Consider the following 56,831-nt stretch of genomic DNA (forward strand, 5'->3'; position numbering starts at 1 on the left):
TTGATCACAACGGTGGCCTTGCCCAGGTCGGCGGTCTCCTGGACCTGTTCCGCGGCGGCACCCAACACGACCACGATCTGCTCGCAGCCCGCCTCGGTCATCGTGTCGATCATCTGATTGACCAGGGGCTTGTCACCCTGGTGCAGCAGTGCCTCGGGACCACCGATCCGTCGTCCACCACCCGCCGCGATGATCATTCCTGCGATCCGGTTCAGCTGCGCCCCCTCCAGCACGGGACCGACCGTGACCGGCCCGTCCCTTCCTACGGACACTGCAACGAGGACGGCCAGCCGAGGGTGGCGGGGCGAAAAGGAGAAATAGCACAACCGTTACACGCCCGGCACCTGCCGGCACGGACACTCCGTCGGTCAGGCCGCGTCGGCGTAGCAGTCGACGATGGACAGGTCGAGCGGAAACCGCACCGGCGTCGCACCGAAGAGCAGCGCGGAGGCCCGCTCACCGGACCGGGTGACCGCCTCGGCGACCGCAGCCGCCTGATCAGCGGGAGCATGCACGACCACCTCGTCGTGCTGGAAGAAGACCAACTCGGCGTCCGTGCCGGACAACTCCGTCCGCAGCGTGGCCAGCAACGTGGAGGCCCACTCCGCGGCGGTGGCCTGGATGACGAAGTTGCGGGTGAAGCGACCTCGGGACCGGGCGGCACGGGCCCGGGGACCGCGCGGGTCGGCCGCCTCCTCCGGATCGGATGGGACGTCGTCGGGATCACCGAACCCGGCCGAACCCGGCGGGCACGTGCGCCCCAGCCACGAGCGCACCAGCCCGCCCGCCTCACCGGTGCGCGCCGCCGACTCCACATAGGCGAACGCCGTCGGGTAGCTGCGCTTCAACACTGCCAACGCGGGCACCGCCGCCCCGCCGGTCTGCCCGTACATCGCCCCGAGCAGGGCCACCTTGGCCTTGGCCCGGTCACCGCCGAACGAGTCACGCGCCAGCGCGGCATAGAGGTCGCCAGCCCCGCCCGCCGCTGCCAGTCGCGCGTCGCCGGACACCGCCGCGAGCACCCGAGGCTCCAACTGGCCGGCGTCGGCGACCACCAGCCGCCAGCCCGGATCGGCCACCACCGCCCGCCGAATCACCTTCGGGATCTGCAACGCGCCACCGCCCCGAGTGGCCCAACGGCCGGAGACGACCCCACCCGGCACGTACTCCGACTGGAACCGGCCGCCCTGCACCCACTGCTCGCGCCAGGCCCAGCCGTGAGCCGTCCAGATCCGGTAGAGCTCCTTGTATTCCAGCACCAGCGGCACCGCCGGGTGGTCCACCCCGCGCAACACCCAGGCCCGGGTGTTGGGCAGCTCCACGCCGACCCGGGCGAAGGCCTTCAGCAGCTCCGCCGGGGAGTCGGCGTGCAGGCGGCGTACGCCGAGCGCGCCGGCGATCTGAGCGGCCAGCTCGGCGAGCCGTCGCGGCGGGCCACCGACCGGGGACGCCTCGCCGAGCAGCTCGTGCAGGATCTCGTCGTGCACATCGGCCCGCCAGGGCAGCCCGGCCGTGCCCATCTCCACCGCGATCAGCGCGCCGGCGGACTCGGCGGCCACCAGCAACCGGAACCGGCCCGGGTGCTCGGTCGTCGCGATGCGGGCGAGCTGGTCGGCGTACACCTGGGTCAGTGCCTCGATGCCCGGGCCCGACGGGCCGGGCAGGGTGTCGAAGAGCGCGCCCTGGCCGTGCCCGGGCGGCGCGGCGGCGCGCGGCGGTGGGTCGGGCGGCACCGCCGCGCCGGTCAGCCGGGCCCAGGCCGCGGCCAACGAGCGCGGCTCGCCCCAGCGGCCCGCGTGCCCCAGCAGCAACGCCTCGGTCAACTCCACGTCGTGACAGCGATCGACCCGGACGCCGGCGCGCAGCAGCGTCGGATAGACGGACGCGGCGCCGGACCACACCCAGCGCGGATGCTCGGCGGCCTCCCGCGCGGCGACCGCGGCGACCAGGTCGGTGACGGCCTCGGCCGGGCCGGCCGGTCGACCGACGGCATCCAGCGGGCACAGCACTCCCCCACCCCGCTCGTCGGACACCACCGCCACCAGCACGAACGTGATTCTGCCTCCCCCGTCCGACAGAAACGGAGGCGCACCTCACCCGTTTCGGGACGGTGGGGTGTCGGGGGCGCTCGGTAGCGTGACCTGGTGCCGCCGCAGATCCCTCATCCCGATCCTGGCACTCCGGACACCCGCGGACCGATGCGATACCTGTGGTGGCTCACCCGCCGCCAACCCTGGCGGGTGCTGCGCGGCAGCCTGTTCGGCACGGCCTGGATGATGGGCCTCTCGGCTCGGCCCTACCTCATCGCCCGCGCCGTCGACGACGGGTTGCGCGCCCGCGACATGCACGCCCTGGCGCTCTGGGTCGTGGCGATCGTCGTCGCGGGACTGGGCCTGTCCTACCTGGGCATCATGCGACACCGCACGATGACCTTCATCCGGGAGGACGCCAAGGCCCGCTCGGCGGAGGTCCTGCTGCGCCACCTGTCCCGGATCGGCGCCGTGCTGCCGCGCCGGGTCGCCGCGGGCGAGGTGTCCACCATCGGTGGCTCCGACATCGACTGGACGGCGCAGGTGCTGACGCTGACCGGGCCGGGCGTCGGGGCGGTCGTCGCGTACGGGGTCATCGCCGTGGTGCTCTGGTCGATCTCCCCGATGCTCGCGCTCTGCGTGCTGGTCGGAGTGCCGGTGGTCGGGCTGGTCGTCGGGCCCCTGCTGCGCCGCCTGGAGCGGGCCGAGTCGGTCTACCGCAAACAGCAGGGAGCCCTCACCGCCCGGTCCGGCGACATCGTGGCCGGCCTGCGGGTGCTCGCCGGGGTGGGCGGCCGGGACCTGTTCGCCCGACGGTACGCGGCCAGGTCCCAGGAGCTGCGCGCCGAGGGCTACCGGGTGGGCGCGGTCTACAGCTGGATCGACGCGGCGACCGTCGCCATCCCGGGGCTGTTCCTGGCGGCGGTGGTGTGGCTGACGGCGCGGATGGCGGTGACCGGTGACGTCACGATCGGCGAACTGGTTGCCGTCTACGGCTACGTGGCGACCCTGATCGTGCCGGTCTGGTTCCTGCTGGAGGGCAGTCACCAGCTGATCCGGGGACGGGTCGCCGCCCGACGGATCGCCGACCTGCTCAACGTGACCTCGGACGACGTCGGTGGTCCGGGTCGTCGGTGGTCGGGCTCGGTGCCCGACCCTCGCCGACCGGGAGCCCCGGCCGCGCCGGCCAGTCCTGCCGACCTGCACGACCCGCTGACCGGGCTGACCGTACGCGCGGGCTGGCTGACCGGCGTGGCCGCCGACGATCCGGCGGAAGGGCTGGCGCTGGCCGACCGGCTCGGCCGGTACGTCGTCAGCGACACCACCTGGGGCGGTGTGCCGCTGACCGGGGTCGCCCTGGACAAGGTCCGTTCCCGGATCATGGTCGCCGACCACGACTCGTACCTCTTCGCCGGGACACTGCGCGACATCCTGCGCCCCCTGGCCGACGACGACGACCACCGGATCGGCGCGGCCCTGCGGGCCGCCTCCGCCGAGGACGTCGTCGACGCGCTGCCCGCCGGTCTGGACACCCCGATCGACGCCCGGGCCCGGACGCTCTCCGGTGGTCAGCGCCAACGGGTACGCCTGGCCCGGGCGCTCCTCGCCGAGCCGGAGGTGCTCATCCTCGTCGACCCGACCTCGGCGGTGGACGCGCACACCGAGGCGCGGATCGCCGAACGGCTGCGGGCCGCGCGGGCCGGGCGGACGACAGTGGTGATCGCCACGTCGCCGCTGCTGCTGGGCCGGGCCGACCTGGTCGCACACCTGGGCGGCGGCCGGATCACCGCCACCGGCAGCCACACCGACCTGCTCGACTCCGACGCCGGCTACCGGCACCTGGTGGCCCGTGGCGGCGACGATCCCGACATCGAGGCCGCCGACGCCGAGGAGGCGTACCGGTGAACCGGCTTCCGGTGGCCGACCGCCGCACCGTACGCCAGGCGTTGCGGGACATGATCGGCCGGCACCGCCGCGCGGTCGGGATCGTGCTGGCGCTGCACAGCGCCGCCGCGGTCGCCGGGCTCGCCCCGCCGTGGCTGCTGGGCACCATCGTCGACCGGGTCACCGCGGGCGCGGGAGTCGCCACTGTGGACCGGCTGGCGCTGGCCATCGCCGGTTGCGTCCTGGTCAGCGCGTTGCTCTCCCGATACGCCCAGTACGCCGGTCACCGCTTCGGTGAACGGGCCGTCGCCGAGCTGCGCGAGGAGTTCGTCTCCCGGACTCTCGGGCTGCCGGTCTCGGTCGTCGAGCGCGCCGGCTCCGGGGACCTGGCCACCCGCAGCTCGGTCGACGTGGCGACGGTCGGCACCACCGTCCGGGACGTGGTGCCCACCATCGTCATCGCCGGGGTGCAGTTGACGTTGCTGTTCGGGGCGGTCTTCCTGCTGCATCCACTGCTCGGGCTGGCAGCGCTGGCCGGGCTCCCGTCGATCGTGACGGTGACCCGCTGGTACCTGCGCCGGGCCAGCTCCGCGTACCTCACCGAGGGCGCCGCCGCAGCCGAGCTGACCGAGACTCTGACCACCACCGCCGAGGGTGCCCGCACCGTGGAGGCGCTGCGACTGGCCGACGACCGGATCCGGCACGGCACCGGTCGCATCACCCAGGTGTGGCGGGCCCGGCGGGCGACCCTCGCGCTGCGGACGGTGTTCTTCTCGATCGTCGAGGCCAGCTATCCGCTGCCGGTCGCCCTGGTCCTGCTCGTCGGCGGTTACCTGTTCTCCAGGGACATGGTCACGCTCGGCGCGGTGGTCGCCGCCGCGCTCTACCTGCAACAGGCGATCGAACCGTTGGACCGGCTGTTGCAGTGGACTGAGCAGGCGCAGCGCGGTTTCGCGTCGTACGCCCGGGTCCTCGGCGTCGGCATGGTCCCGGCGGAACCGACGGGCCGGACGGCCACGTCGCGGGGAGAGCGGCTCGTCGTACGCGGGGCGCGGTTCTCCTACTTCGGCGGCCCGGACGTGCTGCACGGCATCGACCTGGAGGTGCAGCCCGGTGAGCGGCTTGCCGTCGTCGGTCCGTCGGGCGCCGGCAAGTCCACCCTGGCCCGGCTGCTGGCCGGGATCGACGCGCCACGGCAGGGCGTCGTGAGCATCGGTGGCTGCCCGATCACCGACCTCGACCCCTCCGAGCGGCGCCGCCGCATCGCCCTGGTCACCCAGGAGCACCACGTCTTCATCGGCTCGGTGCGGGACAACCTCTCGTTCGCCGCGCCGGACGCGTCGGACGAGCAGATGCGGGCCGCGCTGGTCACCGTGGGCGCGGACTGGTACGACGACCTGCCGGCGGGGTTGGACACCGCGATCGGCGACGGCGCCCGGCAGCTCGGCGCCGCAGAGGCCCAGCAGCTCGCGCTGGCCCGGTTGGTGCTCGCCGACCCGCACACGCTGATCCTGGACGAGGCGACCGCCGCGCTCGATCCGAGCACCGCCCGTCGGACCGAGCGGGCGTTGGCCGCCGTGCTGGCCGGACGGACCGTCATCGCGATCGCGCACCGACTCAACACCGCGCACGACGCCGACCGGGTGGCCGTGCTGGCCGACGGCCGGATCACCGAGATCGGCAGCCACGATGATCTCGTGGCTGCCGACGGGGCGTACGCGGACCTGTGGCGCTCCTGGCACACGCAGGCCGACGAGCGACTGCGGTGACCGGCTACTTCACCGCGCCGGAGGTGAGACCGGCCTGGATCTGGCGTTGGAAGACCGCGTACACGATGATCATCGGAAGGATGGCGATGGTCAGCGCGGCGAACAACCCGGACCAGTCCGCCTCGTAGCCTGCGTTGACCGAGATGTCGGCGATGCCCTGGGTGAGCACCCACTTGTCCTTGGCGTTGGAGAGCAGCACCAGCGGAAGTTGATACTGCGCCCACTGACCGATGATGTTGAAGATCGCGACACTGATCAGACCGGGCTTCGCCATCGGCATCATGACCTGGAAGAACAGTCGGCTGTGCCCACAACCGTCGATCATGCCCGCCTCGGCCACCGACGACGGCAGCGTCTTGAAGAACGCGGCCAGGAAGAACACCGTGAACGGCAACGAGTACGCGGTGTAGACCAGCACCACACCGGTGTGGGTGTCCAGCAGGCCCAGGTTCTTCACCACGAAGAAGAGCGGCACCAGGGCCAGGAAGACCGGGAATGCCAACCCGGAGACGAAGAGGTAGTAGACCGCCCGGTTGCCCCAGAACTTGTAGCGAGCCAGCACGTACGCGGCCATCGAGCCGAGCAGCATGGTGAGGAACGTGCTGCACGAGACCACGATGACGCTGTTCAGGAAGTACCGGCCGACGTTCGCCTTGGTCCAGGCCCGCCCGAAGTTCTCCCAGCGAAGCTCGGCCGGGAGCGTCCACGGGCTGCTGAAGATCTCGCTCGTGTTCTTGAACGCGGCGAGGAAGGTCCAGAGGATCGGCACGATCACGATCACCGCCCAGACGGCGAGCGCGATGTGCCCCAGGCCGGCGAAGAGCCGTACCTCCGAGCGGGGGCCCTTACGCCCCGGCCCGGCGGGGTCGGACGGATCACCGGTCTTCGGCGGTAGCGCCGCCGGGGTCGGCGGCAGCGTCGACTGCGGATTCATCAGTACTCCACGCTTTCCCGCTTGGTGAGCCGCAGCGTCAGCGCCGCGAACGTGAGGGTGAGGAAGAACAGCGCCACGCCCATCGCCGAGGCGTAGCCGTACTTCGAGTAGACGAACGCGTTGCGGTAGATCTCCATAGCCAGCACGGTGGTGGCGCCGTCCGGACCACCGCCGTCCACCGAGAGCACCGCCACGATGGCGAACGCGTCGAACGCCGCGATGCCGAGGTACACCCAGGCCACCTGGAGGGTGTCCCACAGCAGCGGCAGGGTGACCCGGAAGAACAGGGTCACCTTGGTCGCCCCGTCCATCTCCGCGGCCTCGTAGATCTCACCCGGGATGGAGGCCATCCCGGCCGAGAAGAGCACCACGTAGAAGCCGACGGCCTGCCAGACGAGGACCGCGATGATCGACCAGAGGGCCAGGTTCGGCTTGACCAGGAAGAGGATCGGCTCCAGGCCGAACTCCATCAGCACGCCGTTGATCAGGCCGGACTCGTTCGGTCGGTACACCATCTGGAACAGCACCGCGATGATGGCCACCGCGAGGACCTGGGGGAAGAAGAACACCACCCGGTAGAACTTCGCCCCCCAGACCCCCTGGCGTTGCCCGCCGCTGCTCTTGCCGCCCACGTTCAGCAGGAAGGCGAAGAACAGGGCGATGGCAACGGTGATCAGCGGCAGGGCAAGCAGCAGTACGCCGTGGTGCTGGACCGCCTTCCAGAAGGCCCCATCGTCGAGCAGCCTCCGGTAGTTGTCGAACCCCACCCACTGCGGGGCGGACAGCCCTCGCCAGTTGGTCATCGAGATCTGGAACGCCTGCGCGTATGGCCAGATCACGAATGTCACGTACAGCGCGACCGGGGCGAACAGGAACCCGATCACGAATGGATACTTGCCGTGCCGCATGACCCTAGCTCCGATCGATCAGCGCTTGAACTTGGTGACGGAGCTGTCCTTCTTGATCGCGTCGGCGCGCTTCTGGATCCGCTCCACGAAGGCGTCCGCGTTGATCCGGCCGAACATCAGCTCGTTGGTGGCGGTCCGCGCCTCCGTGTCGAGCTCCTTGTACCAGCCGTCGAAGTACAGGTTGAACACGTCCTGGCCAGCGGCCTTCAGCGCGGCCTGCGAGCTGGCCACACCGGGCGGGAAGGCGAAGCCCTCCGAGCCGGCGGTGACCACGGTCGGGGCCTTGACCACCTCGGTGAAGCCCTTCGCGCCCGCGTTGGACAGCATCTGGCGCATGTACTCCAGGCCGCCCTTGGGGTTCTTGCTCTTCGCCGAGACGAAGTAGCCCTCACCGGCGGTGGCGCGCAGCGCCGTGGCCGGCATCTTGTCCGACGCGGTCAGGCTCGGCACCGGCATGAGCTGGTAGTCGAAGCCGGGCGGGGTGTCCTTCTTCTGCTCGCCCTCCAGCCAGTCACCGCTGGGGTAGAGGGCCACCTTGTACTGGTTCTGCCGCAGCTGCACGTCGGTGTGCTTGAGCCCCTCGAAGCTCTTGTCGCTGAACTTCGCGCCGACCTCGGCCCACGCCGTGGCCGCCTGCTTGATCGCGTCCTGCTTCCAGGCGCCATCCTCCAGGTTGTCGATGTTCTTGAGAACGTCGACGCCACCGATCTTCGCGGCCTGGGTGAGGATCACGTTCCACTGGTAGTAGGCCGCGTTCGCCCCGGCGTAGCCGTACGGGGTGATGCCCTTGGCCTTGATGGCGGTGAGCAGGGTGATGAAGTCGTCCCACGTCTTCGCCGGCGCCCAGCCGTTGTCCTTGAACAGCTTGGCCGAGTACCAGATGCCGAAGACGGTGGAGACGTAGTACAGGACATACGGCTTGCCGTTGAACGAGCCCGCCTCGATGGTGCCCGGCACCACGGTGTCGCGGACCTTCTTGGATGCGTCGTCGACCGACGGGGCGTCCCACAGCTCGGTGAGGTCCTGGAGCTGACCGTCGGCGACCAGCGCGCCGAAGTCCATCAGCTTCTCGCCCGAGTTGTTCACGAACTCCGGCGGGTTGCCGGAGGCGAACCGCGGCTGGAGCACAGTGGAGACGGCCTGGGTGGCCTGGTGCTTGACCTCCGCCTTGGGGAACGCCTTCTTGTACAGCGGCTCGTGCACGTCGGTGGCGTACTTCTCACCGTAGCCGCCGTTGAAGATGATCACCTCGATCGGCGCGTCCTCCTTGACGCCCAGCGGGTTGGTGGCGCTCTTGGTGCCGCCGGCGGCCTGCTCGTTGTCGTTGTCGCTGCCGCTGGTGGCGCAGGCGCCAAGCAGGCCGATGGCCGGAGTGGCGAGCATGCCCACGGCGGCGGCGCGACGCAGAACCGTGCGACGGTCGAGTGCTGCCGGGTGTTCGGGGGTAAACGACATCGTCGTGTCTCCTTGTGAAATTCGGGTCATGCCGTGCGCCGGAGGCGCCCGGCGTACCGCGACTCGAGGGCGAGGTTGTGCTCGTCCCCGCCGGGGACGTTGGCGGAGAGGTAGATAGGGGGTACCTCCCCTGCCTGGTGGAACCGTCGTACGACTTCCGCGGTCAGCAGCTGCGCCAGCAGCGCCGTGGTGACCGAGGAGACCGCACAGACCGCGCCGCCGCCCTCGAGCGGCAGCAGTGCATCGCCGTACGGCGCGCCGTTGTCCAGCACGACGTCGGCGAGGTCGGCGAGCCGATGCCCGGACGGGTGCCGTGGGGCGACCCGCGCGGTGTGCTCGACCGAGGTGACCGCGATCAACGGGTGACCGCGCTCGGTGACCAGCGCCGCCAGCTCGACCACCGAGCCGTTGATGCCGGACTGGGACGCCACCACGAACACGTCGCGCGGCTGCGGTGCCGCGAGCGCGTAGATCTGGTGGGCGATTGAGGGGTCGCGTTCCAGTTTGGGGTCGGCGAGCACGTCGCGCGGGGCGTCGCCGTGCATCACCAGGTCCCGTACCGAGAGCCGGTTGGTGGGGACCAGCCCACCGGCCCGGGCCACCAGCTCGGCGGCGAACGCCTCGGAGTGCCCTGCGCCGAACGCCTGGAGCACTCCGCCGCCGCGCAGGCTCTCGGCGATCAGGTCGGCGGCCCGGGTGATTCCGTCGGCCTCCGAGTCGAGCAGCCGGTCGAGCACGGGGCGGACGGCGTCGGCGTACCCCTGGGCGCTGATCATGACAGGGATCCCTTCGCCGACTTGTGCCCGTCGACGGCCTGCGCGGTGCGCCGGAAGGCCGCGTGCGCGCGGTCGTGCGTGCGTTGGGCGACGGCGATGTAGAGCAGGTCGAGCACCACGAGCTGGGGGTGCCGCGCGGAGAGCGCGTCCGGCCGGAAGGTGGTCGCCTGGCTGGCCGTGAGCAGCACGATGTCGGCCAGCTCGGCCAACGGGGAACGGGGAAAGCCGGTGAGCGCGACGGTGGTGGCACCCCGGCTGCCCGCCTCGGCGAGCATCTCGATCGTCTCGCGGGTCTGCCCGGTGTGCGAGATGCCCAGTGCCACGTCCCCGGCGCGCAGCAGCGCGGCGCTGGCCAGCCCTTCGTGCACGTCGTTCCACGCCCACGCGGCAACCCCGATGCGGTGCAGGCTGAACTGCATCTCCTCACCGACCAGGGCGCTACCGCTGGCGCCGAAGATGTTCACCCGGTTGGCGCCGGCGATCGCCACCGCGGCCCGCTCGACCTCGGCGAGGTCGAGAAGGGTGGCCGTGTCGTGCATGGCCCGGGTGTCGGCGGCCATGATCTGGTCGAGCACCCGGGCGAGCGGGTCGCCCGGCTGGATCTCGCGTCCGATGTCGATGGTCCAGCCGGCCGAGCGTGCCCGGCCGGTTTCGGAGGCGATGCCCAGCCGCAGGTCGGCGTATCCCTCGAAGCCCATCGCCCGGCAGAAGCGGGTGATGGTCGCGGGTGAGGTGCCGCTCCGCTCGGCCAGCTCGACGATTGTGGAGCGGGCGGCGGCCTCCGGGTCGCTCAGCACGTGCTCGGCGACGCGGCGCAGGGCGCCGGTCAGTTCCGCGAGCCCGTTGCGGACCCGGGCCAGAACCCCGTCGGAGGTCGATCCGAGGGAGTTGCGCCGGTCGATCGCATCGGCGTCGACCACCGCGGTCCCCGCAGCGGTGTCCACCTCTTGATCAACCATCGACGCCTCGCATTTTCGAAGGACTGTTAACTGTTAGTGGTAAAATTTCTTACTAAACGCCTGTCTATGTCAAGACCGTGGGCGAAGTTTTCAAACTGTTACCTGGCGCACAGGCCGCCGCGCCCGCCAGGAGTTGCCCTCCACGACGTCGCCGACCAGCATGAACAGTCCCGATCGCCGTTCAGCGCAAGGAGACCCGTGCCGAAGCTCGACACCGCCGTGGTCGGTCTCGACATCGGCGGTACGTCCACCCGGGCGACCGTCCTGACCCTCACCGGGCAACGCCTCGGCACCGGTCGCGCCGGCGGCGGCAACCCCACCAGTCACGGTGCGGAACGTGCCGCCGTCGAGCTGCTGACCGCGCTCCGCGAGGCGCTCAGCGACGTCGACCCGGCGCGGGTCGTCGCCGGCACCATCGGCCTGGCCGGCGCCGGCCGACTGCTCGCCGACCCGGCCGGACGGGCCGCCTTCGACCAGGCCTGGCAGGACGCGGGCCTGCGCTGCCCGTACGCGGTGCACGGCGACGCCCTGGTCGCGTACGCCTCCGGCACCGCCGCCCCGGACGGCACCGTGCTCATCGCCGGCACCGGTGCGATCACCGCGCAGGTCCACGACCTGCGGCTCGACCGGATCGCCGACGGCCACGGCTGGCTCCTCGGCGACGCCGGCTCGGGCTTCTGGCTCGGTCGCGAAGCGGTCCGCCGGCTGCTCGCCGACCTGGACGCCGGGCGTACACCCGGCACGCTGGCCACAGCGGTGCTCACCGAGCTGGTGGGCAGCGCCGAGATCGCCCCCCACCCACGGGACACCGTGGACGCCACGATCCAGGCCGTGACCCGACGAGCCCCCGTCGAGCTGGCCCGGCTCGCGCCGCTGGTCGTCGACGCCGCCACCCACGGCGAGCCGGTCGCCACCGCGCTGATCACCGAGGCCGCCGCCCGCCTGGCCGAGAGCGTGGGCCGCATCCGCGCGGCCGGCGCGATGACACCGGTCGTCCTCGGCGGCGGGCTGCTCACCGCCGACACTCCGCTCGCCGCCGCCGTCCGGGTGGAGATCGCCCGCCAGTGGCCGGACGCGCCGCTACGGACCGCCGGTGACGGTGCCGCAGCCGCAGCCTGGCTCGCCGCCCGCGACCTCCCCGAGGTCACCGACCCGGCCGCCCTGCACGCCCGCCTCTTCCCCGCCCCCTGACCCCCCGCGCCCCGCCCCGCCCGGCGCGTGCGCCCGCCCGCCCTCGCACGCGCAAGATCCGCGCACTTTCGGTGAAGTTGCTGCCTCACGGCGCGCTGAGGCAGCAGTTTCACCGAAGTTGCGCGGATCTTGGGCTGGGCGGGCGGGCGGACGGGCCGGGACGGGACGGGTGGGTGTGGGCCTACTTGAGCTGGCCTGCGGTTAGGCCGGCCTGCACCTGTCGTTGGAACGCCACGTAGATCGCGAGGACCGGCAGCACCGCGATGCTCAGCCCGGCGAACAGCCGCGCGTAGTCGCCGGCATACCCCTGGCTGACCGAGAGCGCGAACAACCCCTGCGCCAGCATCCACTTGGAGTCGTCGCCCTGCATCAGCACCTGCGGCAACAGGAACTGATTCCAGTGGGTCAGGAAATTGAAGATCGCCACACTGATCATTCCCGGACGCGCCATCGGCAGCATCACCCGGAAGAAGAGCCGGAAGTGACCGCAGCCGTCGACCATCGCGGCCTCCGCCACAGTGGTCGGCAGGGTCCGGAAGAACGCGGTCAGGAAGAACACCGTGAACGGCAGCGAGTAGGCCGCGTACACCAGGATCAGACCCTTCCAGGTGCCGAAGAGGCCGGCGTTGCGGACCACGAAGAAGAGCGGCACCAGGGCGAGGAACACCGGGAACATCAGGCCGCCGACGAACAGGTAGTAGACGACCTGACGGCCGCGGAACTCGTACCGCGCGAAGACGTACGCGGCGGTCGCGCCCATCAGCATGGTGAGGCTGACCGAGCCGGCCACCACCACCAGGCTGTTGAGGAAGTACCGGCCGATGTGCGCGCCCGTCCAGGCCCGCGCCCAGTTGTCCCAGTGCAGCGCGCCGGGGAGACCCCAGGGGTCGGACAGGATCTCACCGTTCGTCTTGAACGAGCTGATGAACATCCACAGCAGCGGCAGTACGGTGAGCAGGCCCCAGAAGAAGAGGAAGCCGTGCGAGAGGACGTTGGCCAGGCCGAGTTCCCGCCGCACCGGGCGGTCCCGTGTGGCAACCGGGGTCGGGGCGTTCACGGTGGGCTGATCCAGAGTGGTCACGAGTACTCGATCCGTTCGCGCCGGCCGACCCGCAGCGACAGCACCGCCACCGTGAGGGTCAGGAAGAACATCACCACGCCGATCGCCGAGGCGTAGCCGAACTTGGTCTCGCTGCCGAAGGCGGTGTCGTACATCCGTACGCCGATCACGTCGGTGGAGAAGTTCGGCCCGCCGTTGGTCATCAGCTGCACGAGGATGAACCCGTCCAGGGCGAAGATGGCGAGGTAGACCCAGGCGACCTGGATGGTGTCCCAGAGCAGCGGCAGCGTGACCCGGCGCAGGGTGGTGAACCGGGACGCGCCGTCGAGCAGCACGGCCTCGTAGATCTCCTTCGGCACTGCCGACATGGCGGCCCCGAACAGCACGATGTAGAAGCCGACGTTGCTCCAGACCATCACCGCCAGCACGCACCAGAACGCTGTCGCCGGGTCGCCGAGCCAGGTCGGCGCGGGCAGGCCGACAGCGCGCACGGCGCCGCTGAGCAGACCCTGGTTGGGGTGGTACACCTCTTTCCAGAGCAGCGCGATGATCACCACGGAGAGCACCTGCGGGAAGAAGTACACAGTGCGGTAGAGCGCCCCTCCGCGTACCCCGGTCACCCCGGCGCGGCCCTTGCGCCCGCCGAGGGCGAGCATGCTGGCGAAGAAGAGCCCGAGCACGATGGTCAGCACCGGCACCAGGCCCAGCAGGATCGCGTTGTTCTTCAGCGCGTTCCACACGTAGTCGTCGTGCCAGAGGGTCCTGAAGTTCGCCAGGCCGACCTGGTTGGCGTCGGCGGAGTAGCCGAGCCAGTCGGTGGTGGAGATCTGGAACGCCTGCAGGTACGGCGAGACGACGAAGAACACGTACAGCAGCACCGGCGGCACCAGGAACGTGACGATCAGCGGCCACTTGCCATGTCTCACGAGGGGACCTTTCCGAAGGGGGTGCGGCCGGTGGGGGTGGAGAGCTCCCCCACCGGCCCGGGCGGTCAGGCCGCTCGCTTGTACTTCTTGATCGAGCTGTCCTGGGCGATCGAGTCGGCGCCCTTCTGACACTGGTCGAGGAACTCGGCGGGGCCGATCCGGCCGCTGAAGAACTCGCCGCAGGCCGCGTCGACGAGGTTGCGCTCCAACTTGCGGTAGAAGTTGTTGTAGACCCAGTTGAAGCCGTTGGCGCCGGACGCGTCGAGTGCCTTGACCACGGTGGTCAGCCCGTGCGGCAGCTCGACGCCCTCGGTGGCACCGGCGACCACGGTGAGGCTGGCGACCTTCTTCGTGAAGTCCTGGGCGCCCTTCTTGGAGAGCATGGTGCGGAAGTACTCCAGGCCGCCGGCGAGGTTGCGGGCCTTGGCGGGCACCATGAACGGCTCACCGGCGGTGCCCCGGATCGCCTCGAACGGCAGTTTGTCGCCGCTGCCCAGGCTCGGCGTCGGCGCGATGGTCATGTTGAACCCGGCCGGGGTGACGTCCTTCTGCTCGCTCTCCAGCCAGGAGCCGCAGGAGATGAAGGCGGCCTTGCCCTGACACCAGGCGGTCTGCGACTGCTTGTGATCCAGGCCGGACGAGCCGTCCAGGATGTACTTGTCCTTGACGATCTGGTGCCAGGCGTCCGCGGCGGTCCGCATCGACTCGGACTTCCACGCGTTCGGTTCCAGGTTGTCGATTGCGGTCGCCACCGAGGGGCCACCGAGCTTGATCGCGGTGGCGATCACCGGCCAGCTCATGTAGCGCGGGTGCAGGCCGGCGTACGTCCACGGGGCGATGCCGGCGGCCTTGATCTCCTTGCAGAGCGCGATGTGCTGGTCCCAGGTCTTCGCGTACTCCCAGGAGCGCTCGGTGAACAGCTTGCTGGAGTGCCAGATGCCGTAGGCGGTGTACGTGTAGTTGAGCACCAGGAACTTGCCGTCGTACGAGCCGACCTCGACCGCGCCGGGCAGCAGGGTGTCCCGGACCGTCTTGCCGGGGACGTCGAGGCTCGGCGCGGCGAGCAGCTCGCCGAGGTCGGCGATGGCGTTCTGACTGACCAGACCGTTGAAGTCGATCTGGCCCGCACCGGAGTTGTTGACCACGTCCGGCGGGGTGCCGTCGACGAAACGCGGCTGGAGGGTCTTGCTGATCTCCTGCGTGACAGAGTGCTTGACCTTGGCCTTCGGGTACTTCTCGGTGTACATGGCCTCGTGGGCCTTGGCGTACTCCTCGCCGAACCCGCCGCCGAAGATCACCACCTCGAGTGGGGCGTCCTCCTTCACGCCGAGCGGGTTCTGGGCGCTCTTGGTGCCCTGGTAGGTGCTGGTGTCCTTCTTGTCACCACCGCCTCCGGTGGCGCAGCCGGTCAGCAGACCGGCGGCGGGGGTGGCCAGCAGGCCGGCGGCAGCGGTGCGCCGCAGAATGTCACGCCTGTTCATCGAGTCTCCTCGGGTCGGGTCGGGCGGACCGCCGATGTCAGGGGGACGGCGGCCGCCGCGCGAGGCACGTTGATTCTCTTCAGTTCATGCTCTGTTACTGAAGAATTTCTACGACAGCCAGCCCCGGACTTCAAGTCCTGACGGTCGAACCGTTATCGCCACCGGCGGCGTTCGGGTCGCCTAGCCTGGGGCGATGCGCCGTCTCCGCGAGCTGGCCGAGCGCACCCCGGCCGAGCGGGAACGGTACGTCGACCTGCTTCGCGCACTCGCGATCGCCATGGTCATTATCGGACACTGGGCCGTCACGGTCATCGAGCGCGGCGCCGACGGACAGACCACCGGGCACTCTGCGCTCGGCGATCTGCGGTGGGCGTACCCGTTGACCTGGCTGGCCCAGGTGATGCCAGTCTTCTTCCTCGTCGGTGGCTATGCCAACGCGGCCTCACTGACCAGGCTGCGGGCCCGCGGCGGCGACGCCGCCGGCTGGCTGCTCGACCGCAGCGCCCGGCTGGTCCGCCCCACCAGCGTGCTGCTGCTGGTCCTCACCGCCGCGGCGGCGGTCGCCTGGCTGGTCGGCACCGACCCGACCCGGATCCGCGAGGTGTTCTGGTTCGCCACCATCCCGCTGTGGTTCCTGGTCGCCTACCTGGCGGTGGTCGCGCTCACCCCGCCGATGTACGCGCTGCACCGCCGCTTCGGCCTGGTTGTCCCGCTGGTGCTGGTCGCCCTGGTCGGCCTCGGCGATCTCGGCCGGCTGACCGGGCCGGAGGAGTGGAGCTACGGCAACTACCTCTTCGGATGGCTGGCCGTCCACCAGCTCGGCTTCGCCTGGCACGACAACCGCGTCGCACCGCCGGCCGCCGGTCAGACCGCGCCGCCGTCCACCGACGCAGCCGGGCCGTCGACGCACGAGCATCCGGAGGTACGCCGAACACTGCCCGTCTCCCGCCGGGCCGGCCTGATGTTCCTCGTCGGCGGGCTGGGCGCGCTGGTGCTGCTCACCGTGCTCGGCCCGTGGCCGGTGGCCATGCTCAAGGTGCCCGGCGAACGGCTCGACAACGCCTCGCCACCCAGCGTCGCGCTGCTGGCCGTCGCCGCCGGTCAGCTGGGCCTGATCCTGCTGCTCCGAAACCCGGCGGAACGACTGCTGCACCGGACCCGCCCCTGGCAGGTGGTGATCGGGGTCAACCTGGTGGTGCTGACCGTCTTCCTCTGGCACCTCACCGCCGTGATCCTGCTGATCGGGGTGCTCGACGCGACCGGGACGCTGCCCACCCCGGCGGTCGACTCCGCCGGTTGGTGGACGTGGCGGCTGCCCTGGCTGCTGCTGCTCACCGTCGTCCTGTCGGTGCTGGTCGTCATCTTCGGGCCGGTGGAGGCGCGCAGTGGCCGGCACCGCACCGCTGGGCGGGCCGGCCGGGCCCGGGCCACGTTGACCGTCGCCGGCTACGCCGCCGTGCTGGCCGGGCTGCTGATCAACAGCGCGACAGCGGCCCGCACCCCGGAGCCGCTCGGCACACCCGTCCCGGCGCTCCTGGCGTACGCGGCCGGGGCGGGCGTGCTGCGACTGCTCAGGTCGGGGTGGGGAACCCGAGGTTGACCCCGTCCGCCACTCGACCGGGGGCCTCGCCTGGTGACCACCTTGCCCGGGTGAAAGCGCACGCCGTCCTCCCCATGGGCGTGCGGGTCACCCAGGAGCGAGGATTCCGACCGCCCAGGCCGACGGGTCGGGCTGGCTCGGGTCGTGCGCTCCGATCGGTACGATCCGACGGTGCTCGAATTCCCCGACCCGCCACGGTCAGGGCCGGTGCGCACCCGGCCTGTGCTCATCGGGCCGGGCGTTCCGCTGCCCGCCGGGGCCCCGGACACGTCCGCGATGATCGACGGGATCGAGGGATGGGTGGGCGCCGACCCGCTGCGCCAACTGATCGACCGCTTCGGCGGCAGGTGGCCGGCCGGTGACCTCACCGACATGCTCCGGTTCCTCGACGACTTCTCCGCCGCGCACTGGGACTTCCGGGGTGGCCGGGAGAGGCCCGACGCCCGGGAGCCGGATCTCGATTTGGGCACCGTCGAGCTGGTGCACGCCGCCGCCACCGCGCTCGGGCTCGTCCGACCCGTGCCACCAGCCCGGCCCGCGTACGCCCACCTGGTGGTGCTGGGCGGTCTGGCGCACGCCTGCCTGCGCCGCGTCGCGTACGCCGCGCGCCTGCTGGACGGCGGGCTGGGGGTGACCGGCGAAGTGGCGGTGCTGGGCAGCTTCCGACCGCTCTCCGACCGGGAACACCGAATGTTGGCCGAGGCGGGGGTGCCCGGCTGCGTGACCGAGGTGGACGCCCTGGACGCGGCGGTCCGGCTGGCGTTCGGGGTGAGCACCCCGGCAGTCGAGGACGGGGTCGACGCGGATCACCCGCACCATTCCTGGTCGTCGCGCACCTATCTCCCGGCGGGTCTGCCACCGGTGCGGGTGCTCGCCGCGCCCTCCAGCGAACCGCACCGACGGCGCGCCCACACCGCGGACACCCAGCGGTTCTGGGCCGGGCACGTCCGGCTCGCCCCCGACGACGCAGTGCTGCTGGTGACCGCGCCGATCTACGTGCCGTTCCAGCACTGCGACGCGCTGCGCACCCTGGCCGTGCCGTACGGCTGCGGCATCGACACGGTTGGGGTCGACCCCGGTCTGGTCGACCTTGATCGGCTGCCGGAGCCGACGCTCAGCCCCGGCCGCTACCTTCAGGAGATCCGCTCGGCGATCCGCTCGATGCGCGCCCTGCACCAGGAGCTGACCGCCGGCTGACCGCCGTGGAGGGCCGGCGCGCGGCGGGTCGCCGCGCACCGGCCCCGTGGACCGTGGTCAGTTCACGTAGACGGCGGCGTTGCCCTTGGTGCTGTCGCGCACCGGCGAGTAGGTCGCCGAGAAGTACGCGGTGTTGAAGCAGAGCGCCGAGCCGGAGAACTTGGTCAGCGGCTGGTTGGTGAAGACGATGGAGTTGGTGGCGTTGACCGCCGCGCCGGTGAGGCTGTTGGTGCTGGTCCGGTAGACGCAGTTGACCGTACCGAGCAGCGAGTTCAGCACGACGGTGCTCTGGATCGGCGCCGCCGTGGTGCCGGTGATCTTTACGACGCCGGCGCTGGTGACGGAGGTGGCGTACGGGAGGTTGTTGAGGGTGATGCTCTGCACCCCGGTGGTGCCGAACACGTTGGTGGTGCAGGTGCCGAAGCTCTGGGCGGTGAGGCTCTCGGTGGCGGTGCCCGGGGCGGTCGGGTTGGTCAGCACCTTGGCGCTGAAGCTGGACGCGGCGCACTTGATCCCGGTGGTGCCGGAGGTGGAGTTGTAGAAGGTGGCGTTGGTGCCGGTCTTGAGGCTGGCCTGGATGACGTCGTTGACGGCGACGGCGGTGCCGCCGGCCGTGGGGTAGGTCAGCACGTTGCCGGCGAGCGCGGCCGACGGGTCGGCGGAGGCTGGCGTGGCGGCGACGAGACCGGTCAGCAGCGCGAGGGCCACGAGGCCCCCGCCGATTCTTCCGTACCTGAGCATGGTTTTTCCTTCCGCGGTGGGACGGGAATGAGCGGACCGCACAGGCGGTCACCGCCGGGCGGGGACGCCCGTGCGGGGATCGGGGCCGTCCGTAACGGACGGCGGTGGTGGAGGGTGCCGGGCGGCCGTCGGGACCGGCCGGCGGTGGTGGCGGAGGCCGGGCGGCGGTCAGGGCCGGCCGACGGTGGTGGAGGTGCCGCCGTTCAGGTGGCGGGCCAGCGTGGCGCACTGCGACGGAATCGCTTCACCTGCGCCTTTTCGGCCTTGGGAGGGCGCTCGTGTTCGGCGATAATGACAGCCATCGAGCCCTCCTTCGACGAGTCAGGGCGATCATTCGGGGAGATCACCATAGGTGACGGGACAACAACTGAGCGTGGAGAAAGTTATAAACCCCGGAGGGTCGTAAAGTCAACGCATCAAAGGGGGTCAATGAGTTGACCACGCAGAGCCACCCGCATCCGGCGTCGGTGCCCCTCCCGGGCGCGCGTCCCGGCCGCGACCCCGACCGCGCGATCAAGCGCGGCCCGCGCCGGGTCTCCGCCGAGGCGGTGGCCGCGACCCAGCGCGACCGCCTCTTCGACGGGCTCGTGCACGAGGTGGCGACGAAGGGCTACGACAACGCTCGGGTCAGCGACATCTGCCACGCCGCCGGGGTGACGCGGCCCGCCTTCTACGCTCTCTTCACCGGCAAGGAGGACGCCTTCCTCGCCGCGTACCGACACGGCATCGCCGTGGTGTCACAGCTGATGGACAGCGCCTACCACGAGGCGGGCCCGGCCTGGCCGGACGCCGCCCGCGGCGCACTGCGCACCCTGCTGGAGGTGCTGGCGAGCGTGCCCGCGTTCGCCCGGATGGCGCTCGTCGAGGTGGACGCCGCCGGCCCGGACGCCCGCCGGGAACGGGACGCGCTGCTCGGCAGCTTCCGCCGGTTCTTCGCCGACGCCGGCCCGGGACCGGCGGTCACCGGCGTGGACCGCGACGCGCTGGTGTCCACAGTGGTCGGCGGTGTCTACGCCACCATCCGCGGCCGCGTGGCGCAGGGTCGGGCGAATGAACTGCCGCAGTTGTTGCCGGTGCTCACCTACGCCTCCATCGCGCCGTTTCTTGGCACCGAAGGTGCGGCTCGGGCGACCCGACCAATACGCCCGGACGACGGCCCGAGCACGGCCGCGCCCTGCGTGCCGACCCTCCAGCCCTGATCACACGGTCGGAAACCGCAGCGGTTTTTCACTTTAGACGCATTTCACAGATACCGCGTAACCGGCTGCCGCTACACGCTGTTGACCCGCCCTTTACTCGGCGGTAACTTCGGCTCTGCGCCTCGATACGCAGCATCCCGGGTCGCAATTCCCATTGTCGCCAATGAATGATCTCTAAGGAGAGCCCCATGTCGGAGGAGACCGCACACATCGAACCCGGTCCGCCGCGCAGCGGTGTGCGCTGGCGCCGGTTCGCCGCCGCGTTCGGCACCGTCGCGGCGGGCGCCGCCGGCATGATCGTGCTCACCGCCCAGGGCGTGCTGGCCGCGCAGTTCGCCATCTCGGGCATGCCGTTCACCGTCACCGCCGACAAGCTCACCGGCACCGGGTTCGAGCAGTTCGCCACCCTCGACCAGATGATCCCGGACAGCCCCAACCAGGGCGACACCGGCGGGCAGGTCCTGGTGATGGTCTCGGCGATCGACAAGGCGGAGCTGACCAACCTCTGCCAGAGCATCAACCTGGGCGGCGTCTTCCTGAAGATCACTGCCGGCAGCGGCGACAAACCGGTCAGCGCCCGGACCCTGGTGGTCGACGGTGACGAGATCGCTGGCAACGCCTCCTTCAACAACATCGACATCGGCCAGGATGCCAGCACCCTGGACAAGGTGCCCGGCGTGAAGGGCAACCCCGGCGTCTTCTCCCAGCAGGCGGACTCGATCGTCATCGAGAACCTGCGGCAGAACAACTACGCCACCACGGCCGCCGTCTTCAACCTGCCCAACCTGCGCATGGCGTTCACCCAAGACGGGTGCTGACGTGAGCGCAAAACGACACCAGGCTGCGCCGGCCGCCCGCGGATCCCGCGGGCGGTGGCGCCGCTGGCGGCGGGGCCGTCCCTTCACCGCCGCGGTGCTGATCGCCCTTGGCGGCGCGGAGATGCTGGTGACCCTGCGCGCGCCGCTCGGGGTGCTGCTGCACGTCGGGCCCCAGGGGCTCGCCGCGTACCTGGTGCCCACCGTCCTGGTGCTCTGCGGGGTGCTGCTGATCGCCAACCCGCAGCAGAGGGTCTTCTACTCACTTGTCACGCTCGTGCTCGGGCTGGTCTCCTGGTTGACCTCGAACCTGGGCGGCTTCGTGATCGGGATGCTGCTGGCCCTGCTCGGCGGAGCGCTCGCATTCGCCTGGACCCCGGACAAGAATCGCCCGCCGGTCGTCGCGGCGGAGCCCGAGGCACCGGAGCCGAGGGAGCCCGACAACGACGCCGACACCGTGCTGCTGCCCGGCATGCAGACGCCGGACCCGACCCCCGCCGACCGGGGCTGACTCAGCGGGCGGTGTCGGCGACCGCCTGCGCGAAAACCTCGGAGCGGTGCTCGAAGTTGCGGAACCGGCCGTAGCTCGGCGCCGCCGGGGACAGCAGCACGACCCCGCCTGCCGGGGTCACCTCGCGGGACAGCCGGACCGCGTCCACCAGGTCGTCGACCAGTTCGGTACGCACCTTGGGCAGGCCGGCGAGCGCCTCGACGATCCGGGTGCCGCTGTCCGGGATGCCGATCACCGTCAGCTCCCGCTCGGCCAGGTGCTCGGCCAGCGGCGTATAGTCCAGACCCCGGTCGGTGCCCCCGACGATCACCGTCAGCGGCCGTCCGTCGTACGCGTCGATCGCGTGCATCGCCGCGTACGGGCTGGTGGCAAGGGTGTCATCGACGAAGGTCAGCCCGGACGGGTCGGTGATCTCGGTGAGCCGGTGGGCCAGCCCCTGGAACTCCGCGACCGCGACGGCGAGGTGGTCCTTGCCGGCCACCACGTCCATGCCGAGCGCGTCGAGCACGGCGAGAGCGACGCAGAGGTTGCCCTCGTTGTGCCGTCCGACCAGCGGCAGTACGGCGCGCGGGAACAGCGCCTGGTCCCCGAGATGGAACCAGGGCATGCCGTCGAGGCCGGGGGCGACGTGGGTGGTCTCGGGGTGACCGGCCCGGACCGCCGGCAGCTCACCCAGCTCGGCGGCGAGCCGGGGGTCGCCGCCGTTGACCACGATCGTCTGCGGGTTGTGGGCCAGCAGATTGAGCTTGTCGCGGTAGTACTCCCGCTCACCACCGTGCGCGTCCAGGTGCTCGGGGAAGAGCGCGGTGACCACCGCCACCCGGGGCGAGTCGGTGAGATCGCTGCACTGGTAGCTGGACAGCTCCAGCACGTACAGCTCCGCGTCCGGCAGGTCCAGGGTCGGCACCCCGATGTTGCCGCCGAAGACGTTCGGCCGGCCCATCGCGGTGAGCAGGTGGCTGATCAGGCTGGAGGTGGTGCTCTTGCCCTTGCTGCCGGTGACCCCGACGGTGCGCGCGGCGTGGTCGGCCATCCACAGCGCGGTGCCCTGGGTGACCATGACCCCGCGTCGGCGCAGCTCGACCAGCCACGGGTGGGTCTGGGGCACGCCCGGGGAGCGGACCACCACGTCGGCGGCGGCCAGCCGTTCAAAGCCCGCTTCACCGGTGACCAGCGGCGCCGCCTCGGCCAGGGGGCCGTCCCAGGGCAGCGACAGGAAGTTCGCGCTGTCGTCGACGGCGACCAGCTCGGCCGGGCCGTGCGCCGCGATGGCGGTCACAGCGGCCCGGCCCTCCCGACCGGTGCCCCAGACGGCGACGGTACGTCCGCGCAGGTCAGACAGGCGCACAGGGCTCTCCTCGGGGGTCGCGGCGGCGGCAGGGCGGGCCCGGTCCGGACACGGCCGGACGAACCAGGGCCTAGTATGGCGTGTGCCCAACGAGCAGCTCCGGCGGATGGACGCCTTCACCTTTCCGTCCTACTCGATCGACTTCGCCACCGGCGAGGTGTTGTTCGACTACGCCCTGACCGGCCCAACCGGCGAGCAGCGATTCACCGAGGTGATCACTCTCCCGCTGCCGGCCGAGCCACCCTCGGACGAGACGGTGGCGACCCTCGGTCGGGTGCTGGAGGTGCTGCACCTCGTCGCCGGCGTCAGTTACTACAAGGCCGCCGCGCCGCCCCGACTCGTGCTGCCGGCGCCGCTGGGCGCGGCCACCGTCGACTACGTCACGGCCGTCTACACCAAGGGCCTCGCGGAGTACGCGTACCGCAACCAGCTGCCGCACGTGCTCCAGCTGCGCCCGGAGGTGCCGGCCGGCTCACCGGAGCCCCCGCGCGTGTACGACGACTCCGACCGTCGTCCCCTCTCGGCGGTGGGTGGCGGCAAGGACTCGATCGTCAGCCTGGAGGCGCTACGCCGCGCCGAGCTGGACCCGGTGCCGTTCTCGGTCAACCCGAACCACGTGATCGTCGCGGTGAACGAGGCCTCCGGGCTGACCCCGCTGGCCGCCCGACGGCGGCTCGACCCGGTGCTCTTCGACCTGAACGGGGCCGGCGCGCTGAACGGGCACATCCCGGTCACCGCCATCAACTCGCTGATCGCGGTCGCCACCGCGGTGCTGCACGGGCTGGGCCCGGTCGTGATGTCCAACGAGCGCTCGGCGTCCGACCCGAACCTGGTCTGGGACGGCCACGAGATCAACCACCAGTGGTCCAAGGGCGTCGAGGCGGAGGGGCTGCTGCGGGCGGCGCTGGCCGAGCACGCCGGCCTGACCGAACCGTACTTCTCGCTGCTGCGCTCACTGTCGGAGCTGCACATCGCCCGGCTGTTCGCCGAGATCACCCGGTACGACGCCGTGGTGACCAGCTGCAACGCCGCGTTCAAGCTGCACGACGCGAGCGAGCGCTGGTGCCGTAACTGCCCGAAGTGCCGGTTCGTCTTCCTCGCCATGGCACCGTTCATGTCCCGCGAGCGGGTCACCCACATCTTCGGCGGCGACCTGCTGGCCGACCCGGAGCAGATCCCCGGCTACCGCGAGCTGCTGGGTGTGGACGGGCACAAGCCGTTCGAGTGCGTGGGCGAGGTCGAGGAGTCGGTGGTGGCTCTCGGCCTGCTCGCCGAGCAGGACCAGTGGCGCGACGCCCCGGTGATCCGAGCCCTGGTCGACGCCGTACCGGCGACAGCCTGGTCGGCGGTGGCCCACTCGGACGTCTTCACCCCCGGTGGCCCCAACCACATCCCCCCAACCTACGCAAAAACCCTGATCCCCCTCCCCTAACCCCACCCCCTCGCCCCGCTTCACCCCGCCCCGCCCCGGTGATCAAGAAGTTTGCGTCAGCAGGACTGGGATTTCTGACGCGAATCTCTTGATCAACATGGCTGGTCAGGGGGTTCGGACTGCTTCCAGGGCCAGTAGGGCCACGTGTAGGGACAGGCTGGCCTCCACCGAATCCAGGTCGACGTCGAGGATGCGGGCGATGCGGGCCAGGCGCTCGTAGAACGCCGGCCGGGACAGGTGGGCGGCGGCTGCGCCCGCGGTCTTGTTGCGGCCCTGCTCCAGGTACGCGCGCAGGGTGTCGAGCAACTGCTCCCGGGGGTGGCGGGCGTCGTATTCCAGCAGGGCGCCGAGTTCACGTTCCACGAAGGTCTGCAACCGGGGCTCGTCGCGGAGCAGGTGCAGCAGCCCGGCCAGCCCGACGTGCGGCAGGCGGAAGATCGGCAGGTCCCGCCGGTCCTGCCGGGCCGCCTCGGCGATCTGCCGCGCCTCGACCAACGACCGTCGGGCCTCGCGCAGGCTCCCCACCCCGGACCCGGCGGCCACGATCACGGCACCCGGACCAGCACCGCGGTGCACATCGACAGCGAACGGCGCACCTGACGATTCGGTGCCGGCCGTCGACCGGGGCACGTCGCCACCGGAGGTCGCCCGGCTGGCGGCGGAGTCGAGGCGTACCCGACGGAGTGCGCCGGCGAACGCGGACAGCGCGCGGTCCTCGGTGGCCGGGTCGGTCAAAGCCAGCAGCACGCCCACCGAGTTGTCGTCGACCGCGCTGGTCAGCGCGGTCAGTTTCGCCTCCCGCAGTGCCTGGCCGACGGCCTCGGACAGGTCCCGCAGCCGGGCCTGACCCGCCTCCGGGCCGCTCTCCCCCACCGGGTCCTCGACCCGGTGGCGGACCATCACGCCGACCAGGTGCCGGCGGTCGAGCACCACACCGAGCGCCTTGGCCCGCAGCGCGACCTCGTCCACCGGCCGGGAGTGGTCGAGCAGCGCGGTGAGCAGGGTGCGGTGGATCTGCCGTTCCAGCCCTTCGGCGTCGCGGCGGATCAGCCGGCCCAGCGCGAGGGTGGACGCGGCCCGCTCGATCAGGATGGTGAGTCGGGTGGGCGGGCCGACGGCCGGCTCGCTGGACCGGGCGCCGGGAACGTCGCCGCTGGCCGGCCAGCGCAGCAGCAGGCGACCCCAGTCCTGCCCCCGCGCGCCGACGGCCGTGACCAGCCAGCCGTTGTCCGGGTCGTACGCGGTGCGCCCGGTCGGCCGGATCCGCCGGGAATGCTGCTCCCAACTGTCCAGCAGCAGTTCGGCGCTCTCGCCCGCCGGGTCGTACCCGAGCACCTGCCGGGACAGGTTCTCCAGGACCACGGGGCAACCGGACAGCTCGGCGGCCTGCCGGATGACCTCGGCGGCGTCCGCGCCCTCGACGGACAGGTCGTTGAAGCGCTGGTGGATCTCCTCGGTGGCGCGCAACTCGGTGAGCTGCGCGTCGACGATCAGCGCGTGCACCGCCTCGGTGATCCGCACGAACGGGGTGGCCCGGCGCAGCTCCACCAGGGGCAGCCCTCGCCGCTCGGCGGCGGCGACCATCACCCGGGGAACCCCGCTGACGTAGCGACGGCCCAGCTCGACGACGAGCCCGGAGACTCCGACGTCGGCGAGGTCGCCGATGAACGCGCGCAGCCCCGCGTCGTCCCCGGGCAGGCCGATGCCGGTGGTGAGCACCAGCTCACCACCACCGAGCAGCGTGGCGATGTCCGGCACCTCGGCGACGTGCACCCAGCGGACGGGTCGGTCCAGCCCTGCGTCTCCGGCCACCACGCGCGGCGCGAAGTGGCGGACGGGGTCCAGGGCCAGGACCTCACGGACGGTAGGGAACACGGCCGACACGCTACCGTCCGTGACGCCGGATCTCGACCCGCCGCAGCCGAGGCCGGTCCGCGGCTCAGCCGCTGAAGCCGGTCAGCGGGCTCAGCCGCTGAAGCCGGTCAGCGGGCTCAGCCGCTGAAGCCGGTCAGCGGGCTCAGTCGACGCCGAACTCCATCGCGGCGCGGTCGAGCGCCTCGTCCTCGGGGGAGGCGACGCCCCGGGAGGCGATGGCTTCCGCGCCGCCCTCCGGCATGGCACCGATCAGCCCGGTGGAGGCTGCCTGCGCGGCGCCGATCATCCGCTGCGGGGCCCCACCGCCGACCATGCCGAGGGAGGCGTACTGCTCCAGCTTCGCCCGCGAGTCGGCGATGTCCAGGTTGCGCATGGTGAGCTGGCCGATCCGGTCCGACGGGCCGAACGCCGAGTCCTCGGTACGCTCCATCGACAGCTTGTCCGGGTGGTAGCTGAACGCGGGGCCGGTGGTGTCCAGGATCGAGTAGTCCTCGCCCCGGCGCAGCCGCAACGTCACCTCGCCGGTGACCGCCGTGCCGACCCAGCGCTGCAACGACTCGCGCAGCATCAGCGCCTGCGGGTCCAGCCAGCGGCCCTCGTACATCAGTCGGCCGAGGCGGCGGCCCTCGTTGTGGTAGTTCGCCAGGGTGTCCTCGTTGTGGATGGCGTTGACCAGCCGCTCGTACGCGGCAAAGAGCAGCGCCATGCCGGGTGCCTCGTAGATGCCCCGGCTCTTGGCCTCGATGATCCGGTTCTCAATCTGGTCGGACATGCCCAGGCCGTGCCGGCCGCCGATGGCGTTGGCCTCCAGCACCAGGTCGACCGGGCTGCCGAACTCCTTGCCGTTGATCGTCACCGGGCGGCCCTGGTCGAAGCCGATGGTGACGTCCTCGGTCGGGATCTCCACCGACGGGTCCCAGAACCGGACGCCCATGATCGGGTTGACCGTCTCGATGCCGGTGTCGAGGTGTTCGAGGGTCTTCGCCTCGTGCGTGGCGCCCCAGATGTTGGCGTCGGTGGAGTAGGCCTTCTCGGTGCTGTCCCGGTACGGCAGGTCGCGTTCGAGCAGCCACTCCGACATCTCCTTACGCCCACCCAACTCGGTGACGAAGGCGGTGTCGAGCCACGGCTTGTAGATGCGCAACTGCGGGTTGGCCAGCAGGCCGTACCGGTAGAAGCGCTCGATGTCGTTGCCCTTGAACGTCGAGCCGTCGCCCCAGATCTGGACGTCGTCGGAGATCATCGCCCGCACCAGCAGGGTCCCGGTCACGGCCCGGCCGAGCGGCGTGGTGTTGAAGTACGCCCGCCCGCCCGAGCGGATGTGGAAGGCGCCGCAGGTCAGCGCGGCCAGGCCCTCCTCGACCAGGGCGGCGCGGCAGTCGACGAGTCGGCCGACCTCGGCGCCGTAGCTGAGCGCACGACCGGGCACCGAGCCGATGTCGGGCTCGTCGTACTGGCCGATGTCGGCGGTGTAGGCGCAGGGGATCGCGCCCTTGTCGCGCATCCACGCGACCGCGACCGAGGTGTCGAGGCCGCCGGAGAAGGCGATGCCGACACGTTCGCCGGTGGGCAGGGAGGTGAGAACCTTGGACACAGGGAAGATTATGCGTCAAGACGCATGGCCATGCAAATAGAAGCGGATTACGCGCCGCCGAAGGGTGGGTCGTCGCGGCCCAGCTCCCAGAACGCCACGGCCGCGGCGGCTGCCACGTTGAGCGAGTCCACCCCGCGCCGCATCGGGATGACCACCCGCACGTCGCTGGCCGACTGGGCCGCCGCAGTGAGGCCGGGACCCTCGGCTCCGAGCAGCAGCGCCGCCCGCTCCCGCTGCGCCGGGGTCAACCGCTGGATGGGTACGGCGTCCGGGGCCGGCGTCATGGCGAGCACCGTGAAGCCCGCGTCCCGCACCTGATCCAGTCCCATGGGCCAGGGATCGAGCTTCGCGTACGGCATCGCGAAGACCTCGCCCATGCTCACCCGCACGCTGCGGCGGTAGAGCGGATCGGCGCAGGACGGCGACAGCAGCACCGCGTCGATGCCGAGCGCGGCGGCTCCCCGGAAGATCGCCCCGAGGTTGGTGTGGTTGTTGATGTCCTCCAGGATCAGGACCCGGCGCGCGGCGGCGAGCACCTCGGCCGCCGTCGGCAGCGGCCGGCGGTGGAACGACGCCAGCACCCCCCGGTGTACGTGGAACCCGGTGGCCCGTTGCAGCACGTCCTGCGTCGCGGCGTACACCGGCGCGTCGCCGGTGTCCAGGTCGGCGAGTTGGTCGACCCGCTTGGCGTCGACCAGGTACGACCGGGCCGGGTAGCCCGCGCGCAGCGCCCGGCGCAGCACCAGCTCCCCCTCGGCGATGAACAGGCCGTGCGGCGGCTCCCAGCGGGTGCGCAGTTCGACGTCGGTGAGCGCGCGGTAGTCGGCGATCCGGTCGTCGTCGGGGTCGGTGATCTGGTGGACGGGCACCCGACGATTCTGCCGGACGGCGAGCCCCGCCCTCCGACGCCCGCCCGGCGGGGTGGTTTGTCCGGAGAAGAAGAGAAATGACCGGCGGAGCATCGGACCGGACGGGAAGGATCAGCCAGGTGAGCGCAGACCACACCGCCCCGGGCGAGGCCGGTGCCCTGCCCCGGCGCCCGACCGTCGCGGACCACATCGTGTCCCGGCTGGCCAGCTGGGGTGTGCACCGCTACTTCGGCTATCCCGGTGACGGCATCAACGGCATGACCTCCGCGCTGCAACGCACCAACGAGCGGGCCCAGTTCATCCAGGTACGGCACGAGGAGACCGCCGGTTTCGCCGCCTCCGCCCACGTCAAGTACGGCGGCGGACCGCTGGGGTGCGCCCTAGTCACCAGCGGGCCGGGCGCCATCCACCTGCTCAACGGCCTGTACGACGCCAAGCTCGACCACCAACCGGTGGTCGCCCTGGTCGGGCACACCGCGACCACCGCCGAGGGCGGCGGCTACTACCAGGAAGTGGACCTGCTCGCCCTCTACAAGGACGTGGCGGCGGCGTTCCTGGCCCAGCTCGACCACCCCGCGCAGGTGCGCCACCTGGTCGACAGGGCATGTCGTACGGCGTTGGCCCGGCGTACCGTCACCGCCCTGATCCTCCCCCTGGACCTCCAGGACGAGCCGGCTGTCCCGGACCCGCCGCACGCGCACGGCTACTACCAGACCAGCAACGCGCCGAGCAGCACGCCGACCGTGCCTCCGGCGGCGGACGTGCGCCGGGCGGCCGAGGTGCTGCGCGGCGGGCAGCGGGTGGCCATGCTGGTCGGGCAGGGCGCTCTGGGCGCGCGCGACGAGGTCCGCGAGATCGCCAACCGACTCGGGGCCGGTGTGGCCACGGCACTGCTCGGCTTCACCGCCGTCGACCACCGCGAGCCGTGGGTGACCGGAGCGATCGGGCTGCTCGGCACCCGACCGAGCTGGCAGTTGATGACCGGCTGCGACCGGCTGCTGATCGTGGGCAGCAACATGCCGTACTCGGAGTTCTACCCGCCGCCCGGGCAGGCCCGCGCGGTGCAGATCGACCTGGACGGCACCCAGCTCGGGTTGCGGTACCCGACCGAGGTGAACCTGACCGGCGACGCCCGCCCCACAGTGCGGGCCCTGCTGGACGAGCTGGGCCCCGGCCCCGGGCCGACCGCCTGGCGGGCGGAGATCGCCGACAACACCTCGGCGTGGCGGCGGGTGCAACGCGACCTGGCCGAGCAGACCGCCGACCCGGTCAACCCGCAGTTGCTCTTCCACACCCTCAATGAACGCCTGCCCGACGACGTGATGCTCGCCGTCGACTGCGGCACCACCACCGCCTGGTACGCCCGACACATCCAGGTCCGCCCCGGGATGCTGGCCAGCCTGTCCGGAACGCTGCTGTCCATGGGCGGCGCCATGCCGTACTCGCTGAGCGCCAAGTTCGCCCACCCGGACCGGCCGCTCGTCGCGCTGATCGGCGACGGCGCCATGCAGATGAACGGCGTCAACGAGCTGATCACCGTGGCCAAGTACTGGCGGAGCTGGGCCGACCCACGGTTCGTGGTGCTGGTGCTCAACAACCGGGACCTGGCGTTCGTCAGCTGGGAACAGCGCTCCAGCGAGGGGACGCCGATGTTCCCGGACAGTCAGCAGTTGCCGGACATCGCCTACCACCAGTGGGCGGAGGTCCTCGGGCTGCGCGGCGAGCTGATCGACTCGCCGGAGCAGATCCCCGGCGTCTGGGACCGGGCGCTGTCCGCCGACCGGCCGGTGGTCATCAACGCCCTGGTCGACCCGGCCGAGCTGATGCTCCCGCCGCACTTCACCGCCGAGCAGGCCCGCAAGACCGCGGCGGCGGTGCTGCGCGGCGACACCGACTGGGCCGGGATCGTCCGACGCGGCCTACCGGCCACCCTCGCCAGCTACCGCCCCCGCCGCCGCGAGCGCTGAGACCGTCAGCCGCGACGATCGAGCCAGCGTTGCAGGGCCGAGCGGGGGTCCTGGGTCGGCTGCTGCTGACGCTCCGGGACCACGGGACGCTGCACGGGGCGGCGCGCGTCGCCGGCCAACTCGCGGCTGGGTGCGGCGAACGCCTTCTCCGGCTGACCCTTCACGGCGGTGGCGATGACCCGGGCGACCGCGTCGATCACCTTGCTCTGCACCGCCGAGCCCACCGAGTCGGCCGGGTCGTCCGGGTTGGCGGCGATGCCGGCCACCGCGACCTGCGGGGTGAAACCGACGAACGTCTCGGTCGAGTTCTGCTCCGAGCTGCCCGTCTTACCGGCCACCGGCCGGCCGTCGAGGATGTCGTTCACACCGGTCGCGGTGCCGCCGTTGCACTGCCCGAACGCCGACTGCTGGCCCACCGGGCAGCGAGCGGCATCGGTCGCGGCACGGGCGACGTCGACGTCGATGACCCGCTTGCAGGACGGCTGACCGACCGGCACCTTCGCACCGTCCGCGTCGGTCACCGAGACCACCGGCACCGGTGTGCAGTAGGTGCCCTCGGCGGCCACCGTGGCGTACGCGTTGGCCAGGTCCAGCGGGGTGGTGGCGGCGACGCCGAGGGTGAACGACCCCCAGTTCGCGGCGTTGTCCTTGGCGAAGGCTGCGTCCGTGTCGGCCCGGAAGGTGATGCCGAGGCGCTGCGCCATCTCGACCACCTTGTCCTGGCCGACCTGCTCGGCCAACCACACGAAGTACGTGTTCACCGAGCGGCCGAAGCCGTCCCACATCATCCGGTACCCGTCCATCCAGTCCGGGTTGGCGTTCGCCGGGCACCAGCGGCCCTCACAGCTGCCCGGCCCCTCGGCCGCGTACCGGGTGGGCAGCTTGGCGGGCGCGTCGAAGCCGGTGGAGAGGGTACGGCCCGACTCCAGCGCGGCGAGCATGGTGAACAGCTTGAATGTCGAGCCCGCCTGGTACCCGTCGACGCTGGCCCCGCCGGAGATCAACGGGTTGACGGTGTTCGGGTGGTTCGCCTGCCCGGCAGGGTTGTCGGCCAGGCTGTAGTGCCGGTTGACCGCCATGGCCAGCACCTGCCCGGTGCCCGGCTGGACCGCCGCGATCGGCAGGGCGCGCTTGTTGTCGTATCCGTAAACCTTGGTGGCCTGCTGCTGCGCAGTGGCCTGGATCTTCGGGTCCAGCGAGGTGACCACGGTGTAGCCCCCCGACCGCAGGGCCTGCTCGCGCTCGGCGACGGTGGCGCCGAACGCCGGCTGGGTCAGCCACCACTGCCGCAGGTAGTCGCAGAAGTAGCCCCAGTCGTCGTGGCCCTGGGAGACCGCCGTGCAGCCGTTGGGCTGGGCGGTGGGGTGCAGGGTCAGCGGCTCGGCCTTGGCCTGGGCGGCCTGCGCGGCGGTGATCGCGTTGGTGGCGACCATCGAGTCCAGCACGTACGACCGGCGGGCCAGCGCCGCGTCCTTGTCGCCGCTGATCGGGCTGTACGCGTCCGGGGACTGCACCAGGCCGGCGAGCAGGGCCGACTCGGCGAGTGTCAACTGCGCCGGCGGTTTGCCGAAGTAACGCTGGCTGGCTGCCGCGATCCCGTACGCGCCGGAGCCGAAGTAGGCGATGTTCAGGTACCGGTCGAGGATCTCGTCCTTGCCGAGGCTCTTGTCCAGCGCACTCGCGTACCGGATCTCCTGGATCTTGCGCCCGACGGTGGGGTCGGTGGCGGCGGCGCGCTCCTCGGCGGTGCGGGTGGGGTCGGTCTTGAGCACGTTACGGACGTACTGCATGGTCAGCGTCGAGCCGCCCTGCTCGGTGCCGCCGCCCTTGACGTTGGCCACCAGTGCCCGGGCGAGGCCGCGCAGGTCCGCGCCGCCGTGGTCGTAGAAGCGCCGGTCCTCGGCCGCCACGATCGCCTGCCGCATCACCGGGGCGATCTCCGACAACGGCACGTCGGTGCGGTTCACGTCGTAGAACGTGGTGATCAGCGTCTTGCCGTCGTTGGCGTACAGGTACGAACGCTGCGGCGTGGCGGGGGTCTTCAGCGAGGCGGGCAACGCGGCGTACGAGCCGAGCGCGGCGCGGGCGCCGAGCCCGAGCAACAGGTTGCCCGGCAGCGCGGCGACTGCCAGGACAAGCCCGGCCAACACGCCGGCGAGCAGCACGGTGAACAGCCGCGACAGCGGCGAGCGGGGGGCGGCCATGTTTCCCAGGATTGCCACGAAAGCCGCCAACCGACCACCCCCGAAGGCCAACTGTCAGCAACTTCACGGCCTCCCACCAGCCAACCCCCAACCGCCCCGAGCCGTCGATCATGAAGTTATCGCCCCGACACGCCGATGCCGAGCGCGACAACTTCATGATCAACGGGCGGCCCGGGTTTACGGGGCTGGGGTGCTCAGGCTGGCGCTGGCGGCATCTCTCGCGGTTTCACGGGGCATCAGGCGGCCGGAGCGGTAGCCGATGCCGATGCCGGCGATCAGCACGAAGATCGCGCCGAACGTCTGCAGCGAACCGATCAGGGCGCCACCGAGGCCGAGCAGCGGCGCAGCGATGATCAACATGACGCCGTCGCCGAGGCTGAAGGTGCCCGAGCGGGCCACCGCCCATCCGGTGAGGAACCAGCCGACGCTGTAGAACGTCGCTCCGAGCAGGACCAGCGACCGCGCGGTGGTGCCGAAGACCGGCGTCTGCTCGGCGAGCCCGGCGAACGGCAGCATCAGCACGGTACCGGCGATGCTGACCAGCAGCCCAGCGGCGGCCACCCGGCGGCTGCGGGTCGCGGCCAGCAGACCGGTGAGGGCCAGCAGCGCGAGCAGGCCGAGCCAGACCGCGGCCACCCAACCGATCAGGTACACCGCCTGGCCGTCGGCCGGATAGGGGTCGTTGCCCACCCCTCCGTCACTGGCCATCGCCACCGCGCCGTAGAGGATGGCGTACGCGGGCAGCAGCCACACCGCGGCCCGCGCGAACCGACGTATCGACCAGGCCCAGGTGGCGTTCGTGGCCGGGGCGCCCGGGCTGGGCTCGCCCACGAACGGCAGTACGCCGAACCCGCCTCCGCTGCGCCGGGAGCCCAGCGGGGCGACCGGGTCGTGCGCGCCGGGCACCGGGGCCGAGGACCACATCCGATTCGCCGGATCCTTCATGCGTCACCTCGCTCGTCCACGAGCGGTGCGAGACGCGCCGGGGCGCCCCGATTGCCTGGTCACCACCCGTCCTAGGACCGATCGTGGCAGGCGTCGGAGCGCCCCATGAGACTTTTTCGTATTAAGGCCGTGATCAGCCGCGTTCCCGCTGGTCGGCTGGGTCCTCGGTCAGGCTGGCCGGGGACACCGGCTCCGGGGCGGGCAGCCCCTGCGGCTTGTTGCCGCCGGTGGCCTGCGCCTCGGCGACGCGTACCTCGTCGTGGATCTGCTGGGCGGCATCCGCAGCGGCCTGCGCCGCCTCCGCGGCCTCGCGCTGGACCTGGCTCGCGTGTTCGGCCGCCTCCGGTGCGGGCAGGTCCCCCACCATCTGGCTCAGCCCGCCGAGCGCGCCACCCATGCCCTCCAGGGCCTTGGTCAGCTCGGCCGGGACGATCCAGACCTTGTTGGCGCTGCCCTGGGCGATCTGCGGCAGGGCCTGCAGGTACTGGTAGGCGAGCACCTTCTGGCTCGGGTTCGCCTGGTGGATCGCGTCGAAGACCGTACGAATCGCCTTCGCCTGACCCTCGGCCTGCAGAATCTGGGCCTGCCGGTCACCGTCGGCCCGCAGCACCGCCGACTGCTTGTCACCCTCGGCGGTGAGGATCACCGACTGCTTGTGGCCCTCGGCGGTGAGGATCGCCGCGCGACGGTCACGCTCGGCGCGCATCTGCTTCTCCATGGAGTCGCGGATGCTGGCCGGCGGCTCGATCGCCTTGATCTCGACCCGGGTCACCTTGATGCCCCAGCGGCCGGTGGTCTCGTCCAGCACCCCGGAGAGGTGCCGGTTGATCTCGTCCCGGCTGGTCAACGCGCGCTCCAGGTCCAGCGAGCCGATCACGTTACGCAGCGTGGTGACGGTCAGCTGCTCGATGGCCTGGAGGAAGCTGGAGATCTCGTAGGTCGCCCGGACCGAGTCGACCACCTTGAAGTAGAGAACGGTGTCGATCGAGACCACCAGGTTGTCCGAGGTGATCACCGGCTGCGGCGGGAAGCTGACCACCTGCTCGCGCATGTCGACCTTGGTGCGCACCGCGTCGACGAACGGCACCAGCAGGTTGAGGCCGGGGTTGAGCGTGCGCTTGTACTTACCGAGCCGTTCCACCACGTCCTGGCGCTGCTGCGGCACGATCCGCACCGCCTTCGCCAGGGTTATCACGGCGATCAGCGCCACCGCGATCACCAGCACCCCGATTACGGTCATTCAGTTCACCCTCTCGCTTCCGGCAGCTCGCCGGCGGAAGAAACGTCGTCCTGCCAGACCAGGGCGGTCGCGCCCCGAACCTTGATCACTCGAACCCGTTGACCAGGTTCGTAAAATTGCGTCGTGTCATACGAGCGGGCGGTCCACAGCTCGCCGTCGATCTTGACGAGGCCGTGCTCAGCGTCGACCCGTTCCAGCACCAGCGCCGTGGAGCCCTCGATCGCCTCCACGCCGAACGGCTGCTCGCCGCTGTCGAGCGCCGAACGGCTGTGCCGCCGGATGACCGGCCGGACCACCACCACGCTCAACGCCGACACCACAGCGAAGACCAGCGCCTGCACCGCAACCGGCGCACCCAGGGCGGCGGCACCGGCGGCGGCGAACGCCCCGGCCCCGAACATGATGAGAAAGAGCGTCGTCGTGAAGATCTCGGCGACCGCCAGCACCACACCTAATACGATCCACACCACCGCGTCCACCCCCTGATCGTGACACGCGAATGCACGAACAGCCCACCTCTCATGATCAGCAGGCTCGCCGAAATGGACTGGCCGGCCGAAACACCCCCGGCTAGGGTCCGGTCCGAGCCACCGATCGAGGAGAGATTCCCTTGACCCTGCTGCCCGCGACCGCCCGACAGATCGACACCCAGGTCACCCAGGCGCAGATCGACGGTCTCACCCCGTCAGTGGTGCTGGGCGTGGTCCGTGACGGCGCGCTCGTCCACCTGGCCGCCGCAGGCGAGCAGCCCCGCCCGGACGCCAACCTGCAGTACCGGGTCGGCTCGATCAGCAAGACGATGACCGCGTCCCTGATCATGCAGCTGCGCGACGCCGGACGGCTCAGCGTCGACGACGAGCTGGAGAAGCACCTGCCGGGCACCGTTGTCGGCTCGCTCACCCTGCGTCAGCTGCTCGGGCACGCTAGCGGCATGCAACGCGAACCCGAGGGCGAATGGTGGGAACGGGCAGCGGGCACCGACCTGGCCACGCTGCTCGCCGGCCTGACCGCCGACAAGGTCGCCTATCCGCCGCACACCGCGTACCACTACTCCAACCTGGCGTACGCGCTGCTCGGCGGGGTGCTCGAACGGCTCACCGGAACGCCCTGGGCCGACCTGCTCAACGACCGGCTGCTCGGCCCGCTCGGAATGCGCCGCACCACGTACGCGGCCACCGAGCCGTACGCCCGCGGCTACGTCGTACACCCCTGGCACGGCACGCTGCGCGAGGAGCCCCGCACCGACACCGGCGCGATGGCCCCCGCCGGGCAGCTCTGGTCGACGATCGAGGACCTGGGCCGCTGGGCCGCCTTCCTCGCCGACCCCGACCCGTCGGTGCTGGCTGCCGGGACGCTCACCGAGATGTGCGCGCCCGTGGTGATCAGCGATCTCGACTCCTGGACCGGCGGGCACGGCCTGGGGCTGGAGCTCTACCGCGACGGCGAGCGCGTGTACGTCGGGCACGGCGGCTCGATGCCCGGGTACGTGGCCGCCCTCGTGGTGCACCGGCCGACCCGTACCGCCGTGGTCGGCTTCGCCAACTCGTACGGCTTCCCGATCACCGGGCTCGGCCGCCGGCTGCTGACCACAGTGCTGGACGCCGAGCCGGCGTTCCCGCAGCGGTGGCGGCCGGCCACCGCCACGCCCACGGCCGAGCTGGCAGAGCTGACCGGCCGCTGGTGGTGGATGGGCACCTCGCTGGACCTGAGCTGGGACGCGGGTGACCTGGTAGCCCACGTCCGTGGTGAGCGGGTGAGCCGGTTCACCGCCGAGGGAACGGACCGCTGGCGGGGACGCTCCGGCCCGGAGAACGGCGAGATCCTGACGGTGCGGCGCGACGACAGTGGGCGGGCGGTGGCCGTCGACATCGCCACGTTCGTCTTCACGCGCAGCCCCGACGAGATCCCCTGACCCGCCGGACGGGTCAGCCGGCTCAGGGGGCTTCGGTGACGAAGTCGATGAGGCGTTCCATGGCGTTGATCAGGGGAGTCTCCACGTCGGCGAAGCTGTTCACCCGGGACAGGATGTGTCGCCACATGTCCGCTGGCTCGGCCACGCCGAGGGCCGCGCAGACCCCCTCCTTCCACGGCCGCCCCGGCGGCACGACCGGCCACGCCGCGATACCCAGCGCCGCTGGTTTGACCGCCTGCCAGACGTCCACGTACGGGTGGCCGGTCACCAGCACGTAGGGCGAGTTCACCCGGGCCACGATCCGGCTCTCCTTGCTGCCCGGCACGAGGTGGTCGACGAGCACGCCGAGTCGTCGGGTCGGGCCGGGGCCGAAGTCGCGTACGTCGGCGTCGAGGGCGTCGATGCCGTCCAGCGGCTCCACGACGACACCCTCGATCCGCAGGTCGTCGCCCCAGATCCGCTCGACCAGCGCGGCGTCGTGGATGCCCTCCACCCAGATCCGGCTCGCCTTGGCCACCTGGGCGCGGACGTTGTCCACCGCCACCGAACCGGACGCGGTGCGTCGACGGGCCGCCGGCACCGGCGCGCGGGTGGGGCGGCGCAGCGTCACCGGGCGGCCGTCGAGCAGGAACGCCGCGGGCAGCAGCGGGAAGTTGCGCCGTCGGCCATGCCGGTCCTCCAGCACGACCGCGCCGGCCTCGAAGCCCACCACCGCTCCGCAGAACCCGGAGTCGGCATCCTCGACCACGAGATCCGGTTCGGCGTCCACCTCGGGGGTGACCTTCCGCCGCCGCCAGTCCCCCGCCAACACGTCCTCGCCGTATCGCCCCGCCATGTCGATCACGCTAACTCCCCCACCAGCACCCCGCGCCCCGACACACCGCCTCACCCCACCTCACCACTCAGTCGATCATGGAGTGGATTCGAGGCGGCCCAGGGTGCTCTCGACCGGTGCCGGCCAGACGGAGTCCTTGAGGCCGAGGGCGTCGCGGAGGTAGGCCCACGTGAGCCGCTGGATCAGAGCAACCCTCTCGGGGTTCTCGTCAGTCGTCTCCCTGGCCTCGTAGTCGGAGATGCCGCCGAGCGAGTGCTCCGCTCCGAACAGCGTGAGCAGGCTCTTGCTCCCCGGGCTCAGGTGGTACGCGTCGGTGAACCAGCCCGGCCCACGGACCGACAACGGGGATTCGTCCCGATCGCCCGCGACGACGAGGGTCGGGGTGTTCATGTCCGCGAAGCTCGGGCTCATGAAGGGAAAGTGCTCGGCAGCGAACGGGGAAAGATCGCCTCCGCCCCGGCCGGTCACGGCCAGGAGGACGCCTGCCCTGATCCGTTGGTCGGACATGTCCTCTCCGGGGTTCCCGTCGGCGTCGAGGACTCGGGCACCCAGCAGGGTGCTCGCCGTCTGGGCGCCCCAGGAGTGGCCGGCCACGGCGATTCGGGTGCGGTCGAGACGTCCAGCGAGGCTGGGAACGGACGACTCCAGCAGGTCGAGCTGGTCGAGGGTGCGCTTCAGGTCGTCCACCCGGATTCGCCAGATCCGCGGTGTGCGGGTGTCGTCGGGCGGAAGGTTCAGGCGCCGTGAGTCGAGGTGGGTGGGCTGGATGACGACGAAACCGTGCGAGGCCCAGAAGTCGACCAGCGGACCGTAGTTGGTTGCCGCAGAGCCGAAGCCGTGCGAGAAGACGATGACGGGCAGCTCATGGCCGGTCGTGGGTGCGGAGACCCGTACGTGCAGATCGTTACCGCGATCCGGGGTCGGCAGCGTGATGGGGTGGACCGTGACGACTGGCGTGGGCTCTGGCATCGCGTGCATGGTCGTTCCTCCGTGACTTGGGATTGGCCTGCCGTTCTGGCATGCTGCATATGCGGAACTGGGTTCCGCTAAAACATACGGAACACGGTTCCGTTTTTTCAAGGGATGTGACGGGGGTAACGGTGGCCGGCACGGAGTCGGGTGCCCCGCGCAAGCAGCGGGCTGATTCGCGGCGCAACGAGACGGCGCTGCTGGAGGCGGCCGCTGCGGCATTCGTCGTCTCCGGAGTCAATGCGCCGGTGCGCGACATCGCCGGCAGGGCGGGCGTCGGCGTCGGGACGATCTACCGCCACTTTCCGACCCGGGCCGATCTGATCGTCGCGGTGTACCGACACCAGGTCGAGGCATGCGCCGAGGCGGGCCCGGTGCTCCTGGCCGAGAGCGCCACACCGCACGCCGCACTGGCGAGCTGGATCCACCTCTTCGTCGACTTCCTGGTCACCAAGCACGGCCTGGCCGAGGCGATGCGGTCCGACGACGCCGCCTTCCAGACGCTGCACGCCTACTTCCTCGACCGGCTCGTCCCGGTCTGCGCCGAACTGCTCGACGCCGCCAGCACGGCGGACGAGATCATTCCCGGCATGGACGCCCTCGTCCTGATGCACGGCATCGGCAACCTCTGCATCGGCGCCGACAGCCCTGCCTACGACGCGCGCCTCATGGTCGGACTGGTCATCGAGGGCCTGCGGCTGCGTTAGCGGTACGCGAGCCGGGTCGCAGCGGCGCGCCACGGCCGAGGATCGGGCGAAGGGGGCAGTTCGGGGCAGGCCGGGCGGCGGGAGCGGCAGCCGAGACAGAGCCGGTCGTGACCACGTACCCTTTCGGCATGTCCACCCCCGCAACGGGCGCGGCCACAGTCGCGCCGCGCCGGTCGAGCCGGTTCGTTGCCTGGGTGCGCGCGTGGCGCGCCGGGCTGGTGCCGTACGACGAGGTCGCCGACGCCATCGCCGGCAACGAGGAACATCTCGTTGCGGACGCCCCGGGCACCTGGACCGACGTCCCGCTGGGCGCCGCGCTTCCCACTCTGGCCAAGCTCTCACCGGACGAGATCCGCCTGGTGCTGCCCGCGCCGGGCGACCCCCGGGGGCTGCCCGGCCCCGGTGACTTCGCCGGCGCGGCGCTGGTCACGGGTGAGGCGGTGGTGGCCGGCGGGCTCGGGTTGATCCCGGAGGTCCGCTCGCACACCTCCGGCTCCGGGGACTGCTTCGAGACGGTGCTGTGGCGGGTCTACCCGCTGCCGGCCAACGCGCCCGCCGCGTCACTCTCATTGCCCGGCGCCGCCGAGGCGGAGGCCGAACTGGCCGCCGCGCTGGCCGAGACGACCGCCGCACTGACCCGCCTCGACGTGGCCCAGTGGCGGCCCGAGCTGGCCGGTGCGCTGGCCGCGCTGCGCCGGCCCGACGGCGCCACCGACCTGCCACCGGGCTTCGACCCGCGGGCCCGTCGGCTCTTCGCCCGGGCCGCGGTGCTCGACCGGGTGCTCGCGCTGGCCGGGCACGCCGCCCCGGGCGGGGCGATCAACAACTACGAGGCGCAGCAACGGGACGCGGCTCTTCGCCCGTTGACCGCAGCCTGCCGGCAGGCGCTGGTGGCCGCCTGCAACGCCCCCCTTCGCCCCTGACCGGAGCCCCGCAACACCGGTTGGGGTTTGGTCAGACCTCGTCGAGCAGGTCCGCCACCGAGTTGATGATCCGGGACGGGCGGTACGGGTAGCGCTCCGCCTCGGTGCGGCTGCTGATGCCGGTGAGCACCAGGATGGTCTCCAGCCCGGCCTCCAGGCCGCACAGGATGTCGGTGTCCATCCGGTCGCCGATCATCGCGGTGCTCTCCGAGTGAGCGTTGATCGTGTTGAGCGCCGAGCGCATCATCATCGGGTTCGGCTTGCCGACGAAGTACGGCTCCACCCCCGTCGCCTTGGAGATCATGGCGGCGACCGAGCCTGCGGCGGGCAGGGCGCCCTCCACGGAAGGGCCGGTCACGTCGGGGTTGGTGCAGATGAACCGGGCTCCGTCGTTGATCAGTCGGACGGCCTTGGTGATCGCCTCGAAGCTGTAGGTGCGGGTCTCGCCGAGCACCACGTAGTCGGGGGCGAAGTCGGTGAGCACGTAGCCGACCGCGTGCAGCGCCGTGGTCAGCCCGGCCTCACCGATGACGTACGCGGTGCCGCCCGGCCGCTGGTCGGCGAGGAACTGCCCGGTGGCCAGCGCCGACGACCAGATCGACTCTTCCGGCACGTCCAGTCCCATCCGGCTCAGCCGGGCCGTCAGGTCGCGCGGGGTGTAGATCGAGTTGTTGGTCAGCACCAGGAACGGCTTGCCGGAGGAGCGCAGCCGGTTGATGAACTCCGGTGCGCCGGGCACCGGCTGGCCCTCGTGCACCAGCACGCCGTCCATGTCGGTCAGCCAACTCTGCACGGGCTTGCGGTCATGCATGATGATCCTCAGAGGTCAGGGGCGGCGGGTCGGCACGCAACAGACGGTGGCGCAGGTGTCCCACATCGGCAGCTCGCCCAGGCGGCGGCGCAGCTGCGCACCGTCCGGGTCCGTCCGTTCGGTGACCAGCTCACGCACCATGGTCACGAAACGCGGGTCGGTGCCGGGGGTGTCGGCCCGGACGAAGTCCAGGCCGAGCTGCTTGGCCGTCTCCAGTGCCTCGGTGTCCAGGTCCCACACGACCTCCAGGTGATCGGAGACGAACCCGATCGGGCTGACCACCACGGCGGTGGTGCCGCTCTGGGCGAGGGTGGCCAGGTGGTCGTTGATGTCCGGTTCCAGCCACGGCACCTGCGGGGGGCCGGAGCGGCTCTGCCAGACCAGGTCGTACTCCAGCTCGGGCGCGGCGGCAGCGGCGACGAGGCGGGCGGTCTCGCGCAGCTGCGCCTCGTACCGGCCGCCGTGCGGGCCGGCGTTGGCAGCCATCGAGCTGGGGATGGAGTGGGCGGTGAAGACCAGCCGAGTGGTGTCCCGCTTCGCCGGGTCGAGCTGGCCCACGGCCGCCCGGACCGCGTCGGTGTGCGGCTCGACGAAGCCGGGGTGGTCCCAGAACTGGCGCAGCTTCTCGATCACCGGCGCGTCCGCGCCGACTGCGGCCCGGGCGGCGGCGATGTCCTCCTGGTACTGCCGGCAGGAGGAGTACCCGCCGTACGCGCTGGTGACGAAGGCCAGCGCCCGGGTGACCCCGTCGTCGCGCATCTGGGTCACCGTGTCGGCGAGCATCGGGTCCCAGTTGCGGTTGCCCCAGTAGACGGGCAGGTCGAGACCGTGCGCGGCGAAGTCGGCGCGGACGGCCGCCAGCAGGTCACGGCACTGCTGGTTGATCGGGGACACTCCGCCGAAGTGCTGGTAGTGCTCGGCGACCTCGGCCAGCCGCTCGGGCGGCACGCCTCGGCCGCGGGTCACGTTCTGCAGGAACGGCATCACGTCCTCGGGCCGCTCCGGCCCACCGAAGGACACCAGCACCACCGCGTCGTAGGACATGGGGTCATTCTCGCCCCTCGGCCTGGACCGCCCGGCGACGCCCCCTGGTCCGGCCGCGCAGATCACGCGAACGGCTGTCGGGAGCGTCGCCGGTCGAGCACCAGGGAACGCCGGCAGGGATCGTCAGGAGCCGATGGCGTGGTAGCCGCCGTCGACGTGGACGATCTCGCCGGTGGTGGCCGGGAACCAGTCGGAGAGCAGCGCCAGGCAGGCCTTGGCGGCGGGCTCCTGGTCGGTGAGGCTCCAGCCCAGCGGGGCCCGCTCGGCCCAGGCGTCCTCGAACTGGTCGAAGCCGGGGATCGACTTGGCGGCGATGGTCCGCAGCGGCCCGGCGGCGACCAGGTTGCTGCGGATGCCCTGCTTGCCCAGGTGCATGGCCAGGTAGCGCGACGCCGACTCCAGGCCGGCCTTGGCCACGCCCATCCAGTCGTAGACCGGCCACGCCTTCGTCGCGTCGAAGGTCAGACCGACCACCGCGCCGCCGGGCGACATCAGCGGCAGCGCGGCCATGGCCAGCGACTTGTACGAGAAGGTGGAGACGTGCAGGGCGGTCGCCACGTCCTCCCACGGAGCGTCGAGGAAGCCGCCGCCGAGGCAGCTCTGCGGGGCGAAGCCGATCGAGTGCACCACACCGTCGAGGCCGTCGACGTGCTCGCGTACCCGGTCGGCGAGGCCGGCCAGGTGCTCGGTGTTGGTGACGTCCACCTCGATGACCGGGGCGGGCTCGGGCAGCCGCTTGGCGATCCGCTCGACCAGGGAAAGCCGGCCGTAGCCGGTGAGCACGACCTGCGCGCCGTTCTCCTGGGCGAGCTTCGCCACCGAGAAGGCGATCGAGGCGTCGGTGATGACACCGGTGACGAGCAGCCGCTTACCGGCGAGCAGTCCGGACATGCAGGGTTTCCTCCGTACGTTGTCGAGAAGCGCTGATCAGTGGCCCATGCCGAGGCCGCCGTCGACCGGGATGACGGCGCCGGAGACGTACCCGGCGCTGTCGGAGGCCAGCCAGGTGACCACCCCGGCGACCTCGTCCGGGCTGGCCATCCGGCCGGCCGGGATCGACTTGCGGATCTCCGCCTTGCGGTCGTCGGACAGACCCGCGGTCATGTCGGTGTCGATGAAGCCGGGCGCCACCACGTTCGCGGTGATGTTGCGGCTGCCCAGCTCCCGGGTGATCGAGCGGGCCACGCCGACCAGACCGGCCTTGCTGGCGGCGTAGTTGACCTGCCCGGCGCCGCCGGCGAGGCCGACCACCGAGGAGATGAAGATCATGCGGCCCCACTTGGCGCGGAGCATCTTGCCGGAGGCCCGCTTGGCGACCCGGAACGCGCCGGTGAGGTTGGTGTCCACCACGTCGGTGAACTGCTCCTCGGTCATCCGCAGCAGCAGCGTGTCGGCTGTCATGCCGGCGTTGGCGACCAGCACCTCGACCGGGCCCAGCTCGGCCTCGACGGCGGTGAACGCGGCGTCGATGGAGGCGGCGTCGGTGACGTCGGCGCGGACGGCGAACAGGCTGCCATGCTGGCCGGCTCCGCCTGCGCCAAACCCCGGCTCGGCTCCGCCGGCGCCGGGCACTCCCCCACCCCGGTGGGTGACCGCCACCCGGTCGCCCTGCTTGGCGAAGGCCTGCGCGATGGCCAGGCCGATTCCCCGGTTGCCGCCGGTCACCAGCACGGTACGGGCCACTGTTCCCCCTTGCGAATGGTCAGCACGGACGCGTCGGAGCCTAGGCGTTACCGGCAGGTAAGCGCTAACGGGAGTCGCGTCACACCGGGGTACGACACCGGGATCAACCCCTGGTGGCACGCCCTGGAGGCAGCCGAACCGTAGCCTTCCGGTGGTGAACCGGCAACCGATCGCCGTGGCCCTGCGGGCCCTGCGGCACACAGTGCTGGGCCGCGACGTCCCGCCCGGCCGACGGCTGCTGGCCCGCTGGCCCGGGCTGGACCGGTACGCCACCCCGGTCGGGTTGCTCGCCGTGCTCGGCCTCTTCCTGATCACGCTGACGGTGGAGAGCGAGTGGGGCCTGTCGACGCCGATCGCCCTGCTGTTCGCGGCGATGACCGTGGCGCCGCTGCTGGCGTTGCCCCGGCGTCCGCTGCTGGCCTGGCGACTGACCGTGCTGGCCCTGTCGATCTGCACGTTCAACGCGCCGGCCGACCAGGCCTGGCCGTGGACCCCGCCGCTGGCGCTCGGGTCGATCGCGGTGCTGGCGGTGGTCGTCGCACGGGTCGACCGGCCGGTGCTGGTCTGGGTAGTGGCGATCAGCACGGTGCCGGTGCTCGGCCTGGTCGACCCGGACAACCGGGTGCCCGTCCTGCTCCTGCTCGGCGCGCTGGCGATCGTCGGCGACCTGATCCGACGCAACCGGTTGTCCCGGCACGCGCTGGCCGCGCAGACCGAGCAGAGCGAGCGGGAGCAGGAGCGCCGCGCGGTGCTGGAGGAACGCACCCGGATCGCCCGGGAGATGCACGACGTGGTGGCCCACCACATGTCGCTGATCGCGGTGCAGGCGGAGACCGCCCCGTACCGGCTCACGGACGTGCCGGCGCCGGCCGCCACGGAGTTCGTCGCCATCGCCGCCTCGGCCCGCGACGCGCTGACCGACATGCGACGGTTGCTGGGGGTGTTGCGCAGCGAGTCGTCCGGGCCGCAGACCGCACCGCAACCGGACCTGGCCGACCTGGACGCCATGGTGGACGCGGCACGCCGGGCCGGGCTGCCGGTGACCCTGGACGCCGGGCCGGTGCCCGACGGGCAGGTGCCCGCGCCGGTCGGGCTGGCCGCGTACCGCATCGTGCAGGAAGGCCTCGCCAACGCGGCCCGGCACGCAAGCGGCGCCGCGGTGCGGGTCACCGTCCGCGCCGGTCGCTCCGGTCTGGAGGTACGCGTCGAGAACTCCCCGGCCGACGCCCGACCGACCGCCGACGGCGGCCCCGGGCACGGGCTGACCGGCATGCGGGAGCGGGCCACCTCGCTGGGCGGTACGTTCACCGCCGGGCCGCTGCCCGACGGGGGTTACGCGGTGGCAGCCGAACTGCCGTACGACGCGGAGGGCGGGGACGCATGATCAAGGTGCTGATCGCCGACGACCAGGCGATGGTGCGGCAGGGCTTCGGCGCGCTGCTCGCCGCCCAACCGGACCTGCTGGTGGTGGGTGACGCCGCCGACGGCGCGCAGGCCGTCGCCGCCGCCCGCCGGCTCGACCCGGACGTGGTGCTGATGGACGTGCGGATGCCGGTCATGGACGGGCTGGAGGCCACCCGCAAGCTGCTCGGTGACCGTTCGGCGCAGCGGCCCCGGGTGCTCATCCTCACCACCTTCGACCTGGACGACTACGTGTACGAGGCGCTGCGCGCCGGGGCCAGCGGCTTCCTGCTCAAGGACGCGCCGGCGGCCGATCTGGTGCAGGCGGTGCGGGTCGTGGCGGCCGGGGACGCGCTGCTCGCCCCCGCGGTGACCCGCCGGCTGATCGCCGAGTTCGCGGCCCGCCCGGACCGCCACCGTCCGCGCCCCACCGACCTGGCCGGGCTCACCCCACGGGAGACCGAGGTGCTGCGGTTGATCGCCCGGGGTCGCAACAACGCGGAGATCGCCGCTGACCTGGTGGTGGCCGAGCAGACAGTGAAGACGCACATCGGGCGGATCCTGGCCAAGCTGGGGCTGCGCGACCGGGCCCAGGCCGTGGTGCTGGCGTACGAGACGGGTCTGGTGGCCGCCGGCGAGTAGCCCCGCGGAGCCAGCCCGCAGACGGCTCCCCGGGACGACGACCGAGCACCGCCCACCCGCGCACTCTCCCTCCGGACGACATTCCGGAGGGAGAACGTGATGCGACGACGAGGTGCCAGCCGGGTGGCGGTGGCCGCGCTGCTCGGCGTGAACCTGGTCCTGCCGACCCGACCCGAGCCGGTTGCTACGGCGGGGTTCGTCGAGGCGTACCCGGTCATGGCGGCGGCGATGCGCGCGGCCGGGCCGCCGTACGCGGACTGGGCTGCCGACGGACGCCGGTTCCTGACGTTCGACCCACGCGGCGACGGCCGGGCCGTCGAGGTGCTCGGCGACCTGGCCGGTGCGGACCGGATCGCGGTGCTGGTGCCGGGGGTGGGGAGCACCCTGGCCGACTTCGACCGGGGGTTGGGCGGGGTGGCCCGCCGGGCGCCAGCGGTGCAGGCCGGGCAGCTCTACCAGGAGCTGCGGGCGACCGAGCCGGCGGCGCGGGTCGCGGTGCTGGCCTGGCTCGGCTACGACCCGCCCGACGGGGTGCTGACCGCCGCCGGTGGCGTCAGCGCCCGGCGCGGCGCGGACGGGCTGGCCACGCTGCTGCGGGAGCTGGCCGTACGGCGTCCGGCGGCGACGATCACGCTGGTCGGGCACAGCTACGGGGCGTTGGTGGTGTCGCTGGCAGCGGCGGACGCTCCGGCCCAGATCACCGACGTGGTCAGCCTCGGTGGCGTGGGCGCCGGGGTGCAGCGCGCCGACGACCTGCCTGGCGGGCGGCGGTTCTGGGCGGCCGAGGCGCCCAGCGACTGGGTTCGTCGGGTGCCGTCGGTGCGACTGCTCGGCCTGGGCTTCGGCCGTCGCCCCGGCGACCCGGCGTTCGGTGCCCGCCCCCTGCCGGCGGGTGGGGTGGACGGGCACGACGGCTACCTGGTGCCGGGCAGCGCCGCGCTGGTCGCGGTGGCGGCGGTGGTGCTGGGCGGCGTCGGGGTCGGGGACGCCCGATGAGCCGGGACCGTGCCGTCGACGCGTTGCGGGCGTACGCCATCGGCGGGGTGGTGCTGGGGCACTGGCTGGTCACCGGGCTGGTGCTGACCGGCGACGGTGGGCTGCACCAGGCCAGCCCGCTGACCGCCCTGCCCGGTCTGGCCCCGCTGACGTGGGCGTTGCAGACGCTCGGATTGTTCTTCTTCACCGCCGGGTTCGGCTCGACCCGGTCGCTCGCGCACCACCGGGGAGGCGCGGGCGGTTGGCTGGCCCGTCGGCTGCGCCGGCTGCTCCTGCCCACTGTGGCGCTGCTGGGGGTGGGCGCCGCCGTGCTGCTCGCCGCCACCGTCGCCGGCACCTCGGACGACACCCTCACCGTGGCGTTGCGGCTGGCGATCGGTCCACTGTGGTTCCTGGTGCCGTTGGTGTTCCTGGTCGCGGTGACCAGCCCACTGCGCGCCGCCGTACGCCGCTGGGGTGTGGCCCGGTGCGTCGCGCCGGCGGTGGCCGCGGTCGCGGCTGTCGACCTGGCCGTCCGCCTGCTTCCGGCCGGCACCGACGTGCCACCGGTCACCGTGCTGGCGGCCTGGGCGGTGCCGTACCTGCTGGGCGTGGCGCACGCCGACAGGCAGCTGGACGGGCGGCGGGCCGCGGGCATGGTGGCGGGCGGCGGAGCCGTCGCGCTGGGGGCACTGCTGGCGCTGGGCTACCCGGTGAGCGCGGTCGGAGTGCCCGGGACCGGTGTGTCCAACCTGAACCCGCCGTCGCTGCTGGCAGTGGCGCTGGCGGTCACCCAGGTCGGGCTGGGGCTGCTCGCCCGGCCGGCGCTGGAACGGCTGCTGGACCGGCCACTACCGGGCCGGGCGGCGACCGAGGTGAACCGGCAGGCGGTCCGGATCTACCTGTGGCACCAGCCGGTGCTGGTGGCGGTGACCGCGCTCACCGCCCGCAGCGGCCTGACCCTGCCGGGTCTGCACACCCCTCCGGACGGCCCGGGCTGGGTGCTGGCGCGGCTCTGCTGGTTGCCGCTCCTGGCTGCGGTGCTGGTCACGGTGGTGCGGACCGGCCAGCCGCGGGCGCGGCGCCACCCGGGCGGTGGAGGGGTCGCCGGCCGGTCGGCCGAGTGCGTCCGGCCTACACCACGGGTGTACGATCATCGACGTTCCGGCCCGCCCGACCTGCAGGAGGTGATCGCTGTGCGAGATAGCGATCCTCCCAGTCGTGGCCGGGCCGATGGTCAGCCCCGCTGAGCCACGACTCAGTCTGGTGAGCTGACCCAGCTCCGCTCCCCCACCGCTTCGGCCGACGCCGAGGCGCGTGTGCCGCGCCGTCCGGTTCGCCGACGGTCGCCGGGAGCCGCCCGGTCACGACTTCGTGTGCGCGTCCCCACCCCCTGCGGTCCGCCCCCGCACGCGGACCGTCCAGCCGCCACCCGGAGCCGTCCATGAGCCGCTACGTCGCCCCGCTGGGCTTCACCCTCGCCGCCGTCTGGGTGGCCATCGTCTTCGTGCTCGCCGGGGGCGGTCACTGACCGCTCCGGATCGGCGACGGCTGGCGCTGCCCAGTGCTGGTGCCGGCGGCGGTCGCTGACCACCGCCGGCCCGTCGTTCAGAGCATCCGGGACGACCACAGCAGGCTGAGCGCGCCCGCGCAGAGCGCCAACAGCAGCGCGAACCCCGCGTACCACTGGGTCACCTCACGCGGCTCGGTGCGGAACCCGATCGAGCTGCCCATGTCCTGATAGACCTGCTTCAGCTCGCTCACCGAGGCCGCCTCGTAGAAGTAGCCCTCGGTGGTCTCGGCAAGCTCGGCGAGCGCCATCCGGTCCACCGGCACCCGCTGCAACTGCCCGCCGATGTCGACCTGGCCCGTGTCGGTGCCGAAGGCGATGGTGGAGACCGGGACGTTGGCCGCCTGCGCGGCGGCCGCCGCCTCCTCCACGGCGCGACCGGAGGTGCGGAAACCGTCGGAGAGCAGCACGATCCGTGCCGGTGGGATGCCCGCCGCGCCGTCGGCCGGCACCGACCGGATCGCCTCCAGGCAGGTGAACACCGCCTCGCCGGTCGCGGTCGCCTCGGCCAGCACCAGCCCGTCGATGGCACTGGTCACCGCGTCCCGGTCCTTGCCCGGCGGCACCAGCACGTTGGCCGCCTTGGCGAACGACACGAGCCCCAGGTTGTAGCTCTCCGGCAGCTCACCGACGAACTGCTTGGCCGCCTCCTGGGCCGCCTCCAACCGGTTCGGCGCCACGTCGTCGGCCTGCATCGACAACGACACGTCGATGGCGAGCATCACCGTGGCCCGCTCCAGCGGCTCCTTGGTGTCCACCGCCGGCCGGGCCAGCGCGGTGGCCAGCACCAGCAGGCAGAGCAGGAACGCGGTCGCCGGGACGTGCCGTCGCCAGCCGAGCCCCTTCGGCGCCACCGTACGCAGCAGGTCCACGTTGGTGAACCGCATCGCGTACGCCCGGCGGTGCAGCTGCCGCCAGATGTAGAACGCGGCGAGCGCGAACACCGGCAGCACAGCCAGCAGCCACCACGGTTGCATGAAACGGATCATCGTGTCGTCCCCCGGGTGCGGGCGTGCCGCTGCGCGGCCACGAATCGCACCATGTCCAGCAGCCAGTCTCGGTCGGTACGCAGACGCAGGTGGGCCGCGCCAGCGCCGCGCAGTGCGGCGGCGATCGTGGCCCGTTGGGCGGCGGCGGCATCAGCGTAGCGCTGCCGCAGTCGAGGGTCGGCGGTCTGCACCTCGTGCAGCTCGCCGGTCTCCGGGTCGACCACCGGCAGCACGCCCACGTCGGGCAACTCCAGCTCCCGAGGGTCGATCACCTCGATCGCCAGCACGTCGTGGCGGACCCGGAGCTTGCGCAACGGACGGGCCCACTGCTCGGCCGGCGAGAGGAAGTCCGACACCACCACGGCCACCCCGCGTCGACGGGGCGGACGGTTGAGCATCTCGATCAGGGCGCCCAGATCACCACGACCGGGCTGGATTGTGGTGCCGGCGACCGTACGCAACAGGCCCTGTGCCTCCTTGCGACCGGAACGGGCCGGCAGGCGGGTGAGCACCCCGGGCCCGGCCGGTGGCGGCGTGCCCCGCCAGCGTCGGGCCGGGGCGGACGCGCCGCCGCCGGTGCCGATGACGGCGCCGATCCGGTTGCCGCCGCGCACCGTCAGGTGGGTGATGGCGGCCGCGGCGGCGACCACCACCTCGCGCTTGAGCCACTGCCCGGTGCCGAAGTCCAGGCTGGCGGACAGGTCGAGGGCCAGCCAGGTCTCCAGCTCCCGGTCGGCGACCGTACGCCGGACGTGCGGAGTCGTGGTGCGTGCGGTGACCGGCCAGTCCATCCGGCGCACGTCGTCGCCGGGGCGGTACTCCCGTGACTCCCCCGCCTCGCTGCCCGGTCCGGGCAGCAGGCCGGCGTAGTCGCCCTGGAGCAGACCGTCGAGCTTGCGGGTGACGAGCAGTTGCAGCCGGGACAGCACGGCCTCGCTGCGGTCGGCGAGGGGGGCGGGACGAGGGGTGGGTGAGGTCACGGCCGCTGCCCGGGCCAGCCAGCGCCCGGCGGCGGTGCGGTCGACGACGGGGTGGCCTGCTGGCGGGGGGCGACCGCCGGGAGAGGGATCGTCGACATCACCCGGTGCACGATGTGGTCGGCGGGCACGTCGTCGGCCAGCGCGTCGTAGCTGAGCACCAACCTGTGCCGCAGGATGTCCGGTGCGATGTCCTGCACGTCCTGCGGCAGGGCGTAGTCGCGTCCCCGCAGCAGCGCCAGGGCGCGGGTGGCCCGGACCAGGCCCAGTGAGGCGCGCGGGCTGGCCCCGTACTGGATCAGTTGCGCGACGTCGGGCATCCCGTGCTCGGCCGGGGCGCGGGTGGCCAACACCAACCGGACCGCGTAGTCGACCAACGCGTTGTGCACGAAGACCTGGTCCGCCTTGCGTTGCAGGGCGATCAGCTCGGGGGTGTCGAACATTGCGGTCGGCTCCGGCGGGGACACGCCCATCCGGTAGACGATCTCCCGTTCCTCCGCGTCGGTCGGGTAGCCCACCACGATCTTCATGAGGAACCGGTCCCGCTGCGCCTCCGGCAGCGGATAGACGCCCTCCTGCTCGATCGGGTTCTGGGTGGCCATCACCAGGAACGGCTCGGGCACCCGGTGGGTCTCCCCGCCGATGGACACCTGCCGCTCGCTCATCACCTCCAGCAGCGCCGACTGCACCTTCGCCGGAGCACGGTTGATCTCGTCGGCGAGCAGGAAGTTGACGAAGACCGGGCCCAGCTCGACGTCGAACTTCTCACTCGACTGCCGGTAGATCCGGGTGCCCATGATGTCGGCCGGCACCAGGTCCGGGGTGAACTGCACCCGGGCGAAGGACCCGCCGACGACCTTGGCGAGAGTCTCCACGGCGAGCGTCTTGGCGACCCCGGGCACCCCTTCGATCAGGCAGTGACCCCGGGCGAGCAACGCGACGAACATCCGCTCCACCATCCGGTCCTGCCCGACGATCACGCGTTTGATCTCGAACAGCGCCTTCTCCAACAGAGTGGCGTCCTGCGCGGGCGTGGTCACCGGCGCAGGCGTCTGCGGTGCCGCCCCGTTCGGCGTCGGGGCGTCGGGCATGGTCGGCTGGGCCACCGGTCCTCCACAGCGTTGGTCGTCGTCGCGGCTCGTGCGGTATCAAGACTCGCACGCCTTGCTGAGTGTCGAGGTGGGGAGAAGCCGATTTTTGCCGCGCCGTCCCCGGCGGCCGAATCGTGCGTCGCGGGCGTGCACGGACCGGCCCGCCGCGTGTACGATTCACCCCGTCGCCGGGCGGCTCCCCCCGTGGTCGCCCGGCGCTCAAACTTTCTCTCCCGCCGCCCTAGACTGGCCGGGATGAGCATCCCCTCCCCCGCCGACGAGGCCCTGGTCTGCTCGGCCCGGGGCTGCCGCGCCGCTGCCGTCTGGGCCCTTGAGTGGAACAATCCGCGGCTGCACGACGCCGATCGGCGCAAGACCTGGCTGGCCTGCGACGAGCACCGGAGCACTCTCGGGGGCTTCCTGGACGCTCGCGGCTTCCTGCGTGCCGTCACTCCGGTGCCCGGATCGCCTACGCTCGACGTGTGAGCGGCGACCCACCGGCTTCCCCCGGCCCCACCTCCCCGTCCTGGCCGCCCACCCCGGCCCCCGAGCCCGGCGTCGAGCCGCCGCCCGGTGCGTTCCCCGCACCCGGCACGCTCGGGCCGGAGCCCGCCGCGCCCGACGTCTCCTGGCCCGCCCCACTGCCACCGGCGGCGCTGCCACCACCCGACCACCGGCCGGCGCCCGCCGCCGACCAGCGCGCGCCGGACCTGCCGGCGCCCGGCCTCCTGCCACCCGCCCCCTCCGGCCCGCTGTCCACTGGCGCGCCGGTGGGGCGAGGGCCGCTGGAGCCGTGGCCGGACACGGTCAACTGGCAGCCGATCTGCACCGACCTGATCTGGGTGGAGCTGATCCGGCTGGGGGTCGTGGTCGCCATCGGGCTGGCGGTGACGGCGGTGGGCTGGGCGTTGAGCGGCCACTGGCTGTTCGGGCTCGCCGTCGCCGTCGTCGTGCTGTTCGGCGTCTGGCGGGCCATCGCGATCGTCCGGGCGGTGCGAGCCTGGGGGTACGCCGAGCGGGAGAACGACCTGCTGGTCCGGCACGGGCTGCTGGTCCGGCGGCTCTCCATCGTCCCGTACTCGCGGATGCAGTTCGTCGACGTCAGCGCCGGGCCGTTGGAACGCGCCTTCGACCTGGCCACCGTGCAACTGCACACCGCCGCGGCGGCGAGCGACGCCCGGGTGCCCGGGCTGCGCCCGGCGGAGGCGTCCCGGCTGCGCGACCGGCTCACCGCGCTCGGCGAGGACCGGGCCGAGGGCCTGTGAGCGCGAGGAGTGAGCCGGGGTTGCGAGCCCCGCAGTCGCGAACGAAAGGCGACCCTGTGAACACCCGCGTGGGTAACCACCGGCAGCGCCGAGGGCTACGCCGATGAGTGACGGGCCCGCCGAGCCGAGCACCGTGCCACCCACCGGCCCGACGCCACCGGGCCCGGTGCTGCCCGCTGGCGCGCCAACTACTGGCGCGGCACCGCCGGGGTCGATCCCGCCGGGGGCGCCCGCGCCGTGGCCGGCACCGGCTGGCGGTGCCGAGGGTGAGCCCCGGCAGCGACTGCACCCGCTCAGCCCGGTCCTGCACGGTGCCAAGTCACTGGTCGTGGTGATCGCCGGGTTGTCCTGGTCGACGCTGTCCCGGGTGGGCTTCGGCTGGTTCGCCGCCATGGTGGCGGTGCTGGCTCTCGGCGCGACAGTGCTGTCGGTGGTGAGCTGGTACAACACCGGCTACCACGTGGTCGGCCGCGAACTACGGGTGTACGAGGGGCTGCTCTGGCGGCGTACCCGGGCCATCCCGTTGGAACGACTGCAGGCCGTGGAGGTGGTCCGACCGCTGCTCGCCCAGCTCACCGGTCTGGCCGAGCTGCGCCTGGAGGTGGTCGGCGGGGGCAAGACCGAGGCGCCGCTGGCGTACCTCGGGGTGGCCGACGCGGCCCGGCTGCGCGAGCGGCTGCTGGCACTGGCCGGGCGGGTCGCGCAGGCACCCGCCCCGGAGCACGCGGGCGCCGCGGTGCTCCCGGGAGCGGCGGCGCCGACGGCGGCCGCGCCGGGCCGGCCACTGCACGCGGTACGCAACCAGAGTCTGCTGATCAGCCAACTGCTCACCCCGCAGGCGTTCCTGCTCCCGTTCGGTGTGGCCTTCGTCGTGGTGCAGTTCCTCACCGCCGGGTCGTGGTCGTTCGTCGCGGTGGCGAGCACGCTGACCGCGATGGCCGGCGTGCTGCTGCAACCGGTGCGGCGGGTGCTCGACGACTGGAACTTCCGGCTGGCCCGCGACGGCGGCACGCTGCGGGTGCACAACGGCCTGCTGGAGACGCGGGCGCAGACCGTGCCGCTGGCGCGGGTGCAGACCGTACGGGCCACCTGGCCGCTGCTCTGGCGGATGAAGGGCTGGCTGCGGCTGCGCCTGGAGGTGGCCGGCTACTCCGTCGCGGAGGCTGATGACCGCAACCGGCCCGACCGGCTGCTGCCGGTCGGTGACCTGCCGACCGCGACGATGATCGTCGCAGAGGTGCTTCCGGGGGTACGCCTCGACGCGCTGGCGCTGAGCCCTCCGCCGACCCGGACCCGGTGGCTGCACCCGCTGGGCCGTCGCGCGTTCGGCGCGGGGCTCTTCGACGAGGTCTTCGTCACCCGCTCCGGGCGGGTCACCCGGCAGGTGGTGATCGTGCCGTACGCCCGCATCCAGAGCGTGCGGGTGGTGCAGGGGCCGATCCAACGCCGACTCGGGTTGGCCTCCGTGCACGCCGACACCGCGGGCGGTTCCGGTGCCACCGCCCAGGACCGCGACCTGGCAGAAGCCTGGGCCCTGGCCGCAGACCTGACCACAAGAGCCCACCAGGCCCGGACCCAGCTCTGACCCGCCACGGTCACGTCATTGCTATATGTATCGCCGTGCGATATATATAGCGCATGGATATCAGTGAGCAGACGTTCCTGATCCTCTCCGCCCTCGCCGACCAACCCCGCCACGGCTACGCGGTGGTGACAGAGGTCGACGAGATGACGGACGGCAGGATCCGGTTACGCGCCGGCACCCTTTACGGGGCCCTCGACCGCCTCGTCACCCAGGGGCTCATCGCCCCCGACCACGACGAGGTGGAGAAGGGCCGGCTGCGCCGTTTCTACAAACTGACCGACGCGGGGGCAGACGCCATCCGTGCCGAGAGCCAGCGGATGGCCACCGCTGTCCGGCTCGCCGAGGAGCGCCTCAACAAGCGTGCCGCCCGCACCGCCCCGCGCTTTGGGACCATCGGATGAGCCCGGACATGAGCCCCCTGGAACGACGATATCGGCGGCTGCTGCGCCTGCTGCCAGCCACGCATCGCACCACCCGCGGAGAGGAACTGCTCGGGCTGCTGCTCGACCTCGACGACGGCCGCCGGCACCCCAGCCGGCACGAGACACTGAACATCATCGCCCTGGCGATCCGCCTGCGATTCACCACGCCCGTCACCACCACGGCCCTGACCACCGGGCTCACCGCCCTGCTCGTCGCCGCCGGCACCCAGCCCGCCGGTTACACCCTGGACCTGTTCACCGGCGCCGTGCTCTCCACCGACATGCCGGCCGTCATCGCCGGTTGGCCGCAGCTTGTCGCTCTCGGTCTGCTGCCCCTCGCACCGCTGATCGCCTGGCTGTGCGGCGCTACCCGGACCGCCCTCACCCTGCAGGCGATATTCCTGACGGCCACCGTAGGTTGGCTCGTCATCGACGTGCTCAGCGGCGCCGGCCTGGGAGTCAATCCCGGCCAACAACTCGTGGCGTTCGCCGCCCCACCGGCCCTGACCCTCGTCCTGCTCGCGATCGCCGCCCGCGAGCGGTGGGCCGTGCCCCGGCCGCGCCTGTTCTGGTGGGCCCTCGTCCCGCTCGGGATCCTCGCCTGGAAGGGCACCGGGGAGTGGGGGCGCCACGGCGTCTACGTTCCCGACGCCGTGCCGACGATTATCGGGATCCTCACCGCCGCCGCCGTCGCTGTCGGAGCCGCCTTCGCGGTCCGCCGTCACCGGCCCGCCGTCATCATCGGCGTCGGACTCACCGGCTTCATCGCCGGATGGTTCGTCCCCGACCCGCTGCTCTCCAACACGGCGATGCGGCATTTCGACGGTCAGCCGCTGCCACTGGCGATCCTCATCATGGCGATCGCCGCCACCATGGCCGGCATCAGTCGCCTCGCCCGTCGCCTCAGGCGCGAGGTGCGGTCGCAACCACCCGACGAACCCGTACTGCGCTGAACGCCAGCTCCGGGTCGGGGACAGGAACCTAACGGTCGGCGGGGATCGCGGGGTGGGTGGTGGTGTCCGGTTCCCGTGGTGACGGGGGCTCGGGCTCGCCGGGCGGGGGTTCGGTGGGCGACGGCGGGGGTTCGGTGGCCGGTGCCGACCTGGCGCTCGGGTGGCGGACGCGCCAAGCCGCCCAGCCGCGCTCGGCCAGACCGACCACCAGGAAGGTCAGCCCCACGTACGCCCAGCCGACCAGCACGTCGATCACGTAGTGCTCACCCGAGTAGACCAGGGTGAAGGTCATCGCCAGCGGGTACGCGAGCAGCAGCGGCCACCAGCGACGGCGGGTGCTGGTCAGGAAGAACAGCACCACGAACAGCGCCCAGGCGGTGTGCAGCGACGGCATCGCGGCGACCGGGTTGGAGGCGATCTGGCCGGCGTTGAGGACGTTGCCGGCGCCGTGCATGCCGAACGCCTTCCAGCCCCGGGTGGAGATCCGGGCGACCTCGGTGAGCAGCCCGTTCTGTGCGGCCCACCACGGCGGGGCGGCCGGGTAGATGAAGTAGGTGACCAGGCCGGCGGCGCAGAGGAAGCCCCAACGCCGCATGTACGCGGCCCAGCGGTGCCGGTCGCGTAGCCAGAGCACCGCGGCGGCGGCCAACGCCACCACGAAGTGCGAGAAGTACACCCAGCTCGCCGCGACGTCCCACCAGTGCACCTGCGGGTGGTAGAGGTGCTGCTGCAACCAGACGGTCGGCACCTCGCCGCCGGTGGCCCAGCCGAACATGAACCGGTCGGCGACGATCAGCTCCATCGCGTGCGGGGTGGCCCCGTTGTCGGCGAACCCACGTGACAGGTTGTACACGACGAACAGCAGCACCACCGGCACCCAGTCCCGGGCGAAGCGCAGGTGACTGCGCCACGGCCGGTCGCTGTTCCAGGCGATGGTCGCGAGCCAGATCCAGACGAAGGCGTACGCCGGGTCGGTGGGCAGCCCGATGGCCAGCCACGCGGCCACGAAGGCGACCGCCCAGACGGTCATCGCGACGACACGACGACGACCCCCGTCCGGGGACGCGGGCGGGTCGGTCCGGGCGGGGGGCTGGGGGTCAGTCACGACGGCCATCGTCGTCAAGGTTAGCGACGGTCGCGGCATCGACCGACGGGGACCACCCGCCG

The 56,831-nt window shown here is 71.8% G+C and carries 51 protein-coding genes (1 of these 51 only partly in view); 22 read left to right on the plus strand and 29 right to left on the minus strand.

Annotated elements, in window-relative coordinates; translation table 11 throughout:
- Window positions 1-197, minus strand: the start of a protein-coding gene (locus CLT68_RS28605) for a nucleotidyltransferase family protein (RefSeq protein WP_088951889.1). The gene continues 397 nt to the left of window position 1, outside the view; only the first 197 of its 594 coding nucleotides appear in the window; it begins with the start codon at window positions 195-197; its stop codon lies beyond the left edge, outside the window.
- Between the two features lie 171 nt (window positions 198-368).
- Complete coding sequence (locus CLT68_RS28610) at window positions 369-2,048, minus strand: bifunctional 3'-5' exonuclease/DNA polymerase (RefSeq protein WP_486482362.1); 1,680 nt, start codon at window positions 2,046-2,048, stop codon at window positions 369-371.
- Window positions 2,049-2,198: 150 nt separating this feature from the next.
- Here CLT68_RS28610 and CLT68_RS28615 point away from each other — a divergent pair, with 150 nt between their 5' ends.
- Window positions 2,199-3,935 carry an ABC transporter transmembrane domain-containing protein gene (locus tag CLT68_RS28615; protein ID WP_486482363.1) on the plus strand — a complete coding sequence of 579 codons (1,737 nt, stop codon included), beginning with the start codon at window positions 2,199-2,201 and terminating at the stop codon, window positions 3,933-3,935.
- Window positions 3,936-3,985: 50 nt separating this feature from the next.
- The gene (locus tag CLT68_RS28620) at window positions 3,986-5,683 is read left to right on the plus strand and encodes an ABC transporter ATP-binding protein (protein WP_486482466.1); all 1,698 of its coding nucleotides are present in this window, start codon (window positions 3,986-3,988) and stop codon (window positions 5,681-5,683) included.
- A gap of 4 nt (window positions 5,684-5,687) precedes the next feature.
- On the opposite strand, the gene CLT68_RS28625 is transcribed toward CLT68_RS28620, so the two are convergent.
- Genes CLT68_RS28625 through CLT68_RS28645 form a run of 5 tightly spaced genes read right to left on the minus strand, consistent with a single transcriptional unit; the run spans window position 5,688 to window position 10,715 of the window.
- Window positions 5,688-6,617 (minus strand): carbohydrate ABC transporter permease, encoded by a 930-nt coding sequence (locus CLT68_RS28625; protein ID WP_088949148.1) that lies wholly within the window; start codon window positions 6,615-6,617, stop codon window positions 5,688-5,690.
- A complete protein-coding gene (locus CLT68_RS28630; RefSeq protein WP_099855633.1) occupies window positions 6,617-7,525 on the minus strand; it encodes a carbohydrate ABC transporter permease in 909 nt (302 codons plus the stop codon). The genes CLT68_RS28625 and CLT68_RS28630 overlap by 1 nt, the downstream gene beginning before the upstream one ends.
- An 18-nt stretch (window positions 7,526-7,543) precedes the next feature.
- The gene (gene ngcE, locus CLT68_RS28635; RefSeq protein ID WP_099855635.1) at window positions 7,544-8,980 is read right to left on the minus strand and encodes an N-acetylglucosamine/diacetylchitobiose ABC transporter substrate-binding protein; all 1,437 of its coding nucleotides are present in this window, start codon (window positions 8,978-8,980) and stop codon (window positions 7,544-7,546) included.
- Between the two features lie 26 nt (window positions 8,981-9,006).
- Window positions 9,007-9,756 carry a sugar isomerase domain-containing protein gene (locus CLT68_RS28640; protein WP_099855637.1) on the minus strand — a complete coding sequence of 250 codons (750 nt, stop codon included), beginning with the start codon at window positions 9,754-9,756 and terminating at the stop codon, window positions 9,007-9,009.
- The gene (locus CLT68_RS28645; protein ID WP_099855639.1) at window positions 9,753-10,715 is read right to left on the minus strand and encodes a MurR/RpiR family transcriptional regulator; all 963 of its coding nucleotides are present in this window, start codon (window positions 10,713-10,715) and stop codon (window positions 9,753-9,755) included. Before CLT68_RS28645 ends, CLT68_RS28640 begins: the two co-directional genes overlap by 4 nt.
- 198 nt (window positions 10,716-10,913) lie before the next feature.
- Here CLT68_RS28645 and CLT68_RS28650 point away from each other — a divergent pair, with 198 nt between their 5' ends.
- On the plus strand, window positions 10,914-11,906 hold the full coding sequence (locus CLT68_RS28650; RefSeq protein ID WP_486482364.1) for an N-acetylglucosamine kinase: 993 nt from the start codon (window positions 10,914-10,916) through the stop codon (window positions 11,904-11,906).
- 181 nt (window positions 11,907-12,087) lie between these two features.
- On the opposite strand, the gene CLT68_RS28655 is transcribed toward CLT68_RS28650, so the two are convergent.
- From CLT68_RS28655 to ngcE (CLT68_RS28665), 3 genes are all read right to left on the minus strand, one after another.
- Window positions 12,088-12,987 carry a carbohydrate ABC transporter permease gene (locus tag CLT68_RS28655; protein ID WP_099855643.1) on the minus strand — a complete coding sequence of 300 codons (900 nt, stop codon included), beginning with the start codon at window positions 12,985-12,987 and terminating at the stop codon, window positions 12,088-12,090.
- Entirely contained in the window at window positions 12,984-13,892 is a 909-nt protein-coding gene (locus CLT68_RS28660; protein ID WP_099855645.1) for a carbohydrate ABC transporter permease, read from the minus strand. Before CLT68_RS28660 ends, CLT68_RS28655 begins: the two co-directional genes overlap by 4 nt.
- Window positions 13,893-13,957: 65 nt before the next feature.
- The gene (gene ngcE / locus CLT68_RS28665) at window positions 13,958-15,373 is read right to left on the minus strand and encodes an N-acetylglucosamine/diacetylchitobiose ABC transporter substrate-binding protein (RefSeq protein ID WP_099855647.1); all 1,416 of its coding nucleotides are present in this window, start codon (window positions 15,371-15,373) and stop codon (window positions 13,958-13,960) included.
- Between the two features lie 193 nt (window positions 15,374-15,566).
- Between ngcE (CLT68_RS28665) and CLT68_RS28670 the strand changes: the two genes are divergently transcribed.
- Together CLT68_RS28670 and CLT68_RS28675 are read left to right on the plus strand one after the other, a co-directional pair.
- A complete protein-coding gene (locus CLT68_RS28670) occupies window positions 15,567-16,973 on the plus strand; it encodes an acyltransferase family protein (RefSeq protein WP_099855649.1) in 1,407 nt (468 codons plus the stop codon).
- Between the two features lie 207 nt (window positions 16,974-17,180).
- A complete protein-coding gene (locus tag CLT68_RS28675; RefSeq protein ID WP_486482365.1) occupies window positions 17,181-18,170 on the plus strand; it encodes a hypothetical protein in 990 nt (329 codons plus the stop codon).
- A 57-nt stretch (window positions 18,171-18,227) separates the two neighbouring features.
- Here CLT68_RS28675 and CLT68_RS28680 read toward each other — a convergent pair whose 3' ends face one another.
- Entirely contained in the window at window positions 18,228-18,911 is a 684-nt protein-coding gene (locus CLT68_RS28680) for a Tat pathway signal sequence domain protein (RefSeq protein WP_099855651.1), read from the minus strand.
- 434 nt (window positions 18,912-19,345) lie between these two features.
- On the opposite strand from CLT68_RS28680, the gene CLT68_RS28685 reads away from it, so the two are divergent.
- From CLT68_RS28685 to CLT68_RS28695, 3 genes are all read left to right on the plus strand, one after another.
- Window positions 19,346-20,110 carry a TetR/AcrR family transcriptional regulator gene (locus CLT68_RS28685; RefSeq protein ID WP_099855653.1) on the plus strand — a complete coding sequence of 255 codons (765 nt, stop codon included), beginning with the start codon at window positions 19,346-19,348 and terminating at the stop codon, window positions 20,108-20,110.
- A 188-nt stretch (window positions 20,111-20,298) separates the two neighbouring features.
- The gene (locus CLT68_RS28690) at window positions 20,299-20,928 is read left to right on the plus strand and encodes a DUF6230 family protein (protein WP_099855655.1); all 630 of its coding nucleotides are present in this window, start codon (window positions 20,299-20,301) and stop codon (window positions 20,926-20,928) included.
- Window position 20,929: 1 nt separating this feature from the next.
- Complete coding sequence (locus CLT68_RS28695; RefSeq protein ID WP_099855657.1) at window positions 20,930-21,436, plus strand: DUF6114 domain-containing protein; 507 nt, start codon at window positions 20,930-20,932, stop codon at window positions 21,434-21,436.
- 1 nt (window position 21,437) lies between these two features.
- On the opposite strand, the gene murD is transcribed toward CLT68_RS28695, so the two are convergent.
- Window positions 21,438-22,784 carry a UDP-N-acetylmuramoyl-L-alanine--D-glutamate ligase gene (gene murD / locus CLT68_RS28700; protein WP_099855659.1) on the minus strand — a complete coding sequence of 449 codons (1,347 nt, stop codon included), beginning with the start codon at window positions 22,782-22,784 and terminating at the stop codon, window positions 21,438-21,440.
- Between the two features lie 82 nt (window positions 22,785-22,866).
- On the opposite strand from murD, the gene CLT68_RS28705 reads away from it, so the two are divergent.
- On the plus strand, window positions 22,867-24,216 hold the full coding sequence (locus CLT68_RS28705; protein ID WP_099855661.1) for a MurL-like N-terminal domain-containing: 1,350 nt from the start codon (window positions 22,867-22,869) through the stop codon (window positions 24,214-24,216).
- A gap of 105 nt (window positions 24,217-24,321) precedes the next feature.
- Here the strand turns inward: CLT68_RS28705 and CLT68_RS28710 are convergent, their stop codons facing one another.
- From CLT68_RS28710 to CLT68_RS28720, 3 genes are all read right to left on the minus strand, one after another.
- Window positions 24,322-26,091: a PucR family transcriptional regulator gene (locus tag CLT68_RS28710; protein ID WP_486482366.1), complete on the minus strand. Its 1,770-nt coding sequence runs from the start codon at window positions 26,089-26,091 to the stop codon at window positions 24,322-24,324.
- 142 nt (window positions 26,092-26,233) lie between these two features.
- Window positions 26,234-27,685: an argininosuccinate synthase gene (argG, locus tag CLT68_RS28715; RefSeq protein ID WP_099855664.1), complete on the minus strand. Its 1,452-nt coding sequence runs from the start codon at window positions 27,683-27,685 to the stop codon at window positions 26,234-26,236.
- Between the two features lie 47 nt (window positions 27,686-27,732).
- Window positions 27,733-28,647, minus strand: a complete 915-nt coding sequence (locus CLT68_RS28720; protein WP_486482367.1) for a TrmH family RNA methyltransferase — start codon at window positions 28,645-28,647, stop codon at window positions 27,733-27,735.
- Window positions 28,648-28,673: 26 nt separating this feature from the next.
- Here CLT68_RS28720 and CLT68_RS28725 point away from each other — a divergent pair, with 26 nt between their 5' ends.
- Window positions 28,674-30,521 (plus strand): thiamine pyrophosphate-requiring protein, encoded by a 1,848-nt coding sequence (locus tag CLT68_RS28725; protein WP_099855668.1) that lies wholly within the window; start codon window positions 28,674-28,676, stop codon window positions 30,519-30,521.
- Window positions 30,522-30,526: 5 nt separating this feature from the next.
- On the opposite strand, the gene CLT68_RS28730 is transcribed toward CLT68_RS28725, so the two are convergent.
- The 4 genes from CLT68_RS28730 to CLT68_RS28745 all read right to left on the minus strand — a co-directional run bounded on the left by CLT68_RS28730 (window position 30,527) and on the right by CLT68_RS28745 (window position 35,389).
- Window positions 30,527-32,725 (minus strand): transglycosylase domain-containing protein, encoded by a 2,199-nt coding sequence (locus CLT68_RS28730; RefSeq protein WP_486482368.1) that lies wholly within the window; start codon window positions 32,723-32,725, stop codon window positions 30,527-30,529.
- Between the two features lie 177 nt (window positions 32,726-32,902).
- Window positions 32,903-33,670: a hypothetical protein gene (locus tag CLT68_RS28735; RefSeq protein ID WP_099855672.1), complete on the minus strand. Its 768-nt coding sequence runs from the start codon at window positions 33,668-33,670 to the stop codon at window positions 32,903-32,905.
- A 133-nt stretch (window positions 33,671-33,803) separates the two neighbouring features.
- Window positions 33,804-34,910, minus strand: a complete 1,107-nt coding sequence (locus CLT68_RS28740) for an SPFH domain-containing protein (RefSeq protein ID WP_099855674.1) — start codon at window positions 34,908-34,910, stop codon at window positions 33,804-33,806.
- 5 nt (window positions 34,911-34,915) lie between these two features.
- Window positions 34,916-35,389, minus strand: a complete 474-nt coding sequence (locus CLT68_RS28745) for an NfeD family protein (RefSeq protein WP_088949171.1) — start codon at window positions 35,387-35,389, stop codon at window positions 34,916-34,918.
- Between the two features lie 131 nt (window positions 35,390-35,520).
- On the opposite strand from CLT68_RS28745, the gene CLT68_RS28750 reads away from it, so the two are divergent.
- Complete coding sequence (locus CLT68_RS28750) at window positions 35,521-36,822, plus strand: serine hydrolase domain-containing protein (protein ID WP_099855676.1); 1,302 nt, start codon at window positions 35,521-35,523, stop codon at window positions 36,820-36,822.
- A gap of 22 nt (window positions 36,823-36,844) precedes the next feature.
- Here the strand turns inward: CLT68_RS28750 and CLT68_RS28755 are convergent, their stop codons facing one another.
- Entirely contained in the window at window positions 36,845-37,657 is an 813-nt protein-coding gene (locus CLT68_RS28755) for a DUF3097 domain-containing protein (protein ID WP_099857766.1), read from the minus strand.
- A 75-nt stretch (window positions 37,658-37,732) separates the two neighbouring features.
- Entirely contained in the window at window positions 37,733-38,635 is a 903-nt protein-coding gene (locus CLT68_RS28760; RefSeq protein WP_099855678.1) for an alpha/beta fold hydrolase, read from the minus strand.
- Between the two features lie 122 nt (window positions 38,636-38,757).
- On the opposite strand from CLT68_RS28760, the gene CLT68_RS28765 reads away from it, so the two are divergent.
- Window positions 38,758-39,333, plus strand: a complete 576-nt coding sequence (locus tag CLT68_RS28765; RefSeq protein ID WP_486482369.1) for a TetR/AcrR family transcriptional regulator — start codon at window positions 38,758-38,760, stop codon at window positions 39,331-39,333.
- Between the two features lie 128 nt (window positions 39,334-39,461).
- Window positions 39,462-40,256 carry a hypothetical protein gene (locus CLT68_RS28770; protein ID WP_088949176.1) on the plus strand — a complete coding sequence of 265 codons (795 nt, stop codon included), beginning with the start codon at window positions 39,462-39,464 and terminating at the stop codon, window positions 40,254-40,256.
- 31 nt (window positions 40,257-40,287) lie between these two features.
- Here the strand turns inward: CLT68_RS28770 and CLT68_RS28775 are convergent, their stop codons facing one another.
- From CLT68_RS28775 to fabG, 4 genes are all read right to left on the minus strand, one after another.
- Window positions 40,288-41,067 carry an HAD-IIA family hydrolase gene (locus tag CLT68_RS28775; RefSeq protein WP_099855682.1) on the minus strand — a complete coding sequence of 260 codons (780 nt, stop codon included), beginning with the start codon at window positions 41,065-41,067 and terminating at the stop codon, window positions 40,288-40,290.
- Window positions 41,068-41,082: 15 nt separating this feature from the next.
- Window positions 41,083-42,111, minus strand: coding sequence for a ferrochelatase (locus CLT68_RS28780; protein WP_099855684.1), 1,029 nt, complete (start codon window positions 42,109-42,111; stop codon window positions 41,083-41,085).
- Window positions 42,112-42,234: 123 nt separating this feature from the next.
- Entirely contained in the window at window positions 42,235-43,002 is a 768-nt protein-coding gene (fabI, locus tag CLT68_RS28785; protein WP_088949179.1) for an enoyl-ACP reductase FabI, read from the minus strand.
- Window positions 43,003-43,038: 36 nt separating this feature from the next.
- The gene (gene fabG, locus CLT68_RS28790; protein ID WP_088949180.1) at window positions 43,039-43,794 is read right to left on the minus strand and encodes a 3-oxoacyl-ACP reductase FabG; all 756 of its coding nucleotides are present in this window, start codon (window positions 43,792-43,794) and stop codon (window positions 43,039-43,041) included.
- A gap of 154 nt (window positions 43,795-43,948) precedes the next feature.
- Between fabG and CLT68_RS28795 the strand changes: the two genes are divergently transcribed.
- The 4 genes from CLT68_RS28795 (at window position 43,949) to CLT68_RS28810 (ending at window position 48,062) form a co-directional block, all read left to right on the plus strand.
- Window positions 43,949-45,178, plus strand: a complete 1,230-nt coding sequence (locus CLT68_RS28795; protein ID WP_143743288.1) for a histidine kinase — start codon at window positions 43,949-43,951, stop codon at window positions 45,176-45,178.
- The gene (locus tag CLT68_RS28800; RefSeq protein ID WP_088949182.1) at window positions 45,175-45,837 is read left to right on the plus strand and encodes a response regulator; all 663 of its coding nucleotides are present in this window, start codon (window positions 45,175-45,177) and stop codon (window positions 45,835-45,837) included. The genes CLT68_RS28795 and CLT68_RS28800 overlap by 4 nt, the downstream gene beginning before the upstream one ends.
- Window positions 45,838-45,936: 99 nt before the next feature.
- On the plus strand, window positions 45,937-46,833 hold the full coding sequence (locus tag CLT68_RS28805) for an alpha/beta hydrolase (protein WP_099855688.1): 897 nt from the start codon (window positions 45,937-45,939) through the stop codon (window positions 46,831-46,833).
- Window positions 46,830-48,062, plus strand: a complete 1,233-nt coding sequence (locus CLT68_RS28810; RefSeq protein WP_099855690.1) for an acyltransferase family protein — start codon at window positions 46,830-46,832, stop codon at window positions 48,060-48,062. The genes CLT68_RS28805 and CLT68_RS28810 overlap by 4 nt, the downstream gene beginning before the upstream one ends.
- Window positions 48,063-48,420: 358 nt before the next feature.
- Here CLT68_RS28810 and CLT68_RS28815 read toward each other — a convergent pair whose 3' ends face one another.
- From CLT68_RS28815 to CLT68_RS28825, 3 genes are read right to left on the minus strand one after another with little or no spacing between them, the layout of a single operon-like run.
- Complete coding sequence (locus CLT68_RS28815) at window positions 48,421-49,371, minus strand: VWA domain-containing protein (protein ID WP_088949185.1); 951 nt, start codon at window positions 49,369-49,371, stop codon at window positions 48,421-48,423.
- Complete coding sequence (locus tag CLT68_RS28820) at window positions 49,368-50,369, minus strand: DUF58 domain-containing protein (protein WP_088949186.1); 1,002 nt, start codon at window positions 50,367-50,369, stop codon at window positions 49,368-49,370. Before CLT68_RS28820 ends, CLT68_RS28815 begins: the two co-directional genes overlap by 4 nt.
- On the minus strand, window positions 50,348-51,454 hold the full coding sequence (locus CLT68_RS28825) for an AAA family ATPase (RefSeq protein ID WP_099855693.1): 1,107 nt from the start codon (window positions 51,452-51,454) through the stop codon (window positions 50,348-50,350). Before CLT68_RS28825 ends, CLT68_RS28820 begins: the two co-directional genes overlap by 22 nt.
- Before the next feature lie 240 nt (window positions 51,455-51,694).
- Between CLT68_RS28825 and CLT68_RS28830 the strand changes: the two genes are divergently transcribed.
- From CLT68_RS28830 to CLT68_RS28850, 5 genes are all read left to right on the plus strand, one after another.
- Window positions 51,695-51,925 (plus strand): hypothetical protein, encoded by a 231-nt coding sequence (locus tag CLT68_RS28830; protein ID WP_088949188.1) that lies wholly within the window; start codon window positions 51,695-51,697, stop codon window positions 51,923-51,925.
- A 224-nt stretch (window positions 51,926-52,149) separates the two neighbouring features.
- Entirely contained in the window at window positions 52,150-52,704 is a 555-nt protein-coding gene (locus tag CLT68_RS28835) for a PH domain-containing protein (protein ID WP_486482467.1), read from the plus strand.
- 103 nt (window positions 52,705-52,807) lie between these two features.
- The gene (locus CLT68_RS28840) at window positions 52,808-54,289 is read left to right on the plus strand and encodes a PH domain-containing protein (protein WP_099855695.1); all 1,482 of its coding nucleotides are present in this window, start codon (window positions 52,808-52,810) and stop codon (window positions 54,287-54,289) included.
- Between the two features lie 53 nt (window positions 54,290-54,342).
- Entirely contained in the window at window positions 54,343-54,690 is a 348-nt protein-coding gene (locus CLT68_RS28845; protein WP_099855697.1) for a PadR family transcriptional regulator, read from the plus strand.
- An 8-nt stretch (window positions 54,691-54,698) separates the two neighbouring features.
- Window positions 54,699-55,664 (plus strand): hypothetical protein, encoded by a 966-nt coding sequence (locus tag CLT68_RS28850; RefSeq protein WP_099855699.1) that lies wholly within the window; start codon window positions 54,699-54,701, stop codon window positions 55,662-55,664.
- A gap of 28 nt (window positions 55,665-55,692) precedes the next feature.
- On the opposite strand, the gene CLT68_RS28855 is transcribed toward CLT68_RS28850, so the two are convergent.
- Window positions 55,693-56,778, minus strand: a complete 1,086-nt coding sequence (locus tag CLT68_RS28855) for a phosphatase PAP2 family protein (RefSeq protein ID WP_486482370.1) — start codon at window positions 56,776-56,778, stop codon at window positions 55,693-55,695.
- Window positions 56,779-56,831 lie beyond the last annotated feature (53 nt).

Source organism: Micromonospora sp. CNZ299, from assembly GCF_002754415.1.

What these genes read in the sequence shown, in the direction of transcription:
- CLT68_RS28615 (WP_486482363.1), top strand. Translation starts at nt 2,199, where the DNA reads ATGCGATACCTGTGGTGGCTCACCCGCCGCCAACCCTGGCGGGTGCTG.
- CLT68_RS28620 (WP_486482466.1), top strand. Translation starts at nt 3,986, where the DNA reads ATGATCGGCCGGCACCGCCGCGCGGTCGGGATCGTGCTGGCGCTGCAC.
- CLT68_RS28625 (WP_088949148.1), bottom strand. Translation starts at nt 6,617, where the DNA reads ATGAATCCGCAGTCGACGCTGCCGCCGACCCCGGCGGCGCTACCGCCG.
- CLT68_RS28630 (WP_099855633.1), bottom strand. Translation starts at nt 7,525, where the DNA reads ATGCGGCACGGCAAGTATCCATTCGTGATCGGGTTCCTGTTCGCCCCG.
- ngcE (WP_099855635.1), bottom strand. Translation starts at nt 8,980, where the DNA reads ATGTCGTTTACCCCCGAACACCCGGCAGCACTCGACCGTCGCACGGTT.
- CLT68_RS28640 (WP_099855637.1), bottom strand. Translation starts at nt 9,756, where the DNA reads ATGATCAGCGCCCAGGGGTACGCCGACGCCGTCCGCCCCGTGCTCGAC.
- CLT68_RS28645 (WP_099855639.1), bottom strand. Translation starts at nt 10,715, where the DNA reads ATGGTTGATCAAGAGGTGGACACCGCTGCGGGGACCGCGGTGGTCGAC.
- ngcE (WP_099855647.1), bottom strand. Translation starts at nt 15,373, where the DNA reads ATGAACAGGCGTGACATTCTGCGGCGCACCGCTGCCGCCGGCCTGCTG.
- CLT68_RS28670 (WP_099855649.1), top strand. Translation starts at nt 15,567, where the DNA reads ATGCGCCGTCTCCGCGAGCTGGCCGAGCGCACCCCGGCCGAGCGGGAA.
- CLT68_RS28680 (WP_099855651.1), bottom strand. Translation starts at nt 18,911, where the DNA reads ATGCTCAGGTACGGAAGAATCGGCGGGGGCCTCGTGGCCCTCGCGCTG.
- CLT68_RS28690 (WP_099855655.1), top strand. Translation starts at nt 20,299, where the DNA reads ATGTCGGAGGAGACCGCACACATCGAACCCGGTCCGCCGCGCAGCGGT.
- CLT68_RS28720 (WP_486482367.1), bottom strand. Translation starts at nt 28,647, where the DNA reads ATGCTCCGCCGGTCATTTCTCTTCTTCTCCGGACAAACCACCCCGCCG.
- CLT68_RS28730 (WP_486482368.1), bottom strand. Translation starts at nt 32,725, where the DNA reads ATGGCCGCCCCCCGCTCGCCGCTGTCGCGGCTGTTCACCGTGCTGCTC.
- CLT68_RS28735 (WP_099855672.1), bottom strand. Translation starts at nt 33,670, where the DNA reads ATGAAGGATCCGGCGAATCGGATGTGGTCCTCGGCCCCGGTGCCCGGC.
- CLT68_RS28740 (WP_099855674.1), bottom strand. Translation starts at nt 34,910, where the DNA reads ATGACCGTAATCGGGGTGCTGGTGATCGCGGTGGCGCTGATCGCCGTG.
- CLT68_RS28755 (WP_099857766.1), bottom strand. Translation starts at nt 37,657, where the DNA reads ATGGCGGGGCGATACGGCGAGGACGTGTTGGCGGGGGACTGGCGGCGG.
- CLT68_RS28760 (WP_099855678.1), bottom strand. Translation starts at nt 38,635, where the DNA reads ATGCACGCGATGCCAGAGCCCACGCCAGTCGTCACGGTCCACCCCATC.
- CLT68_RS28770 (WP_088949176.1), top strand. Translation starts at nt 39,462, where the DNA reads ATGTCCACCCCCGCAACGGGCGCGGCCACAGTCGCGCCGCGCCGGTCG.
- CLT68_RS28775 (WP_099855682.1), bottom strand. Translation starts at nt 41,067, where the DNA reads ATGCATGACCGCAAGCCCGTGCAGAGTTGGCTGACCGACATGGACGGC.
- CLT68_RS28780 (WP_099855684.1), bottom strand. Translation starts at nt 42,111, where the DNA reads ATGTCCTACGACGCGGTGGTGCTGGTGTCCTTCGGTGGGCCGGAGCGG.
- fabI (WP_088949179.1), bottom strand. Translation starts at nt 43,002, where the DNA reads ATGTCCGGACTGCTCGCCGGTAAGCGGCTGCTCGTCACCGGTGTCATC.
- CLT68_RS28800 (WP_088949182.1), top strand. Translation starts at nt 45,175, where the DNA reads ATGATCAAGGTGCTGATCGCCGACGACCAGGCGATGGTGCGGCAGGGC.
- CLT68_RS28805 (WP_099855688.1), top strand. Translation starts at nt 45,937, where the DNA reads ATGCGACGACGAGGTGCCAGCCGGGTGGCGGTGGCCGCGCTGCTCGGC.
- CLT68_RS28810 (WP_099855690.1), top strand. Translation starts at nt 46,830, where the DNA reads ATGAGCCGGGACCGTGCCGTCGACGCGTTGCGGGCGTACGCCATCGGC.
- CLT68_RS28815 (WP_088949185.1), bottom strand. Translation starts at nt 49,371, where the DNA reads ATGATCCGTTTCATGCAACCGTGGTGGCTGCTGGCTGTGCTGCCGGTG.
- CLT68_RS28830 (WP_088949188.1), top strand. Translation starts at nt 51,695, where the DNA reads ATGAGCATCCCCTCCCCCGCCGACGAGGCCCTGGTCTGCTCGGCCCGG.
- CLT68_RS28840 (WP_099855695.1), top strand. Translation starts at nt 52,808, where the DNA reads ATGAGTGACGGGCCCGCCGAGCCGAGCACCGTGCCACCCACCGGCCCG.
- CLT68_RS28845 (WP_099855697.1), top strand. Translation starts at nt 54,343, where the DNA reads ATGGATATCAGTGAGCAGACGTTCCTGATCCTCTCCGCCCTCGCCGAC.
- CLT68_RS28850 (WP_099855699.1), top strand. Translation starts at nt 54,699, where the DNA reads ATGAGCCCCCTGGAACGACGATATCGGCGGCTGCTGCGCCTGCTGCCA.
- CLT68_RS28855 (WP_486482370.1), bottom strand. Translation starts at nt 56,778, where the DNA reads ATGGCCGTCGTGACTGACCCCCAGCCCCCCGCCCGGACCGACCCGCCC.